The sequence below is a fragment of the Pseudomonas sp. P106(2024) genome, assembly GCF_057480815.1.
Genome location: NZ_JBLIYU010000003.1, coordinates 334189 through 391539 on the forward strand (window position 1 = coordinate 334189; position 57351 = coordinate 391539).

48 protein-coding genes, 4 tRNA genes and 1 pseudogene (2 of these 53 cut by a window edge) are annotated in these 57351 nt (G+C 63.8%); 43 read left to right on the forward strand and 10 right to left on the reverse strand.

Going from position 1 to position 57351, the window contains the following annotated elements:
* Window positions 1-593 carry the 5' portion of a LysR family transcriptional regulator gene (locus AC25M7_RS07775; protein ID WP_028690430.1) on the reverse strand. 286 nt of this gene lie to the left of the window's left edge, so the window shows 593 of its 879 coding nt (coding positions 1-593); its start codon is at window positions 591-593; its stop codon lies off the left edge, out of view.
* A gap of 131 nt (window positions 594-724) precedes the next feature.
* Between AC25M7_RS07775 and leuC the strand changes: the two genes are divergently transcribed.
* From leuC to AC25M7_RS07875, 20 genes are all read left to right on the forward strand, one after another.
* A complete protein-coding gene (gene leuC, locus AC25M7_RS07780) occupies window positions 725-2158 on the forward strand; it encodes a 3-isopropylmalate dehydratase large subunit (RefSeq protein ID WP_028690431.1) in 1434 nt (477 codons plus the stop codon).
* On the forward strand, window positions 2155-2799 hold the full coding sequence (gene leuD, locus AC25M7_RS07785; RefSeq protein WP_028690432.1) for a 3-isopropylmalate dehydratase small subunit: 645 nt from the start codon (window positions 2155-2157) through the stop codon (window positions 2797-2799). Before leuC ends, leuD begins: the two co-directional genes overlap by 4 nt.
* A gap of 90 nt (window positions 2800-2889) precedes the next feature.
* Window positions 2890-3972 carry a 3-isopropylmalate dehydrogenase gene (leuB, locus tag AC25M7_RS07790; protein ID WP_028690433.1) on the forward strand — a complete coding sequence of 361 codons (1083 nt, stop codon included), beginning with the start codon at window positions 2890-2892 and terminating at the stop codon, window positions 3970-3972.
* 63 nt (window positions 3973-4035) lie between these two features.
* Window positions 4036-5148 carry an aspartate-semialdehyde dehydrogenase gene (gene asd, locus AC25M7_RS07795; protein ID WP_028690434.1) on the forward strand — a complete coding sequence of 371 codons (1113 nt, stop codon included), beginning with the start codon at window positions 4036-4038 and terminating at the stop codon, window positions 5146-5148.
* Between the two features lie 1029 nt (window positions 5149-6177).
* Window positions 6178-7185, forward strand: a complete 1008-nt coding sequence (locus AC25M7_RS07800) for an aspartate-semialdehyde dehydrogenase (protein WP_182323469.1) — start codon at window positions 6178-6180, stop codon at window positions 7183-7185.
* Between the two features lie 71 nt (window positions 7186-7256).
* Window positions 7257-9899, forward strand: coding sequence for a FimV/HubP family polar landmark protein (locus AC25M7_RS07805; RefSeq protein ID WP_236248670.1), 2643 nt, complete (start codon window positions 7257-7259; stop codon window positions 9897-9899).
* Between the two features lie 135 nt (window positions 9900-10034).
* Window positions 10035-10889, forward strand: a complete 855-nt coding sequence (gene truA / locus AC25M7_RS07810) for a tRNA pseudouridine(38-40) synthase TruA (protein WP_062363739.1) — start codon at window positions 10035-10037, stop codon at window positions 10887-10889.
* 59 nt (window positions 10890-10948) lie between these two features.
* Window positions 10949-11569, forward strand: coding sequence for a phosphoribosylanthranilate isomerase (locus AC25M7_RS07815; RefSeq protein ID WP_028690438.1), 621 nt, complete (start codon window positions 10949-10951; stop codon window positions 11567-11569).
* A 207-nt stretch (window positions 11570-11776) separates the two neighbouring features.
* Window positions 11777-12670 carry an acetyl-CoA carboxylase, carboxyltransferase subunit beta gene (gene accD / locus AC25M7_RS07820; protein ID WP_028690439.1) on the forward strand — a complete coding sequence of 298 codons (894 nt, stop codon included), beginning with the start codon at window positions 11777-11779 and terminating at the stop codon, window positions 12668-12670.
* A complete protein-coding gene (gene folC, locus AC25M7_RS07825; protein ID WP_028690440.1) occupies window positions 12670-13977 on the forward strand; it encodes a bifunctional tetrahydrofolate synthase/dihydrofolate synthase in 1308 nt (435 codons plus the stop codon). The genes accD and folC overlap by 1 nt, the downstream gene beginning before the upstream one ends.
* Window positions 13961-14632: an SPOR domain-containing protein gene (locus tag AC25M7_RS07830; protein ID WP_207852711.1), complete on the forward strand. Its 672-nt coding sequence runs from the start codon at window positions 13961-13963 to the stop codon at window positions 14630-14632. The genes folC and AC25M7_RS07830 overlap by 17 nt, the downstream gene beginning before the upstream one ends.
* A gap of 186 nt (window positions 14633-14818) precedes the next feature.
* On the forward strand, window positions 14819-15373 hold the full coding sequence (locus AC25M7_RS07835; protein ID WP_028690442.1) for a CvpA family protein: 555 nt from the start codon (window positions 14819-14821) through the stop codon (window positions 15371-15373).
* Between the two features lie 42 nt (window positions 15374-15415).
* Window positions 15416-16921 (forward strand): amidophosphoribosyltransferase, encoded by a 1506-nt coding sequence (purF, locus tag AC25M7_RS07840; protein WP_028690443.1) that lies wholly within the window; start codon window positions 15416-15418, stop codon window positions 16919-16921.
* Window positions 16922-16936: 15 nt separating this feature from the next.
* Window positions 16937-18148, forward strand: coding sequence for an O-succinylhomoserine sulfhydrylase (locus AC25M7_RS07845; RefSeq protein WP_028690444.1), 1212 nt, complete (start codon window positions 16937-16939; stop codon window positions 18146-18148).
* The gene (locus AC25M7_RS07850; protein ID WP_062363728.1) at window positions 18145-18918 is read left to right on the forward strand and encodes an SDR family oxidoreductase; all 774 of its coding nucleotides are present in this window, start codon (window positions 18145-18147) and stop codon (window positions 18916-18918) included. Before AC25M7_RS07845 ends, AC25M7_RS07850 begins: the two co-directional genes overlap by 4 nt.
* Window positions 18919-19178: 260 nt before the next feature.
* Window positions 19179-19254, forward strand: a tRNA-Val gene (locus AC25M7_RS07855).
* Between the two features lie 79 nt (window positions 19255-19333).
* Window positions 19334-19410: transfer RNA gene (locus AC25M7_RS07860), tRNA-Asp, on the forward strand.
* A gap of 83 nt (window positions 19411-19493) precedes the next feature.
* Window positions 19494-19570: transfer RNA gene (locus AC25M7_RS07865), tRNA-Asp, on the forward strand.
* 141 nt (window positions 19571-19711) lie between these two features.
* A tRNA-Asp gene (locus AC25M7_RS07870) sits at window positions 19712-19788 on the forward strand.
* 196 nt (window positions 19789-19984) lie between these two features.
* Window positions 19985-20848, forward strand: a complete 864-nt coding sequence (locus tag AC25M7_RS07875) for a DUF2242 domain-containing protein (protein WP_062363725.1) — start codon at window positions 19985-19987, stop codon at window positions 20846-20848.
* A gap of 204 nt (window positions 20849-21052) precedes the next feature.
* Here the strand turns inward: AC25M7_RS07875 and AC25M7_RS07880 are convergent, their stop codons facing one another.
* Both AC25M7_RS07880 and AC25M7_RS07885 read right to left on the reverse strand, forming a co-directional pair.
* The gene (locus AC25M7_RS07880; protein ID WP_028690447.1) at window positions 21053-22093 is read right to left on the reverse strand and encodes an AraC family transcriptional regulator; all 1041 of its coding nucleotides are present in this window, start codon (window positions 22091-22093) and stop codon (window positions 21053-21055) included.
* 4 nt (window positions 22094-22097) lie between these two features.
* Window positions 22098-23216 carry a nitrilase-related carbon-nitrogen hydrolase gene (locus AC25M7_RS07885; protein WP_028690448.1) on the reverse strand — a complete coding sequence of 373 codons (1119 nt, stop codon included), beginning with the start codon at window positions 23214-23216 and terminating at the stop codon, window positions 22098-22100.
* A gap of 206 nt (window positions 23217-23422) precedes the next feature.
* Here AC25M7_RS07885 and AC25M7_RS07890 point away from each other — a divergent pair, with 206 nt between their 5' ends.
* The 5 genes from AC25M7_RS07890 to AC25M7_RS07910 all read left to right on the forward strand — a co-directional run bounded on the left by AC25M7_RS07890 (window position 23423) and on the right by AC25M7_RS07910 (window position 28795).
* On the forward strand, window positions 23423-25459 hold the full coding sequence (locus AC25M7_RS07890; RefSeq protein ID WP_486970912.1) for an oxidoreductase: 2037 nt from the start codon (window positions 23423-23425) through the stop codon (window positions 25457-25459).
* A 359-nt stretch (window positions 25460-25818) separates the two neighbouring features.
* On the forward strand, window positions 25819-27261 hold the full coding sequence (locus AC25M7_RS07895; protein WP_028690450.1) for an aminotransferase-like domain-containing protein: 1443 nt from the start codon (window positions 25819-25821) through the stop codon (window positions 27259-27261).
* 62 nt (window positions 27262-27323) lie between these two features.
* Window positions 27324-27794, forward strand: a complete 471-nt coding sequence (locus tag AC25M7_RS07900; RefSeq protein WP_028690451.1) for a hypothetical protein — start codon at window positions 27324-27326, stop codon at window positions 27792-27794.
* Between the two features lie 107 nt (window positions 27795-27901).
* A complete protein-coding gene (locus AC25M7_RS07905; RefSeq protein WP_023628900.1) occupies window positions 27902-28156 on the forward strand; it encodes a YkgJ family cysteine cluster protein in 255 nt (84 codons plus the stop codon).
* 33 nt (window positions 28157-28189) lie between these two features.
* Complete coding sequence (locus AC25M7_RS07910; RefSeq protein WP_062363722.1) at window positions 28190-28795, forward strand: START domain-containing protein; 606 nt, start codon at window positions 28190-28192, stop codon at window positions 28793-28795.
* 83 nt (window positions 28796-28878) lie between these two features.
* On the opposite strand, the gene gltA is transcribed toward AC25M7_RS07910, so the two are convergent.
* Complete coding sequence (gltA, locus tag AC25M7_RS07915) at window positions 28879-30168, reverse strand: citrate synthase (RefSeq protein WP_028690453.1); 1290 nt, start codon at window positions 30166-30168, stop codon at window positions 28879-28881.
* A 352-nt stretch (window positions 30169-30520) separates the two neighbouring features.
* Here gltA and sdhC point away from each other — a divergent pair, with 352 nt between their 5' ends.
* The 11 genes from sdhC to AC25M7_RS07970 all read left to right on the forward strand — a co-directional run bounded on the left by sdhC (window position 30521) and on the right by AC25M7_RS07970 (window position 44571).
* Window positions 30521-30907 (forward strand): succinate dehydrogenase, cytochrome b556 subunit, encoded by a 387-nt coding sequence (gene sdhC / locus AC25M7_RS07920; RefSeq protein WP_088852917.1) that lies wholly within the window; start codon window positions 30521-30523, stop codon window positions 30905-30907.
* The gene (gene sdhD / locus AC25M7_RS07925; protein WP_028690455.1) at window positions 30901-31269 is read left to right on the forward strand and encodes a succinate dehydrogenase, hydrophobic membrane anchor protein; all 369 of its coding nucleotides are present in this window, start codon (window positions 30901-30903) and stop codon (window positions 31267-31269) included. The genes sdhC and sdhD overlap by 7 nt, the downstream gene beginning before the upstream one ends.
* A gap of 3 nt (window positions 31270-31272) precedes the next feature.
* Window positions 31273-33045, forward strand: coding sequence for a succinate dehydrogenase flavoprotein subunit (gene sdhA, locus AC25M7_RS07930; protein WP_028690456.1), 1773 nt, complete (start codon window positions 31273-31275; stop codon window positions 33043-33045).
* Between the two features lie 11 nt (window positions 33046-33056).
* Window positions 33057-33761, forward strand: coding sequence for a succinate dehydrogenase iron-sulfur subunit (locus tag AC25M7_RS07935; protein WP_028690457.1), 705 nt, complete (start codon window positions 33057-33059; stop codon window positions 33759-33761).
* Window positions 33762-34006: 245 nt separating this feature from the next.
* Complete coding sequence (locus AC25M7_RS07940; RefSeq protein WP_028690458.1) at window positions 34007-36838, forward strand: 2-oxoglutarate dehydrogenase E1 component; 2832 nt, start codon at window positions 34007-34009, stop codon at window positions 36836-36838.
* Between the two features lie 42 nt (window positions 36839-36880).
* On the forward strand, window positions 36881-38107 hold the full coding sequence (odhB, locus tag AC25M7_RS07945) for a 2-oxoglutarate dehydrogenase complex dihydrolipoyllysine-residue succinyltransferase (RefSeq protein WP_062363719.1): 1227 nt from the start codon (window positions 36881-36883) through the stop codon (window positions 38105-38107).
* A gap of 96 nt (window positions 38108-38203) precedes the next feature.
* Window positions 38204-39640 (forward strand): dihydrolipoyl dehydrogenase, encoded by a 1437-nt coding sequence (gene lpdA / locus AC25M7_RS07950; RefSeq protein ID WP_028690460.1) that lies wholly within the window; start codon window positions 38204-38206, stop codon window positions 39638-39640.
* A gap of 172 nt (window positions 39641-39812) precedes the next feature.
* Window positions 39813-40979 carry an ADP-forming succinate--CoA ligase subunit beta gene (gene sucC, locus AC25M7_RS07955; RefSeq protein ID WP_003254205.1) on the forward strand — a complete coding sequence of 389 codons (1167 nt, stop codon included), beginning with the start codon at window positions 39813-39815 and terminating at the stop codon, window positions 40977-40979.
* Complete coding sequence (gene sucD, locus AC25M7_RS07960; protein ID WP_004376004.1) at window positions 40979-41863, forward strand: succinate--CoA ligase subunit alpha; 885 nt, start codon at window positions 40979-40981, stop codon at window positions 41861-41863. Before sucC ends, sucD begins: the two co-directional genes overlap by 1 nt.
* Before the next feature lie 452 nt (window positions 41864-42315).
* Window positions 42316-43629, forward strand: coding sequence for a branched-chain amino acid transport system II carrier protein (gene brnQ, locus AC25M7_RS07965; protein WP_028690462.1), 1314 nt, complete (start codon window positions 42316-42318; stop codon window positions 43627-43629).
* 192 nt (window positions 43630-43821) lie between these two features.
* Window positions 43822-44571 (forward strand): DUF599 domain-containing protein, encoded by a 750-nt coding sequence (locus AC25M7_RS07970; RefSeq protein ID WP_028690463.1) that lies wholly within the window; start codon window positions 43822-43824, stop codon window positions 44569-44571.
* A gap of 66 nt (window positions 44572-44637) precedes the next feature.
* On the opposite strand, the gene AC25M7_RS07975 is transcribed toward AC25M7_RS07970, so the two are convergent.
* Window positions 44638-44913 carry a hypothetical protein gene (locus AC25M7_RS07975; protein WP_028690464.1) on the reverse strand — a complete coding sequence of 92 codons (276 nt, stop codon included), beginning with the start codon at window positions 44911-44913 and terminating at the stop codon, window positions 44638-44640.
* Window positions 44914-45049: 136 nt separating this feature from the next.
* Between AC25M7_RS07975 and AC25M7_RS07980 the strand changes: the two genes are divergently transcribed.
* From AC25M7_RS07980 to AC25M7_RS07995, 4 genes are all read left to right on the forward strand, one after another.
* Window positions 45050-45526: a PaaI family thioesterase gene (locus AC25M7_RS07980; protein WP_088852916.1), complete on the forward strand. Its 477-nt coding sequence runs from the start codon at window positions 45050-45052 to the stop codon at window positions 45524-45526.
* On the forward strand, window positions 45523-45981 hold the full coding sequence (locus AC25M7_RS07985) for a PaaI family thioesterase (RefSeq protein WP_088852915.1): 459 nt from the start codon (window positions 45523-45525) through the stop codon (window positions 45979-45981). The genes AC25M7_RS07980 and AC25M7_RS07985 overlap by 4 nt, the downstream gene beginning before the upstream one ends.
* 93 nt (window positions 45982-46074) lie before the next feature.
* Window positions 46075-47982 (forward strand): molecular chaperone HtpG, encoded by a 1908-nt coding sequence (gene htpG / locus AC25M7_RS07990; RefSeq protein ID WP_028690467.1) that lies wholly within the window; start codon window positions 46075-46077, stop codon window positions 47980-47982.
* 109 nt (window positions 47983-48091) lie between these two features.
* A complete protein-coding gene (locus tag AC25M7_RS07995; protein ID WP_028690468.1) occupies window positions 48092-48817 on the forward strand; it encodes a dienelactone hydrolase family protein in 726 nt (241 codons plus the stop codon).
* 29 nt (window positions 48818-48846) lie between these two features.
* On the opposite strand, the gene AC25M7_RS08000 is transcribed toward AC25M7_RS07995, so the two are convergent.
* Window positions 48847-49710: a pirin family protein gene (locus tag AC25M7_RS08000; RefSeq protein ID WP_028690469.1), complete on the reverse strand. Its 864-nt coding sequence runs from the start codon at window positions 49708-49710 to the stop codon at window positions 48847-48849.
* Between the two features lie 110 nt (window positions 49711-49820).
* Here AC25M7_RS08000 and AC25M7_RS08005 point away from each other — a divergent pair, with 110 nt between their 5' ends.
* The 3 genes and pseudogenes from AC25M7_RS08005 to AC25M7_RS08015 all read left to right on the forward strand — a co-directional run bounded on the left by AC25M7_RS08005 (window position 49821) and on the right by AC25M7_RS08015 (window position 52568).
* The gene (locus tag AC25M7_RS08005; RefSeq protein ID WP_486970913.1) at window positions 49821-50828 is read left to right on the forward strand and encodes an amidohydrolase family protein; all 1008 of its coding nucleotides are present in this window, start codon (window positions 49821-49823) and stop codon (window positions 50826-50828) included.
* A gap of 114 nt (window positions 50829-50942) precedes the next feature.
* Window positions 50943-51713 (forward strand): annotated as a pseudogene (locus tag AC25M7_RS08010) (MCP four helix bundle domain-containing protein); the annotation flags it as partial.
* 114 nt (window positions 51714-51827) lie between these two features.
* Window positions 51828-52568, forward strand: coding sequence for a methyl-accepting chemotaxis protein (locus tag AC25M7_RS08015; protein WP_408634423.1), 741 nt, complete (start codon window positions 51828-51830; stop codon window positions 52566-52568).
* Between the two features lie 70 nt (window positions 52569-52638).
* On the opposite strand, the gene fabB is transcribed toward AC25M7_RS08015, so the two are convergent.
* From fabB to AC25M7_RS08035, 4 genes are all read right to left on the reverse strand, one after another.
* Window positions 52639-53859 (reverse strand): beta-ketoacyl-ACP synthase I, encoded by a 1221-nt coding sequence (gene fabB, locus AC25M7_RS08020; RefSeq protein ID WP_028690472.1) that lies wholly within the window; start codon window positions 53857-53859, stop codon window positions 52639-52641.
* Window positions 53860-53870: 11 nt separating this feature from the next.
* Window positions 53871-54386 (reverse strand): 3-hydroxyacyl-[acyl-carrier-protein] dehydratase FabA, encoded by a 516-nt coding sequence (gene fabA, locus AC25M7_RS08025; RefSeq protein WP_028690473.1) that lies wholly within the window; start codon window positions 54384-54386, stop codon window positions 53871-53873.
* Between the two features lie 206 nt (window positions 54387-54592).
* On the reverse strand, window positions 54593-56518 hold the full coding sequence (locus AC25M7_RS08030; protein WP_028690474.1) for a response regulator: 1926 nt from the start codon (window positions 56516-56518) through the stop codon (window positions 54593-54595).
* Window positions 56515-57351 carry the 3' portion of an ABC transporter substrate-binding protein gene (locus AC25M7_RS08035; protein ID WP_069016225.1) on the reverse strand. The gene runs 54 nt beyond the window's last position, so the window shows 837 of its 891 coding nt (coding positions 55-891); the start codon falls outside the window, past its right edge — the gene reads right to left on this strand; it ends in the stop codon at window positions 56515-56517. Before AC25M7_RS08035 ends, AC25M7_RS08030 begins: the two co-directional genes overlap by 4 nt.

Below are 57351 nucleotides of genomic sequence, written 5' to 3' on the forward strand. Positions count from 1 at the left end.
TTGCCGCCGGGGAACACCGCCGGGTGGCGTGCCACGTCGGCCAGGCTGACCGCGCCGTTGCTGGCCAGTGGGTGCTCGGGCGAGGCGACGAAGTCCAGGGCGTCGTCCCACACCGGCACAGCCCGCACTAAATGGTGTGGCTCGGGCGCCAGGGTGATCACCGCAATCTCGGCGCGACCGTGCAGCACCTCGTCGTAGGCCGCCTCCGAGTCGAGGAACTGGATATCCAGGGCCACCGCCGGGTACTGGCGGGTAAAGGCGCGCAGCAGTGGCGGCAGGCGGTGCAGGCCGATGTGATGGCTGGTGGCCAGCGTCAGGCGACCGCTCACCGCCCCAGTGAGGTTGGTCAGGGCGCGGCGGGTATCATCGAGTACGTTGAGGATCTGGTAGGCGCGGGGCAGCAGGGCGCGACCGGCCTCGGTGAGGGTGACCTCGCGGCCCAGGCGGTCGAACAGGCGCACGTCCAGTTGCTGCTCGAGGCCGGCTATGCGCTTGCTGATGGCCGGCTGGGTCAGGTGCAGGCGTTCGCCCGCCCCGGAAAAACTACCGGTTTCGGCGATGGCGATGAAAGCGCTGAGGTTGGCCAGGTCCATCTATTTGAATTCCCAATAGTTATGCAAAGTATAAAAATTATGAATTTGAGTTATTCAATCTATCGCCATAGCATCGTCCGTACAAGCCAAGGGGTCTTTGGCATAGAAAGACGCTGATGAGGAACAGTCTGATGGCTGGCAAAACGCTCTACGACAAACTCTGGGAAGCTCATGAGGTCAAGCGCCGCGATGACGGCTCCTCCTTGATCTACATCGACCGCCACATCATCCATGAAGTGACTTCGCCCCAGGCTTTCGAAGGCCTGCGCCTGGCCAGCCGCAAACCCTGGCGCATCGACGCCAATATCGCCACACCCGACCACAACGTGCCGACCACGCCGGAGCGCAAGGGCGGTATCGAGGCCATCGTCGACCAGGTGTCGCGCCTTCAGGTGCAGACCCTCGATGAGAACTGTGACGAATATGGCATCGTCGAATTCAAGATGAATGACGAGCGTCAGGGTATCGTCCATGTCATCAGCCCGGAGCAGGGCGCGACCTTGCCGGGCATGACCGTGGTCTGCGGCGACTCGCACACCTCCACCCACGGCGCGTTCGGCGCCCTGGCCCATGGCATCGGCACCTCCGAGGTCGAGCATGTGCTCGCCACCCAGTGCCTGGTGGCCAAGAAAATGAAGAACATGTTGGTGCGCGTCGAGGGTGAATTGCCCGCCGGCGTCACCGCCAAGGACATCGTCCTCGCCGTGATCGGCAAGATCGGCACCGCCGGCGGCAACGGCCACGCCATGGAGTTCGCCGGCAGCGCCATCCGCGAGCTGTCGATGGAAGGCCGCATGACCATCTGCAACATGTCCATCGAAGCCGGTGCCCGGGTAGGCCTGGTGGCTGTCGACGGCACCACGATCGCCTATGTCGAAGGCCGTCCGTACGCGCCGAAGGGCGAGCAGTGGACGCAGGCCGTCGAGGCCTGGAAAGGCCTGGTGTCCGACGCCGACGCCGTGTTCGACACGGTGGTCGAGCTCGACGCCGCGCAGATCAAGCCGCAGGTCAGCTGGGGTACATCGCCGGAGATGGTTCTGGCCGTCGACCAGCGCGTGCCGGACCCGGCCGCCGAGCCCGACCTGATCAAGCGCGGCTCGATCGAGCGCGCCCTCAAGTACATGGGCCTGGCCGCCAATCAGGCGATCACCGAGATCAAGCTTGACCGCGTGTTCATCGGCTCGTGCACCAACTCGCGCATCGAAGACCTGCGCGCCGCCGCCGAGATCGCCAAGGGCCGCAAGGTTGCCGCCAACGTCAAGCAGGCACTGGTAGTGCCGGGCTCGGGCCTGGTCAAGGCCCAGGCCGAGCGCGAAGGGCTGGACAAGATCTTCCTCGAGGCCGGTTTCGAGTGGCGTGAACCGGGCTGCTCGATGTGCCTGGCGATGAACCCGGACCGCCTGGAGAGCGGCGAGCACTGCGCGTCCACCTCCAACCGCAACTTCGAAGGCCGCCAGGGCGCCGGTGGCCGTACCCACCTGGTCAGCCCGGCCATGGCCGCCGCCGCCGCGGTGACCGGCCACTTCATCGATGTCCGCGAGTTGATCCAAGGGAGCGCAGCATGAAAGCCTTTACCCAGCACACCGGTCTTGTCGCGCCATTGGATCGTGCCAACGTCGACACCGACCAGATCATTCCCAAGCAGTTCCTCAAGTCGATCAAGCGCACCGGCTTCGGCCCCAACCTGTTCGACGAGTGGCGCTACCTGGATGTCGGCCAGCCTTACCAGGACAACAGCAAGCGGCCGTTGAACCAGGATTTCGTGCTCAACCATGCGCGTTACCAGGGTGCCAGCGTGTTGCTGGCGCGGGAGAACTTCGGCTGCGGCTCGAGCCGTGAGCACGCCCCGTGGGCGCTCGACGAGTACGGTTTTCGCAGTGTGATCGCGCCGAGCTTCGCCGACATCTTCTTCAACAACAGCTTCAAGAACGGCCTGTTGCCGATCATTCTCGACGCTGCCGAGGTCGACGAGCTGTTCCAGCAGGTCGAGGCCAACCCGGGTTACCAGCTGACCATCGACCTCGAGGCCCAGGCCGTGACCCGCCCGGACGGCAAGGTACTGAAGTTCGAGATCGACGCGTTCCGCAAGCACTGCCTGCTCAACGGCCTGGACGATATCGGCCTGACCCTGCAGGACAGCGACGCGATCAAGGCGTTCGAGGGCAAGCACCGCGCCAGCCAGCCGTGGTTGTTCCGCGACGCGTGATTGACTGCTTGCCCCGCGCAAAGGGGCATTGGACACTGAAGTACTTCGGCGCGCCTGCGAGGCGCGCCGCTTGATTGGATAGAGGAACGCATGAGCAAGCAGATTCTGATTCTCCCAGGTGACGGCATCGGCCCGGAAATCATGGCCGAGGCGGTCAAGGTGCTGGAACTGGCCAACGACAAGTTCCAGCTCGGCTTGAGCCTCACCCACGACGTGATCGGTGGCGCGGCCATCGACAAGCACGGCGTGCCGCTGGCCGACGAGACCCTGGCGCGCGCGCGCCAGGCCGACGCCGTGCTGCTGGGCGCCGTGGGCGGTCCGAAGTGGGACAAGATCGAGCGTGACATCCGTCCGGAGCGCGGCCTGCTGAAGATCCGTTCGCAACTGGGCCTGTTCGCCAACCTGCGCCCGGCCATCCTCTATCCGCAGTTGGCCGATGCCTCGTCGCTCAAGCCCGAGATCGTTTCAGGGCTGGACATCCTCATCGTCCGCGAGCTGACCGGCGGCATCTATTTTGGCGCGCCACGCGGTCAGCGCGAGCTGGAAGGCGGCGAGCGCCAGGCCTACGACACCCTGCCCTACAGCGAGAGCGAAGTGCGCCGTATTGCCCGTGTCGGCTTCGACATGGCCCGCGTGCGCGGCAAGAAGCTGTGCTCGGTGGACAAGGCCAACGTCCTGGCGTCCAGCCAGTTGTGGCGCGAAGTGGTCGAAGAGGTGGCCAAGGACTACCCGGACGTCGAGTTGAGCCACATGTACGTGGACAACGCCGCCATGCAACTGGTGCGCGCGCCCAAGCAGTTCGACGTGGTGGTGACCGACAACATGTTCGGCGACATCCTGTCGGATGAGGCTTCCATGCTCACCGGATCCATCGGCATGCTGCCGTCGGCGTCGCTGGATGCCGACAACAAGGGCATGTACGAGCCGTGCCACGGTTCGGCGCCGGACATCGCCGGGCAGGGCATCGCCAACCCGTTGGCGACCATTCTCTCGGTGTCGATGATGCTGCGCTACAGCTTCAACCAGACGGCCGCCGCCGAGGCGATCGAGCAGGCGGTGAGCCGGGTGCTGGACCAGGGCCTGCGCACCGGCGACATCTTCTCCGAGGGCTGCCGCAAGGTGGGTACGCAGGAAATGGGCGACGCAGTAGTCGCAGCGCTGCGGAATCTGTAATCTCTCTGGCCCGCCACCAAAAACTCCCGGTGGCGGCCCACTTTTAGCAAAGGTGTAGTTGCGATGAAACGTGTAGGTCTGATCGGTTGGCGTGGAATGGTCGGTTCCGTGCTCATGCAGCGGATGCTCGAAGAGCAGGACTTCGACCTGATCGAGCCTGTGTTCTTCACCACCTCCAACGTCGGTGGCCAGGGCCCGAACGTGGGCAAGGACACTGGCCCGCTCAAGGACGCCTACAGCATCGACGAGCTCAAGACCCTCGACGTGATCCTGACCTGCCAGGGCGGCGACTACACCAACGAAGTCTTCCCCAAGCTGCGCGAAGCCGGCTGGCAGGGCTACTGGATCGACGCGGCCTCGTCCCTGCGCATGCAGGACGACGCGGTGATCATCCTCGACCCGGTCAACCGCAAGGTCATCGACCAGCAGTTGGACGCGGGCACCAAGAACTACATCGGCGGCAACTGCACCGTCAGCCTGATGCTGATGGGCCTTGGCGGCCTGTTCGAGGCTGGCCTGGTCGAGTGGATGAGCGCCATGACCTACCAGGCGGCCTCGGGCGCCGGCGCGCAGAATATGCGTGAGCTGATCAAGCAGATGGGCGGTATCCATGCGGCGGTCGCCGACGACTTGGCCAACCCGGCCAGCGCGATCCTTGACATCGATCGCAAGGTGGCCGAAGCCATGCGTGGCGAGGGCTTCCCGACCGACAACTTCGGCGTGCCGCTGGCTGGCAGCCTGATCCCCTGGATCGACAAGGAGCTGCCGAACGGGCAGAGCCGTGAAGAGTGGAAGGCCCAGGCCGAGACCAACAAGATCCTGGGGCGCTTCAAGAGCCCAATTCCGGTCGACGGTATCTGCGTGCGGATCGGCGCGATGCGTTGCCACAGCCAGGCGCTGACCATCAAGCTGAACAAGGATGTGCCTTTGGCGGACATCGAAGGCATGATCAGCCAGCACAATCCCTGGGTGAAATTGGTGCCTAACCAGCGGGAGATCAGCATGCAGGAGCTGAGTCCTACCCAGGTGACCGGGACCCTGAACGTGCCGGTCGGGCGTTTGCGCAAGCTGAACATGGGGTCGCAGTACCTTGGGGCCTTCACCGTTGGCGACCAGCTGCTGTGGGGGGCTGCGGAGCCGCTGCGGCGGATGTTGCGGATTCTGCTGGAGCGGTGATCTGGGTGGTTTGAGTTTGGTTTTTGAAGAGCCCGTGTTGCGTGAGTGATGCGGGTTTTTTTATTGGTGTTAGATTGGTTGTTGGTTGTTGGTTGTTGGTTGTTGGTTGTTGGTTGTTGGTTGTTTTGAGGGGTTTGTTCGGATTCTTTTTCAGCGGCGACGCTGATATCGCTGTTTCGCCTTGCGGCGACTTACTTTTGTCTTGGCAAAAGTAAGCAAAACCGCGCGCTCGTTCATCCGGCCCCTGCGCTTCGCTCCGGGGTTCCCTCGCTCCGGCCTTGCTCCCGGGAGGACCGCACTGACGGGCCATCCATGGCCCGCAGTGCTCGACGGCCATCCATGGCCGTCGCCTCCCTCCGCAAGGCCTGCGCTCGGCCTCCTGAAGTCGCGCAAGATACGGGCGGCGCCTGGGCTGGCGCAGCTGTCGCTAGTTGAAATTTTAATTAATCTCTCGATCATATCGCGGGGTGGTCAATACATATCTAAAAGTCAAACAACTAACTTCGAACTTCTCGCTCTCGCTCTCGCTCTCGCTCTCGCTCTTGCTTCTAAGCGCGCGATAGTCCAGGCGCCGCCAATTGCGACTTCAGGAGGCCGAGCGGAGTTCTTGCGTAGGGAGGTGACGGCCATGGATGGCCGTCAAGCGCTGCGCCCCAGGATGGGGCGTTCAGCGCGGTCCTCCCGGGAGCAAGAACGGAGCGAGGGAACCCCGGAGCGAAGCGCAGGGGCCGTATGAACGGAGCCGAACGGTTTTGCCTACTTTTCCCACGAGAAAAGTAGGCCGCCGTAAGGGCGGAAGGGTGATAATGCGTCGACATCGCCAATGAATGCGCATAAATAAATCAAAACCCACACTCTTGAACCCGAACCCGAACCCGAACCCGAACCCGAACCCGAACCCGAACCCGAACCCGAACCCGAACCCGAACCCGAACCCGAACCCGAACCCGAACCCGAACCTACCTCCCACCCCACAATCCAAGTAAAGTGCCGCTCCCCCGCCGTACCCCGCAGAAAGGAACCGATCCCATGTCCACCCCCGCCCTAGACATCGCCGTAGTCGGCGCCACCGGCACCGTCGGTGAATCCCTCGTCCAGATCCTCGAGGAAGTGGCCTTCCCGGTCTCCACCCTGCACCTGCTGGCCAGCATGGAATCCGCCGGCAGCAGCGTCATGTTCGCCGGCAAGAAGCTGAAAGTCCGCGAAGTTGACAGCTTCGACTTCACCCAGGCGCAACTGGTGTTCTTCGCCGCCAGCCCCGCCGTGAGCCGCAGCTTCGCGCCCAAGGCCATCGCCGCCGGTTGCGCGGTGATCGACCTGTCCGGCGCCCTGGACGGCGCCACCGTGCTGGTTCCGGAAGCCAATGGCGAGCGCATCGCCGAACTCGCTCGGCCCGCACTGATCACCAGCCCGAGCGCCGGCGCGGTGGCCCTGGCCGTGGCGCTGGCGCCGCTCAAGGGGCTGCTCGATATCGAGCGCGTGCAGGTCAATGCCTGCCTCGCGGTTTCGGAGCAGGGCAGGGAGGCCGTCAGCGAGCTCGCCCGGCAGACCGCCGAGTTGCTCAACGCACGCCCGCTGGAGCCGCGCTTCTTCGACCGCCAGGTCGCCTTCAACCTGCTGCCCCAGGTCGGCACCCCCGATGAACAGGGCCACACGGCCGTGGAGCGCCGCCTGGTCGGCGAGCTGCGCCAGGTGCTCGACCTGCCACAGCTGAAGATTTCCGTGACCTGCATTCAAGTCCCGGTGTTTTTCGGCGATAGCTTCAGTGTCGCCGTGCAAAGCCGTAATCCGGTCGATCTGGCGGCCGTCAACGCCGCGCTGGAAGCCGCCGACGGCATCGAGTTGGTCGAAGCGGGCGATTATCCGACACCAGTGGGGGACGCAGTGGGCCAGGACGTGGTCTATGTTGGTCGTGTACGCCATGGTGTCGATGAAGACCAGCAGCTGAATCTGTGGCTGACCACCGACAATGTGCGCAAGGGCGCGGCGCTGAATGCCGTGCAGGCGGCACAATTGTTGATAAAACACATGGCGTAAAAGATACTGCGAGCAATTTTGTCCTGAACCGCGCAAAGGTTTTCGGGACGCTTCATACAAGGGAAGAGTTCATGCTTCGAATTCGCAAACTGGTTCTGGCGATCGCTGCAGCCTCGGCGCTGTCGTCCGGCGTGGCGAACGCTCTGGGGTTGGGCGAGCTGACCCTCAAGTCGGCGCAGAACCAGCCGCTGGATGCCGAGATCGAACTGCTCGATGTGCGTGACCTCACCGCGGCGCAGATGGCGCCCAGCCTGGCGTCGCCGGAAGAGTTCGCCAAGGCAGGGGTGGCCTTCCCACCGTACCTCGAAGACCTCACGTTCACGCCGGTGATCAACCCCAACGGCAAGAGCGTGCTGCGGGTCACCTCCAGCAAGGCGTTGCCGGAGCCGGTGGTCAAGTTCCTGGTCCAGGTCATGTGGCCCCAGGGCCGTCTGCTGCGCGACTACAGCGTGCTGCTCGACCAGGCCCAGGCCCAGGGTAGCCAGCCGACCCAGGCCAATATCAACCCGGCGGTCAGCGCGGGCAGCTACACCACCAAGCGCCGCGACACCCTCTGGCAGATCGCCGCGCGCAACAGCAACGGCGGCTCGATCCAGCAGACCATGCTGGCGATCCAGGCGCTGAATCCGGATGCCTTCATCGGCAACAACATCAACCAGCTCAAGATCGGCCAGGTCCTGCGCCTGCCCGATCAGCAGCAGGTGCAGAGCATTCCCCAGGCCCAGGCCAACCGTGAAGTGGCCGAGCAGTACGCCGCCTGGCGCGAAGGCCGTCGCCTTGGCCCGCGTGCACGGCAACTGGACGCCACCCGCCGTGGCGAGGCCGGCGCCGCGCCGGCACGCATCGCCCAGGGCGACAACCTGCGCCTGGTGGCACCAGGCGGCAAGGGCGCGGCCGGTGAGGCCAAGGCGCTCGGCGACAAGCTGGCCGTGGCCCAGGAAAGCCTCGACACCAGCCGTCGCGACAACGAAGAACTCAAGAGCCGCATGGTCGACTTGCAGAGCCAGCTGGACAAGCTGCAGCGTCTGATCGAGCTGAAGAACGACCAACTGGCGCGCCTGGAGGCCCAGGGCGCCGCGGCACCGCAGCCGCCGGCCGGCGCGCTGCCGGGCGAGCCGGCGCCGGCGCAACCGGCGGTGAACGCCCAGCTGACCCCGGCCGAGCCGGTGGTCGCTCCGGCGCCCGCCGCCGCCGACACCGCGCCGCAGGATGTGGCCGCCGAAGCACCGGCCAGCGAAGAGCCCGGCATGCTCGACCAGTTGTTGGGCAATCCGCTGCTGCTGGGCCTGATCGCCGGTTCCGCGTTCCTGGTCCTGCTGTTGTTGCTGCTGCTCCTGGCGCGCAAGCGCAAGGCCCAGCAGGAAGCCGAAAAGCACCTGCGCATGGCGCGTGCCCTGGTCGAGGACAGCGAGCGTGGCCCTGACCTGGAGCTGCCGCCCAGCAGCTTCGAAGGTCTCGACGTGTCGGCGCCGACCGTGACCCTGTCGCCAGCGGTGGTGGCGGCCTCGGCTGCTGCGGCCGTGGCTGCGGAAAAACCTGCGGCCCCCGTCGAAGCCGCCGCGCCAGCGGTCGATCCGCGCGCCGCGCTGCTGGCCGAAGTGGACGACAGCCTGGCCCGTGGCCGGCTCAACCATGCCGCCGACCTGCTGGAAGCGGCGGTGGCCTCCGAACCGCAGCGCAGCGATCTGCGCCTGAAGCTGATGGAAGTCTATGCCCGCCAGGGCGACCAGGATGCTTTCGCCGGTCAGGAACGCAAGTTGGCGGTCAATGATGCGAACCAGGCCGAGGTCGCCGCGCTCAAGGAGCGCTTCCCAGCCATGCTGGGTGTCGCGGCGGTGGCGGCAGGCGCTGCCGGTGCAGCCGCCCTGGCCGCCGAGCTGGACGAGCAGTATGTCCAGGACCTGCTGCAGGACAAGGCGCTGGAGCTGGGCGAAAGCGCGCCGGAACTCGTCGTGGAGCCGGTCGTGGCGGCCCAGCCTGAGCCTGTGGTCGACGAGACCGACCTGGACAGTGCCTTCGACCTGAGCCTGGGTGATGACCTGCCGGTAGATGATCACCTGGACCTGGCCGGTCTCGAGGACCTGGCTGTCGAGGCGCCTGAGGTTCAGGCCGAGGCCGAGCCTGTGCCTGCCATCGCCGAAACCGATGCCGACGACGACTTCGAGGCCTTGCTCGCTCAGGCCCAGGCGACGCCGCAGAATGTCGACGACCTGGCCGAGTTCGACCTGGATGTCGCCGAAGAACCGGTGGCCCCGGCCAGCAGCGAGGAAGCCCCGGTGGACGTGGCGGCCGAACTGGCGGCCTTCGAGGCCATTCCGGAGTTCGACCCGATCTCCGAGCTGGAACTGCCCGAGGACTTCGACCTGTCGCTGTCGCTGGACGATGACTCGCCGGCGGCCAAGAACTTCGCCTCGGAACTGGACGACGTCAACGCCGAGCTCGACAAGCTGTCGCAGAACCTCGATATCCCGGCAGCGACGCCAGAGCCGCAGTTCACCGCCGAGGACGCGGCGCTGGAGCCCGAGCCGCTGGACGACCTGGACTTCGATTTCTTCTCCGGCGCGGACGAAGTGGCCACCAAGCTCGACCTGGCTCGCGCCTACATCGACATGGGGGACCATCAGGGCGCCCGTGACATCCTCGATGAAGTGGTCAAGGACGGCGACGACAGTCAGCGCCAGGAAGCCAACGAGATGCTCTCGCGCCTGGTCTGAGGCGACGTAGCACAGCGCGGGGCAAGCCCACTCCCACAGAACACGTGGGAGCGGGCTTGCCCCGCGATCATTTCGGCCTCCGCGCGGTTTGCCGGTATACTCCCGTCTTTCGTTTCAGCATCAGGTTTGCCGCTCTTGGACATCATCGACACCGCCGCCGCCGAGTCGGCCGCCGAAGGCTACACCCGCATCGCCCTGGGCGTGGAATACAAAGGCTCGCGCTACCGCGGCTGGCAACGCCAGGCCAGTGGCGTGCCCAGTGTCCAGCAGGCCCTGGAGCAGGCGCTGTCGACGGTGGCCAACGAGCCGATCTCGGTGATCTGCGCCGGGCGTACCGATGCCGGCGTCCATGGCTGCGGGCAGATCGTGCATTTCGACACCCGCGCCGTGCGCGACGAGCGTGCCTGGACCCTGGGCACCAACTTCAACCTGCCCCACGACATCAGCGTGGTCTGGTCGGCGCCCATGCCGGCGCACTTCCATGCCCGCTTCAAGGCCACCGCGCGGCGCTATCGCTACGTCATCTACAACGATCCGATCCGCCCGGCGCACCTGGCCGAGGAAGTGACCTGGAATCACCGCCCGCTTGACGTCGAGCGCATGGCCGAGGCCGCGCAGTATCTGCTGGGGACCCATGATTTCAGCGCCTTCCGCGCCAGCCAGTGCCAGGCCAAGTCGCCGATCAAGCACATCCACCACCTGCGCGTGACCCGCCACGGGCGGATGATCGTGCTGGACGTGCGCGCCACCGCGTTCCTGCACCACATGGTGCGCAACATCGCCGGCGTGCTGATGACCATCGGCGCCGGCGAGCGTCCGGTGGCGTGGGCCCGCGAGGTGCTGGAAGGGCGCAACCGCCGTGACGGTGGGGTGACCGCGCACCCTTACGGCCTCTACCTGGTGCAGGTGGAGTATCCGGAAGAATACGCGCTGCCGCAGCGTTACATCGGCCCACACTTTCTTACCGGCTACGAGGCGCTGGCGGACTGACGGGGCACGGGTCATTTGCTACCATCGACGCTTTCCCGATCACCCAAGGTTCGCCGTCCATGAGCAACGTTCGCAGCAAGATCTGCGGGATTACCCGTATCGAGGACGCCCTGGCCGCGGTCGAGGCCGGCGCCGACGCCCTCGGTTTCGTCTTCTATGCGAAAAGCCCGCGGGCGGTGGACGTGCGCCAGGCGCGGGCGATCATCGACGCGCTACCGCCGTTCGTGACCACCGTGGGGTTGTTCGTCAATGCCTCGCGCTGCGAGCTCAACGAGATCCTCGAAGTGGTTTCCCTGGACCTGCTACAGTTCCACGGCGATGAAGCCCCGGCCGATTGCGAGGGCTACCACCGCCCCTGGATCAAGGCCCTGCGGGTGCGCCCCGGGGATGACCTGGAGGCCGCCTGCCAGCACTACGCCGGCGCCCGCGGCATCCTGCTGGATGCCTATGTGCCGGGCGTGCCGGGAGGAACCGGTGAGGCCTTCGACTGGTCATTGATTCCGCAGCGCCTGAGCAAGCCGATCATCCTTGCTGGTGGCCTGTCGGCCGACAATGTCGCCGAGGCCATTCGCCAGGTGCGCCCGTACGCGGTGGATGTCAGTGGCGGCGTGGAGCAGGCCAAGGGCATCAAGGAAGCAGCAAAGATCGAAGCCTTCATGCAGGCGGTGAAGCAGGCGTGAACGCGGATGTGACGGCTGGCCGCGCGCCATCGTCCATAGCTTTCGCAGCCCGGTGCTGCCAGGTCGCGCCAGAGCGCGGGGCATGCCGGGGAAGAATTGGAGGTGGGGCGGTTGTAGCCGGCCCATCGTCGCTTTACAGAAGAATTTGAGCTCAAGGGCAGGGCGGGGCCGCGCAGGTCTCCCCGGCCAATACTGGAGAAAGCAAGCATGAGCAACTGGTTGGTAGACAAACTGATCCCATCGATCATGCGTTCCGAGGTGAAGAAGAGCTCGGTGCCGGAAGGGCTGTGGCACAAGTGCCCGTCCTGCGAAGCCGTGCTGTATCGCCCGGAGCTGGAAAAGACCCTCGACGTCTGCCCTAAGTGCAACCACCACATGCGTATCGGCGCCCGCGCGCGCATCGATATCTTCCTCGATCCAGAAGGCCGTGCCGAGCTGGGCGCCGATCTGGAGCCGGTCGACCGCCTGAAGTTCCGTGATGGCAAGAAGTACAAGGACCGCCTGACCGCCGCGCAGAAGCAGACCGGCGAGAAGGACGCGCTGATCTCCATGAGCGGCACCCTGATGGGCATGCCGATCGTGGTCAGTGCCTTCGAGTTCTCCTTCATGGGCGGCTCCATGGGTGCCATCGTCGGTGAGCGTTTCGTGCGCGCCGCCAACTACGCCCTGGAAAACCGCTGCCCGATGGTCTGCTTCTCCGCTTCCGGCGGTGCGCGCATGCAGGAAGCGCTGATTTCGCTGATGCAGATGGCCAAGACCTCCGCCGTGCTGGCGCGCCTGCGCGAAGAAGGCATTCCGTTCATCTCGGTACTGACCGACCCGGTCTACGGCGGCGTTTCGGCCAGCCTGGCGATGCTCGGCGACGTGATCGTCGGCGAACCGAAGGCGCTGATCGGCTTCGCCGGCCCGCGCGTGATCGAGCAGACCGTGCGCGAGAAACTGCCCGAAGGCTTCCAGCGCAGCGAGTTCCTGCTGGAGCACGGCGCCATCGACCTGATCATCTCCCGTGACGAGCTGCGTCCGCGCCTGGCTCGCCTGCTGGCGCAGATGACCGGCCAGCCGACTCCGGAAGCGGCCAAAGAGGTCGCCGCGGTCGCGTGATGAACCAGCGCAGCCTGGGCGACTGGCTCGCCTACCTCGAACAGTTGCACCCCTCGGCCATCGACATGGGCCTGGAGCGCTCGCAACAGGTGCTGGCGCGCCTGGGGCTGGGCAAGCTGGCGCCGCGGGTGGTGACGGTGACCGGCACCAATGGCAAGGGCTCGACCTGCGCCTTCGTGGCCGCGTTGCTGCGCGCCCAGGGGCTCAAGGTCGGGGTGTACAGTTCGCCGCACCTGCTGCGTTACAACGAACGGGTGCTGATCGAAGGCCGCGAGGCCAGCGATGAGCGCCTGTGTGAGGCGTTCGCCGCGGTGGAAGCGGCACGCGGCGAAATCTCGCTGACCTATTTCGAAATGGGCACCTTGGCGGCGTTCTGGTTGTTCAAGCAGTCCGCGCTGGACGCAGTGGTGCTCGAGGTCGGCCTGGGTGGCCGGTTGGACGCGGTCAACCTGATGGATGCGGATGTGTCGCTGGTCACCAGTATCGGCGTCGACCACATCGACTACCTGGGTGACAGCCGCGAGTCGGTGGCCTACGAGAAAGCGGGGATCTTCCGTCAGGGCAAGCCTGCGCTGTGCGGTGACCTGGATCCACCACAGCCTTTGCTGGACAAGGTACGCGAGTTGGGTTGCCCGTTCTTCCTGCGCGGGCGTGATTTTGACCTGGATAGCAGTGCCGAACACTGGCATTGGCGTGGTCGCCAGCTCGACGGTTCGCCTGTGGAGTTGCGCGACCTGCCGTTGCTCGACCTGCCCATGGAGAATGCCGCCCTGGCCTTGCAGGCTTTCCTGCTGATGGGCCTGCCGTGGGATGCTGGCACGGTTCGCCAGGCCTTGCTGGATACGCGTATCACCGGTCGTCTCGACCGGCGCGAGCTGCTGCTGCGTGGCAAGCGCGTGGAGCTGCTGCTGGATGTCGGTCACAACCCGCACGCTGCCGAGTACCTGGCCCGCCGCCTGGCGGCGCGCCCGGTGAAGGGGCGGCGCCTGGCGGTGTTCGGCCTGTTGGCCGACAAGGACCTGGCCGGTGTGCTCGCGCCGCTGCGCGACCAGGTCGCCGATTGGGCGGTGGCGCCGCTGGACACGCCGCGCAGTCGCCCTGCCGCGGAGCTGGCGGATGCCTTGACGAACCTCGGTGCGACGGTGAAGTCTTACGCCAGTGTCGCGGCTGCCCTCGAAGGGCAGTGCGCCCAGGCGACGGCGGATGACCAGATCCTGCTGTTCGGTTCGTTTTTCTGCGTCGGCGAGGCCCTGGCCTGGCTCGAGCGGCAGGTCCCCGAGGATGGAGTAGATGGCAGTGCTGGATAAAGGGATGAAGCAGCGCATGGTCGGTGCGCTGGTGCTGGTGGCGCTGGCGGTGATCTTCCTGCCGATGTTGTTCACTCGCGAGGACGAGCTGCGCCAGGTGCGTGTCGAGGCGCCGGAGGCGCCGGCCATGCCCAGCCTGCCCCAGGTTCAGGTGGAGCCTGTCCAGGTGCCAGAACCTCAGGCGTTGCCGGAGCAGAACGAGCAGCCGCCGGTGGTGGTCGACGAGTCCACGGCGCCGGTGACGGCGCCGAGCCAGCCCATCGCGCCGGTAGTGACCGTGGCGCCGCCCGCGCAGCCCAAGCCACAGACGCCAGTGCCGACGCCGCCGGTGGCCAAGGTGGAGGCGCGTCCTGTGCCTGCGCCCGCCGCTCCTGCCGCCAAACCAGCCGCGCCGTCGAAGATCGACGCCAACGGCCTGCCGGTGAGCTGGTCGATCCAACTGGCCAGCCTGTCCAATCGGGCTGGTGCCGAGAACCTGCAGAAGACCCTGCGCAGCCAGGGCTACAACGCCTATATCCGTTCGGCGGACGGCATGAACCGGGTATTCGTCGGGCCGCTGATCGAGCGTGCCGAGGCCGAGCGTCTGCGTGATGTGATCAATCGCCAGCAGAACCTCAAAGGCATCGTGGTGCGCTTCCAGCCGGAGCGTGGCTGAGTTCATCTCTGGACATGCACGTCCCCCTGTAGGAGCGGCCTTGTGTCGCGAAAGGGTGCTCCTACAGCAGTCCGCAAAGCTGTCCCCAGAGTCAGTCCGCAGCCCTTCAAACACCTGACATTCCGCTTACCCCAAGCCTCCTTGCTCTGGTAAAATGCGCCGCCTCAAACGTCGGCAGGCAACACCGTGGCATTTACCTGGGTTGATTGGGCGATCATCGCGATCGTCGCCATTTCATCACTGATCAGTCTCAAGCGCGGCTTCGTCAAGGAAGCCTTGTCCCTGCTCATCTGGATTGTCGCCGGTGCGGTGGCCTGGATGTTCGGCGGGTCGCTTTCGCAGTACCTTGAAAGCTATATCCAGACGCCGTCCGCGCGAGTCATCGCCGGCTGCGCGATTCTTTTCGTCGCCACGCTACTGGTCGGGGCGATGCTCAATTTCCTCATCGGCGAGCTGATCCGCGTGACCGGGCTGTCCGGTACCGATCGCTTCCTCGGCATGGCCTTCGGCGCCGCGCGCGGGGGCTTGCTGGTGGTGGTGGCGGTCGGGCTGTTGAGCCTGGGGCCGGTGCAACAGGATCCGTGGTGGCAGGAATCGCGCCTGATACCACAATTTCTATTGGTAGCCGACTGGTCGAAGAACCTCATACTCGGGTTCACCGGCCAGTGGATGTCCAGTGGGGTCAGCGCACCCGTTGACCTTCCGTTCAAGGAGCAGCTGCTCGGGCCGACCAAGCCGTGAGCGCTCTTCACTCAAGTTTCATCAAAGTAGGGGTTGCGTCGCATGTGTGGCATCGTCGGTATCGTCGGTAAGTCGAACGTCAATCAGGCGCTGTATGACGCGCTAACCGTGCTCCAGCACCGCGGCCAGGACGCTGCCGGTATCGTGACCAGCCACGATGGCCGGTTGTTCCTGCGCAAGGATAACGGCCTGGTGCGCGACGTTTTCCAGCAGCGCCACATGCAGCGTCTGGTCGGCAGCATCGGCATCGGTCACGTGCGTTACCCGACCGCCGGCAGCTCCACCTCGGCCGAGGCGCAGCCGTTCTACGTCAATTCGCCGTACGGCATCACCCTGGCGCACAACGGCAACCTGACCAACGTCGAGCAGTTGGCCAAGGAGATCTACGAGTCCGACCTGCGTCACGTCAACACCAACTCCGACTCCGAAGTGCTGCTGAACGTGTTCGCCCATGAACTGGCCGTGCGCGGCAAGCTGCAACCGACCGAGGAAGACGTGTTCGCCGCGGTTTCCCACGTGCACAGCCGCTGCGTCGGCGGCTACGCGGTGGTGGCGATGATCACCGGCTACGGCATCGTCGGCTTCCGCGACCCCAACGGCATCCGTCCGGTGGTGTTCGGCCAGCGTCACACCGACGAAGGCGTCGAGTACATGATCGCTTCGGAAAGCGTGGCCTTGGACGTGCTCGGCTTCACCCTGATTCGCGACCTGGCGCCGGGCGAGGCGGTGTACATCACCGAAGGTGGCCAGCTGTTCACCAAGCAGTGCGCCGAGAGCCCGAAACTGCAGCCGTGCATCTTCGAGCACGTCTACCTGGCCCGCCCTGATTCGATCATGGACGGCGTCTCGGTGTACAAGGCGCGCCTGCGCATGGGCGAGAAGCTGGCCGAGAAGATCCAGCGCGAGCGCCCGGACCACGACATCGACGTGGTCATCCCGATCCCCGACACCAGCCGCACCGCGGCGCTGGAACTGGCCAACCATCTGGGCGTCAAGTTCCGCGAAGGCTTCGTCAAAAACCGCTACATTGGGCGGACCTTCATCATGCCCGGCCAGGCCGCGCGCAAGAAATCGGTACGCCAGAAGCTCAACGCCATCGAGCTGGAGTTCCGCGGCAAGAACGTGATGCTGGTGGACGACTCGATCGTGCGCGGCACCACCTGCAAGCAGATCATCCAGATGGCCCGCGAGGCCGGCGCCAAGAACGTCTACTTCTGCTCCGCGGCCCCCGCGGTGCGCTACCCCAACGTCTACGGCATCGACATGCCGAGCGCTCATGAGCTGATCGCCCACAACCGTACCACCGAGCAGGTGGCCGAGTTGATCGGCGCCGACTGGCTGATCTACCAGGACCTCCCGGACCTGATCGAATCGGTTGGTGGCGGCAAGATCAAGATCGAGCATTTCGATTGCGCGGTGTTCAACGGTGAGTATGTCACCGGCGATATCGACGAAGCCTACCTCGATCGCATCGAGCAGGCCCGTAACGACCTGGCCAAGGTGAAGAACCAGGCGGTCAGTGCGATCATCGACCTGTACAACAACTGATTTGGGAGCGACGGCATGACCGATCAATGGGATGCCGGTCGACTGGACAGTGACCTCGAGGGTGTCGGTTTCGACACCCTGGCGGTGCGCGCCGGTCAGAACCGTACACCGGAGGCCGAGCACAGCGAAGCGCTGTTCCTGACCTCCAGCTATGTCTTCCGCACGGCCGCCGATGCCGCCGCGCGCTTTGCCGGCGAAACGCCGGGCAACGTCTATTCGCGCTACACCAACCCGACCGTGCGTGCCTTCGAGGAGCGCCTGGCGGCCATGGAAGGCGCCGAGCAGGCCGTGGCCACCTCCACCGGCATGGCGGCGATCCTCGCCGTGGTCATGTCGCTGTGCAGTGCTGGCGACCATGTGCTGGTGTCGCAGAGCGTGTTCGGCTCGACCATCAGCCTGTTCGAGAAGTACTTCAAGCGTTTCGGCGTGCAGGTGGACTACGTGCCGCTGGTCGACCTGAACGGCTGGGAAAAGGCCATCAAGGCCAACACCAAGCTGCTGGTCGTCGAGTCGCCGTCCAACCCGTTGGCCGAACTGGTGGACATCACCGCACTGGCCGAGATCGCCCATGCCCGTGGCGCCATGCTGGTGGTGGACAACTGCTTCAGCACTCCGGCCTTGCAGCAACCGCTCAAGCTCGGCGCCGACATCGTGTTCCACTCGGCGACCAAGTTCATCGACGGCCAGGGCCGTTGCATGGGCGGCGTGGTGGCCGGGCGCAGCGAGCAGATGAAGGAAGTGGTGGGCTTTCTGCGCACCGCCGGCCCGACCCTCAGCCCGTTCAACGCCTGGGTCTTCACCAAGGGCCTGGAGACCCTCAAGCTGCGCATGCGCGCCCACTGCGAGAGCGCCCAGGCGCTGGCCGAGTGGCTCGAGCAGCAGGACGGCATCGAGAAGGTCCACTATGCCGGCCTGCCGAGCCATCCGCAGCATGAACTGGCCAAGCGCCAGATGAGCGGCTTCGGCGCGGTGGTCAGCTTCGAGGTCAAGGGTGGCAAGGAAGGCGCCTGGCGTTTCATCGACGCCACCCGGGTGATCTCCATAACCACCAACCTCGGCGACAGCAAGACCACCATCGCCCACCCGGCCACCACCTCCCACGGACGTCTGACGCCACAGGAGCGCGAGGCGGCGGGTATCCGTGACAGCCTGGTGCGCGTGGCGGTTGGCCTGGAAGACGTGGCCGACCTGCAAGCCGATCTGGCCCGCGGCCTGGCGGCGCTGTGATCGACTGGAAGAGTGGCGAACCCGGCCATAACGGCCGGGTAGCCCTGGTAACCGGTGCCGCCCGCGGCATCGGCCTGGGCATCGCCGCCTGGTTGATCTGCGAGGGGTGGCAGGTGGTGCTCAGCGATCTGGATCGCCCGCGCGGCACCAAGGTCGCCAAGGCCCTGGGCGATAACGCCTGGTTCATCACCATGGACGTGGCCGACGAGGCCCAGGTCAGTGCCGGGGTGTCCGAGGTGCTCGGGCAGTTCGGCCGGCTGGATGCGCTGGTGTGCAACGCGGCGATCGCCAATCCGCACAACCAGACCCTGGAAAGCCTGTCCCTGGCTCAATGGAACCGGGTACTGGCAGTCAACCTCAATGGCCCGATGCTGCTGGCCAAGCATTGCGCACCTTACCTGCGCGCCCATGGCGGCGCGATCGTCAACCTGACCTCCACCCGCGCCCGGCAGTCCGAGCCGGACACCGAGGCCTATGCCGCCAGCAAGGGTGGCCTGGTCGCCTTGACCCACGCCCTGGCCATGAGCCTGGGGCCGGAGATCCGCGTCAATGCGGTGAGCCCGGGCTGGATCGATGCCCGTGACCCTTCGCAGCGACGCGCCGAGCCTTTGACCGAGGCCGACCATGCCCAGCATCCGACGGGCAGGGTAGGGACGGTCGAGGATGTGGCTGCGCTGGTGGCGTGGTTGCTGTCGCGTCAGGCGGGGTTTGTCACTGGCCAGGAGTTCGTGGTCGATGGTGGGATGACCCGCAAGATGATCTACAACTGAGCTGTAACCTGTTGAGATGTAAGAGAAAGGGGCGATAGCCCCTTTTTTGTCGGTTGTGCCGGCCTTGTGGCGGCGCAAGCCCGCTCTCACGCTGTGAGCATCTGGTTGCAGGAGCGGGCCTGCCCCGCGATGAGGTCGGCAAGAGCAACCGGCTTTTTTGCCCTTTTTGAAAAAAACTTCAATGGGGGTATTGACTTAGCATCGGTACCTGCGTAAATTTCGCGGCCTCAGCGAAGCAAACGCAACAAGCAACATCGCGGGGGTGATTAGCTCAGCCGGGAGAGCATCTGCCTTACAAGCAGAGGGTCGGCGGTTCGATCCCGTCATCACCCACCACTTCCTGAGACGTTCCTAGTCCAGTGGTTTCGAAAGAAACACGTTGGCAGAGAGGAACAGGACGCAAGTCCAGCTATGCGCGGCGGTAGTTCAGTCGGTTAGAATACCGGCCTGTCACGCCGGGGGTCGCGGGTTCGAGTCCCGTCCGCCGCGCCATTTTTCTCCAGATGGGTGCTTGCACCGGTCTGAGGCCACAAGGCCAGATCCCAGTTTCAATCAGGCGCAAGCCTGAACGATACGCAGCGGTAGTTCAGTCGGTTAGAATACCGGCCTGTCACGCCGGGGGTCGCGGGTTCGAGTCCCGTCCGCTGCGCCATCTTCTGCCAAGAGCCCCATGAACGCTCAAGGCAAAACAGAAAAGGCGATATCAAAGTCGCTTTTTTTGTGCCTGGCTTTCGCGCAATAGCACTTGAAAGCTCAGATCCCAGTTTCAATCGGGTGCAAGCCCGAACGATACGCAGCGGTAGTTCAGTCGGTTAGAATACCGGCCTGTCACGCCGGGGGTCGCGGGTTCGAGTCCCGTCCGCTGCGCCATCTTTGCCTCAAGGCCCTTTGAACACCTTGAAGCTACGAAAAAGCGACCTTAGGGTCGCTTTTTTCATTTCAGCGCCTTGCACGGTCACGGGCAAGGATTTACACCAAGCTGACAGAGTCTTCACCGATCAATGGTTTCAGCCACTGATCGATGTGTTGCACAATACGCCCCATTCGTTTCTTCCCGGAATTGGCAATGTCTAGATCAACCGTCTATGGCGCGCTCGGGCTGGCCCTCGTGCTGGCGGGTGTGTCCGGCTGTTCCTCGAAAAAGGCCGCCGTCTACGAGCACGAGAACTTCGATGACTCGGGCACCTTCTCCCGCAGTTTCGCCACCAGCGAGGCGGGCTCCTGCGAGGCGGCGCGGCGCGCGCTGCTCAGTCAGGGCTACATCATCACCAGCAGCGACGCCAACCAGGTCGCCGGCAACAAGAGCTTCCAGCAAAATGCCGAGAACCACTTGCAGATCAGCTTCAACATCACCTGCGTGCCGGACATGAGCGACAAACAGCGCTCGACCATGTTCGCCAACGCCCTGCAGGACCGCTACACCCTGAAGAAATCCAACACCTCCGCCAGTCTTGGCGTCGGTGTGCTGGGTTCGGTGTCGATGCCGATCGGCTCCACCGACGACTCCATGGTCAAGGTCGCCAGCGAAACGGTCACCGCCGCACAGTTCTACGACCGATACTTCGCCCTGGTGGAAAGCTACCTGCCGAAGCCGAAGAAGCCAGAGAAGACCGAACCTGCCGCCGAGCCAAAGGTGGAAAAACCGGCCGCCGACCTGGGCTTGCCGGAGCCTGCGCCCGCTGCCCTGGCGCCCGCGCCGCAGCCTGCCGCGCCGGTCGCCGAGAGCGTGGAAGAGGCTTCGGCCCCGACTCCGGTTGCCGCCGCGCCTGTCGCGGCTCCAGCGGCTCCCGTACCGGCCAGCGAAGCCCCGGCGGCCCCGATTGTGGACGATAGCAAGGGCTCGCAGCCCATCGCGCCGCCCGTCGAGCCAACTCCGATCCAGGTACAGCAGGACGCGCCGGCCGCAGAGCAGGCGCCGGCGCCACTCTGACGTGTCGATAACTTCCCGGGCGCCTGCTACGTTTATCGTTCATAGGGTTGTAATCATTCTGTCATTTCGCTGGCTTAGGTTGGCGCAATGACTGAAGAACAATGAATGAAGGGGCGTAAAGATGGACGATTATCTGGAAGAACTGCTCGAATTCCAGGCCTATGAACTGGACCTGCCAGAACCGGCCGACGACGCCACCGAGCTTTAACCCACCTGCCGCTGATGGCGGCGAAATTCCCCCGGTGTCAGCCCCGTCCAGCGCTTGAATGCGCGCTGGAAGGCCTCGGCCGAGGCGAACCCCAACAGATAGGCGATCTCGCCGAAGGCCAGCTCCGTGTCGCGGATATAGGTCTCGGCCAGATCGCGACGTGTGTCGTTGAGCAGGTTGCGAAAGCGCGTGCCTTCCTCGGCCAGTTTGCGGCGCAAGGTCCAGGTCGGCAGTTGCAGGTGTCGCGCCACTTCTTCCAGATCCGGCTCGCGCCCACCGTTCAGCAGTGGCCCCAGCAGGTGAGTGATGCGTTCGCCCAGGCTGCGCACGCGGGTGCGCTGGGCCAGTTCCGCCTCGCACAACTGCAGCAGGTGTTGCCAGGTGCTGGGGCAGTGCTGCGGGTTGGGCAGGGCCAGGGTGGCCTGGCTTAGGCGCAACTGGTTGGCCGTGGCGCCGAAATGCACCGGGCCTGCGCACAGGCTTTGGTACTGCGCGACGTAGGCAGGGGCGTCGAACTCGATTTCCAGGCGCTCGGCCTGCACCGGCCTGGCCGCCAGGGCGCCGAGCTGGGCCAGCCAGCCAGCGAGCAGGGAGTCGACCACGAAGCGGTTGTAGTCGTTGTAGGGGCTGATGGAGTAGAACCGCAGCCAGGCGCCCTGGGCGTCTTCGTGAAAGCTCGACTGGCCCCGGTAGTTGGCGGCATACAGTGGCTCAAAGCGCAGCAGGGTGCGGGCGGCGTCGCCGAGGGTCGGGGCCTGGGCGGCGGCGACGCCGGCGAGCCCGGCCTGGGCCAGGCGGCTCAGGCGGCCCATGTGCAGGCCTAGCGCTGGCTCGGCAGAAAGGGCAATCGCCGCGTGCCCCAGGTGCATGTAGCGCGGGATCGACAACCGCGCACCCGGCTCGGCCAGGCGCCTGGCGTCGAGGCCATAGCGCAGCAGCAGGGGGTGTGGATCGTGACCGAGTGCCGTCAGCGCCTCGGCCAGGGGCTGGACGAAACCTACCGACAGTTCACCCAGGCGTACGCGGGGGCGGGGCATGTCGTCACAGCCACAGGTTGAGCAGGCGCGCGCCGTGGCTGTCGTTGCCGACCCACAACATGCCGCCCTGGCTGGCGAAACCCTGCCCATCGCTGCCCAGCTCCCAGAACTGGCCGCGCATGAACACGCTCATGCTCGGGGTGCTGGCGTTGGCGGCCAGGGGCAGTTGCTGCCAGGCGCGCTGTTCGCTGACGGCTCCGCGCTGCAGGGGCAAATCGGCGGCCTGGGCCTGATGGCGGTTGCCACGCCAGGGCGCCTGCCAGCTCTGCTTGCCGCTGAGGAACACCGGATTGGCGACCAGCTGCACCGATTGCGCGGTCAGTTGCCGGTAGTTGGCGGGGTACCAGCTGTCGCTGCCGATCAGCACGCCCAAGCGTCCTGCGGGAGTCTGCAGTACCTGCAGCGGATGCTGCTGGCCGTCGTGGATGTAGCGCCGGCTTTCGCTGTCGGGGTACTGCTGGTGCTGGGGCTGCCCGAGCACCGAACCGTCGCTGGCGAATACCAGACTGCTGTTGTACAGCGGACCGTTGCCGATGCGCAGTACGCCGTTTTCCACATAGGGCGCGGGCAGGACGATGGAGCCGGCGACCAGGGTGATGCCAAACTCCCGGGCCAGGCTGCCGAACACCTGCTGGTAGTCGGCGGCCATCTGCGCGGCCTTCATGCGCAGGTGCGCGTCCGAGCGGCGATCGTCGCCGCTGGCGGCGAGCATCGCCAGGCCATAGCTCAGCGGGTTGCTCAGTTCCAGCCATTGCCAGGCCTCGTTGCGTCGGGTGACCTGGTACAGTTCGCGCTTCTCGCCCCGGGCCCACAACCATGTGCCAATGTGCTCCGGCAACACCACCACGGTGCGCGGATTGACCAGGCCTTGGGCGCGGGCTTGTTCCAGGTAGGCTGAGAGCTTGCGGTGCAGGCGTGTGAGGTTCTGGTAGTCCCCCGGATACAGCAGCGGCTCGACACCCAGCAAGTTGCCGTGCTCGCCCGGCACGCCCTGGTTGAGAGCCAGCTCGATGCGCAGATCGGACAGGTAGTGACCTTCTGGACGCTGCAGGGTCCAGAAGCCGTAGCCGCAGAGGGCGGCAAGGATGACCAGCGCCAGGGCGCCGGCTAGCAGTTTTCGCATGGAGCGGTCCAGCACTGGGCAGTAGGAGTGCCCTAGGGTAGTCCTGCTGTACAGCAGGATCAATAAGTTGTCAGTTTCGATCATTGAGCGTGTTCAAACGCCTGTTTAATGTCGACCCCAGACAAACGACGGGCCCCGCCACGCTGTTGTAGAGACCTGGTAGAGGCGCCCGCATTCCGTGATCACGCCACCTGTGGAGTCCATCCATGGCTACCGACCGTTACCCGCACCTGTTGGCCCCTCTCGACCTGGGCTTCACCACTCTGCGCAACCGCACCCTGATGGGCTCGATGCACACCGGCCTGGAGGAGCGCCCGGGCGGGTTCGAACGCATGGCCGCGTATTTCGCCGAACGCGCCCGTGGTGGCGTCGGGCTCATGGTCACCGGCGGCATCGCGCCCAACGATGAAGGCGGTGTGTATTCTGGCGCGGCCAAGCTCAGCACCGAGGAAGAGGCCGACAAGCATCGGATCGTCACCGAGGCGGTGCATGCCGCCGGTGGCAAGATCTGTCTGCAGATCCTCCACGCCGGGCGCTATGCCTACAGCCCGAAACAGGTGGCGCCCAGCGCCATCCAGGCGCCGATCAACCCGTTCAAGCCCAAGGAGCTGGACGAGGAGGGCATCGAGAAGCAGATCCGCGATTTCGTCACCTGCGCAAGCCTGGCCCTGCGCGCCGGCTATGATGGCGTCGAGATCATGGGGTCAGAAGGCTACTTCATCAACCAGTTCCTCGCCGCCCACACCAACCACCGCACCGACCGTTGGGGGGGCAGCTACGAGAACCGCATGCGACTGGCGGTTGAGATCGTGAGCCGGGTACGCGAAGCGGTGGGGCCGAACTTCATCATCATCTTCCGCCTGTCGATGCTCGACCTGGTCGAGGGCGGCAGCACCTGGGACGAGATCGAGCTGCTGGCCAAGGCCATCGAGCAGGCCGGCGCCACGTTGATCAACACGGGTATCGGCTGGCATGAGGCGCGCATCCCGACCATCGCCACCAAGGTGCCGCGCGCGGCGTTCAGCAAGGTCACCGCCAAGCTGCGCGGCGCGGTGAAAATCCCGCTGATCACCACCAACCGCATCAATACCCCGGAGGTGGCTGAGGCGGTGCTGGCGGAGGGCGATGCCGACATGGTCTCCATGGCCCGACCGTTCCTGGCCGATCCTGACTTCGTCAACAAGGCCGCTGCTGGCCGTGGCGACGAGATCAACACTTGCATCGGCTGCAACCAGGCCTGCCTGGACCACACCTTCGGCGGCAAGCTGACCAGCTGCCTGGTCAACCCGCGGGCTTGCCATGAGACCGAGCTCAACTACCTGCCGGTACGGGCAGTCAAGCGTATCGCGGTGGTCGGCGCTGGTCCTGCGGGCCTGGCAGCCGCCACCGTGGCCGCCGAGCGCGGTCATGAAGTGACGTTGTTCGATGCTGCCGCTGAGATCGGTGGGCAGTTCAACGTGGCCAAGCGCGTGCCGGGCAAGGAGGAGTTCTACGAGACCCTGCGTTATTTCCGCAACAAGGTGAAGTCCACGGGTGTCGACCTGCGCCTGAATACCCGTGTCGATGTGGCTGCGCTGGTGTCCGGCGAGTTCGACGAGATTATCCTGGCCACGGGCATCGCTCCGCGCACGCCGGCCATTCCCGGTATCGACAACGCCAAGGTGCTGAGCTACCTGGATGTGCTGCTGGAGCGCAAGCCGGTGGGCGAGCGGGTGGCGGTGATCGGTGCCGGTGGCATTGGTTTCGATGTGTCCGAGTACCTGGTGCACAAGGGCGTGGCCACCAGCCAGGACCGCGAGGCGTTCTGGAAGGAGTGGGGCATCGATACGCGTTTGGAGGCTCGTGGTGGTGTGGCCGGGATCAAGGCCGAGTTTCATGCGCCGGCGCGCCAGGTGTACCTGCTGCAGCGCAAGAAGACCAAGGTTGGCGACGGCCTGGGCAAGACCACCGGCTGGATTCATCGCACGGGGCTGAAGAACAAGCAGGTGCAGATGCTCAACAGCGTCGAGTACCTGAGCGTGGACGATGCTGGCCTGCATGTGCGGGTTGGCGAGGGCAAGCCGCAGTTGCTGGCGGTGGACAACATCGTCATCTGCGCTGGCCAGGATCCGCTGCGCGAGTTGCATGATGGCCTTGTTGCGGCCGGGCAGTCGGTGCATCTGATCGGTGGCGCTGACGTGGCGGCGGAGCTTGATGCCAAGCGGGCGATTAATCAAGGGTCGAGGTTGGCGGCGGAACTGTGATTGCTTGAATTGGTGATTAGCCAACTTTCACAGTTGAGGTGGTGATATACCTTTCCTGTGGAGGTTGGCTTGTCAGTGAGTGACTGTAACTGAAGAAGCATTGCCAGTAGTCTCCACTTACTCCATGTATCCGGCAACGGCAACGGCAACGGCAACGGCAACAGGCGACTAAGAACGGCATCGCCATTCTGTGCGTTCGTCGGCGCGCCGACTCAAACATCGAGCGTTTCTCTGTCACGCGACTGTATTGTTGACTATTCTGCGATCTGTCCCAGTACACTTCGCAACTGTTACGGTATTCTGCCTCGGCAGTGAGTCGCACAAGAACAACGATCCCGTCCGCGCTTCGAGAACACGCCATGACCAACCTGCTGCTGTACCAGCGTATTGCCCAGCAACTGGCCGATGATATCCGTCGGGGTGTCTACCAGCCGGGTGAGCGGGTGCCGTCGGTACGCAAGATGAGCGCCCAGCTCAATGTCAGCCACGCCACCGTGCTGCAGGCCTATGCCAATCTCGAGGACCAGGGCCTGATCCGCGCCCGGCCGCAGTCGGGCTACTATGTCCACCAGACCCCGGCGCTGACGGCGCAGACCCCGGATATTGCCCGGGTCGAACGCCCCGGCCTGGTCACCCGGGCCAGCATCATCCAGCAGGTGCTGGTCGAGGCGCGGCGCGATGGCGTCTTCCCCTTCGGCGCGGCGGTACCCCATGTCGACTATCTGCCCGTACGCGCCCTGCACCAGCAGCTGGCCAAGGTGACGCGCTTCCATAGCCCGCGTGCCTTCAGCTACATGTTCAGCCCCGGCTTCGAGCCGTTGCGTCGGCAGATCGCCATCCGCATGCGCGATGCCGGTGTGCTGGTCGATCCCCGTGAAGTGGTGGTGACCCATGGTTGTGTCGATGCCCTGCAGATGGCGCTGCGGGTCCTGACCCGGCCGGGCGACCTGATCGCGGCCGAGTCGCCCACTTACTATGGGCTGTTGCAGTTGGCCGACCTGCTCGGGCTCAAGGTCATCGAGATCCCCAGCGATCCGTCTACCGGCATTAGCCTGGAGGCGTTGCAGTTGGCCGCCAATCAGTGGTCGATCAAGGCCCTGGTGCTGACGGCGCGGCTGAGCAATCCGCTGGGTGGCACCATTCCCGAAGAGCGGCAGAAGCAATTGCTGCGCCTGGCCTCGGATTTCGACATCCAGATCGTGGAGGACGATATCTACGGCGAGCTGATGTTCGAGCAGGGGCGCACCAAGGCGCTCAAGGCGTTCGATCGGTTGGATCGGGTGATCTACTGCTCGAGCTTCTCCAAGACCCTGTCGCCGGGGGTAAGGGTCGGCTGGATGATCGCTGGGCGCTATCAGGACGAGATCCAGCGCCTGCAGACCTTCACCACTCACTCGGCATGCAGCGTCACGCAGATGGCGGTGGCGGCCTACCTGGAGAATGGTGGCTACGATCGGCATTTGCGCTTCATCCGACAGGAGTACCGCAAGAACCTCAGCGCTTACCAGCTGGCGGTGCAGCAGCACTTCCCGGAAGGCACGCAGATGACCCGGCCCACCGGTGGCTTCATTCTCTGGGTTAGTCTGCCGGGGCGGGTCAATACCCAGGAATTGCATGTGCGGGCGCTGGAGCAAGGCATTAGCATCGCCCCCGGGCTGATCTTCAGCAATACGGAGCAGTTCAACCACTGTATCCGCCTCAATTGCGGCATTCCCTGGAATCGCGAGGCAGAGCGCGCAGTGATGACGCTGGGCCTGCTGGCCCAGCAATTGTGCCGAGATCCGAACGGCGTGCTGTTGTAGGCTTGTCAGACGTGTCGGGAACAGGGAGCATACGCGTTTTACAGCTTGCGCTCCTGATGCCCATGAACCTGCTTCGCCCTCTCGTCATCGCCCTGTGTTTCGCCTTGCCCTGGCTGTCGGCCGGTGCGGTGCAGGCTGTCGAACCAGCAGCCAGGGCGCAGGGTGTGCACAAGCCGGCGAACAAAGCGTCCACCAAGGTCCCCGCCAAGCCGGTAGCCAAGGTCAAGCCCAAACCCAAACCCAAACCGAAGGCCAGGCCTGTCAGCAAGGCTGTCGCCAAGCCGCTGCCTCAGCCGAAGGTCGACCTGAGCCTGCCAAAGGACATGGTCAAGCATCTCGAGCCGGATCTCGGTGGCGGGCCGGTGGTGCGCAAGCCGCTGCTGCCCTCGATGTTCCCCACCAAGCCCGAATCCGACAGCAGTCCGTTCCAGCTCAACGGCCGGCTGATCAGCAACGAAATGCAGTTGCAGCTGCGCAACGACAGTCGGCGGGATGTGGAAGGCGCGGCCATCGAATTCGAATTCCGCAACTGACTGCCGGGTCACGGGTGATTTCATCCGCCCGGCAATTTCAAACATATGTTTGAGCGGTTAGTATCCAGGGACGTTCGTCCCGTTTTGCTCCTGGGAGTCCTGTTGTCATGAAATGCCGCGAGGGTTGTGGTGCCTGCTGCATCGCCCCGTCCATCAGTTCGCCGATCCCTGGCATGCCGCAGGGCAAGCCGGCCGGAGAACGCTGCCTGCATCTGAATGTCGAAAACCTCTGTGCGCTGTTCGGCAAGCCCGAACGGCCGCAGGTGTGTGGCGGCTTCAAGGCGGAAGCGGACATCTGTGGCAACGACCGTGACGAAGCCATTCGCATCATTGGGTGGCTGGAGCAGATGACGGCGGCGTGACAGGTTGGATCCTCGACAACAAGGAACAAGATGATGAGATCGATCAAAGGTATTGCACTGCTGTGTGGCATGGGCGTCTTGCTGGCACCGACGGCCTGGGCTGAGAACTGGCAGGTGGCCAAGGACGAGGAGGGGATCAAGGTGTCCCTCAGCGAGGTGGCCGGCTCGAAATACAAGGCCTATCGCGGCGTGACCGTGATCAAGGCGCCGCTGGCCAAGGTCAAGGCGCTGCAGGAGGATGTGGTGGGGGCCTGCGCCTGGATTCACGAGTGCAAGTCGCAAAAGCTGCTCAAGAGCGAGGGTGACCAGAGCTGGACCTACACCCAGTTCAACACGCCCTGGCCGGTGACGCCACGGGATTCGATCCTGCATGTGACCACGGTCCAGGACGCCGATGGCAGTCTGACCCGCAAGCTCCAGGAGGAACCGAAGTATCTGCCGGAGGAAAAGGGCTTCGTGCGTGTCGCCCAGGTGGAAGGCTTCTGGAAGCTGGTGCCCAAGGGTGACAGCACCGAGGTGACCTACCAGGTGCACACCGAGCCGGGCGGCAGCGTGCCGTCGTGGCTGGCCAACAAGTTCGTGGTCGATGCGCCGTTCAATACCCTCAAGGGGTTGAAGGAGCGCGCCGAGAAGAACTAAAGGCCGCTCCCGCCGTGAGGAAAATCGCGTAAGCAACAAAAAAGGCTGCCCGAGGGCAGCCTTTTTGCGTTCAGCCGACAGGCTTACTTGCGGTCCTTCAGCTCAACGATGTCACGCTGCTCGTAGCCGGTGTACAGCTGGCGCGGGCGGCCAATCTTGTACGGGCCGGAGAGCATTTCCTTCCAGTGCGAGATCCAGCCCACGGTACGTGCCAGGGCGAAGATCACGGTGAACATGCTGGTTGGGATGCCGATGGCCTTGAGGATGATGCCCGAGTAGAAGTCGACGTTCGGGTACAGCGAGCGCTCGATGAAGTAAGGATCGGTGAGGGCGATCTCTTCCAGGCGCATGGCCAGTTCAAGCTGCGGGTCGTTCTTGATGCCCAGCTCGCCCAGGACTTCGTCGCAGGTCTTCTTCATCACGGTGGCGCGCGGGTCGCGGTTCTTGTACACGCGGTGACCGAAGCCCATGAGCTTGAACGGATCGTTCTTGTCCTTGGCCTTGGCGATGAATTTGTCGATGTTCGAAACATCGCCGATTTCATCGAGCATGGTCAGTACGGCTTCGTTCGCGCCACCGTGGGCCGGGCCCCACAGCGCGGCAATGCCGGCGGCGATACAGGCGAACGGGTTGGCGCCCGAGGAGCCCGCCAGGCGCACGGTGGAGGTGGAGGCGTTCTGCTCGTGGTCGGCGTGGAGGATGAAGATCCGGTCCATCGCCTTGGCCAGCACCGGGCTGATCGGTTTGATCTCGCACGGGGTGTTGAACATCATGTGCAGGAAGTTCTCCGCGTACGACAAGTCGTTGCGCGGGTACATCATGGGCTGGCCCATGGAGTACTTGTAGACCATCGCGGCCAGGGTCGGCATCTTGGCGACCAGGCGAACCGCGGAGATTTCGCGGTGCTGCGGGTTATTGATGTCCAGCGAGTCGTGATAGAACGCCGACAGGGCGCCGACCACGCCGCACATCACCGCCATCGGGTGGGCGTCGCGACGGAAGCCGTTGAAGAACGACTTCAGTTGCTCGTGAACCATGGTGTGGTTCTTCACGGTGCTGACGAACTGGGCCTTCTGCTCGGCATTCGGCAGTTCGCCGTTGAGCAGCAGGTAGCAGGTCTCGAGGTAGTCCGATTGTTCGGCGAGCTGTTCGATCGGGTAGCCGCGGTGCAGCAGGACACCCTTGTCGCCGTCGATATAGGTAATCTTCGACTCGCACGAGGCGGTCGCCATGAAGCCGGGGTCGAAGGTGAAGTGGCCGGATGCCCCCAACCCGCGGACGTCGATAACATCGGGACCAACGGTGCCGGTTAAAATGGGCAGCTCGACGGGGGCAGCGCCCTCGATGATCAACTGCGCTTTTTTGTCAGCCATGTGGCCTCCTATTAATGCTTGAAATCATCAGACAGACCCCCCACGCAGGGCCCGCACCACTATAGAGGGATAAATTCGAATGTCAATTTGCCTAAAGGCTGGTTGAAACGCCCTCTGAGGCCTGGTTTTTCACGAAATTCTCGCCCGTTTACGCCTTTTGTTCACTAAAGGCAATGCGCTATTTGGGCGAGCCCCTCACGTTGTCATAAGCAGCCTAACTGTCTATACTCGGCAGCCGACTCCCAGGGGCTTTCAAGCCCGCCCTGCTGGGTGTCGTCGCTCTCCTGGGTGGTGGGTACCTGACCAGTACACTTACCAACAACTTTGCCCTGTTAGCTAGGGGCTCTTCAGTGTGAAAAAAGCCGTGAAAAGCCAACGACCTGTAAACCTAGACCTAAGGACCATCAAACTCCCGATCACCGCGTACACGTCCATTCTTCACCGTATCTCCGGCGTCATCCTGTTCCTCGGCCTTGCCATCATGCTGTACGCATTGAGCAAGTCGCTGGGTGGCGAGGAAGGCTTTGCCGAGGTGAAGGCGTGTCTGACCAGTCCGCTGGCCAAACTGGTGACCTGGGGCCTGCTGTCCGGCCTGCTGTATCACCTCGTGGCAGGTGTGCGCCACCTGATCATGGACATGGGCATCGGCGAGACGCTGGAAGGCGGCAAGCTGGGCTCGAAAATCGTGATCGTCATCTCCGTGGTGCTGATCGTTCTGGCAGGAGTTTGGGTATGGTAACTAACGTCACGAACCTGTCGCGTTCGGGCCTCTACGACTGGATGGCGCAGCGCGTCTCGGCGGTCGTTCTCGCGGCTTACTTCATCTTCCTGATCGGCTACCTCGCTGCCCACCCGGGCATCGACTACGCCCAGTGGCACGCTCTGTTCTCCAACAACGCGATGCGCATCTTCAGTCTGCTGGCCCTCGTTGCCCTGGGCGCTCACGCCTGGGTCGGCATGTGGACCATTGCCACCGACTACCTGACGCCGATGTCCTTCGGCAAGTCGGCGACTGCGATTCGTTTCCTGTTCCAGGCGGTATGCGGCGTAGCGATGTTCGCTTACTTCGTCTGGGGTGTGCAGATTCTCTGGGGTATCTGATTCATGGCTAACATTCCTACGATTTCCTTCGACGCCATCATCATTGGTGGCGGCGGCGCTGGCATGCGCGCAGCGCTGCAGCTGGCTCAAGGCGGCCACAAGACTGCCGTAGTCACCAAGGTGTTCCCGACCCGTTCGCACACCGTTTCCGCCCAGGGCGGCATCACCTGCGCCATCGCTTCGGCCGATCCGAACGACGACTGGCGCTGGCACATGTACGACACCGTCAAGGGCTCCGACTACATCGGTGACCAGGACGCGATCGAGTACATGTGTCAGGAAGGCCCGGCCGCGGTCTTCGAGCTGGACCACATGGGCCTGCCGTTCTCGCGTACCGAGACCGGCCGCATCTACCAGCGTCCGTTCGGTGGCCAGTCCAAGGACTTCGGTAAAGGTGGCCAGGCCGCCCGTACCTGCGCCGCTTCCGACCGTACCGGTCACGCGCTGCTGCACACCCTGTACCAGGGCAACCTGAAAGCAGGCACCACCTTCCTCAACGAGTACTACGCCGTCGACCTGGTGAAGAACCAGGACGGCGCTTTCGTCGGTGTGATCGCGATCTGCATCGAAACCGGCGAAACCATGTACATCAAGTCCAAGGCCACCGTATTGGCCACTGGCGGTGCAGGTCGTATCTACGCCTCCACCACCAACGCCCTGATCAACACCGGTGACGGTGTCGGCATGGCCCTGCGTGCCGGCGTGCCGGTGCAGGACATCGAGATGTGGCAGTTCCACCCGACCGGCATCGCCGGCGCCGGTGTACTGGTCACTGAAGGTTGCCGCGGTGAGGGTGGCTACCTGATCAACGCCCACGGCGAGCGCTTCATGGAGCGTTACGCGCCGAACGCGAAGGACCTGGCTGGCCGCGACGTGGTCGCCCGTTCCATGGTCAAAGAGATCATCGCCGGCAACGGCGTGGGCCCGAACAAGGACCACGTACTGCTGAAGCTGGACCACCTGGGCGAGGAAGTGCTGCACAGCCGCCTGCCAGGCATCTGCGAACTGTCCAAGACCTTCGCCCACGTCGACCCGGTGGTCGCGCCGGTGCCGGTCATCCCGACCTGCCACTACATGATGGGCGGCGTTGCCACCAACATTCATGGCCAGGCCATCACCATGGACGCCGAAGGCAACGACCACATCATTCCGGGCCTGTTCGCCGTAGGTGAAGTGGCGTGCGTATCGGTCCACGGCGCCAACCGCCTGGGCGGCAACTCGCTGCTCGATCTGGTGGTCTTCGGTCGCGCCGCCGGCCTGCACCTGGAAAAGGCGCTCAGCGACGGCGTCGAGTACCGCGATGCCAGCGACACCGACATCGACGTTGCCCTGAACCGCCTGAGCAAGCTCAACGAGCGCACCACCGGCGAAGACGTCGCCAGCCTCAAACGTGAACTGCAAAGCTGCATGCAGAACTACTTCGGTGTGTTCCGTACCGGCGAGTACATGCAGAAGGGTATCGAGCAGCTGGCTGGCCTGCGTGACCGCATCGCCAACGTCAAGATCAACGACAAGTCCCAGGCCTTCAACACCGCGCGTATCGAAGCGCTGGAGCTGCAGAACCTGCTGGAAGTCGCCGAAGCGACCGCCATTGCCGCTGAAGCCCGTAAAGAGTCCCGCGGCGCGCACGCCCGTGAAGACTTCGAAGACCGTGACGACGAGAACTGGCTGTGCCACACCCTGTACTACCCGGGTGAGAAGCGCGTCGCCAAGCGTGGCGTCAACTTTGCGCCGAAGACAGTTCCTGCCTTCGAACCGAAAGTCCGGACTTACTAAGGGTGGCCGCTATGTTGCAAGTCGAAGTTTATCGTTACAACCCGGACACCGATTCGGCGCCGAAGATGCAGACCTTCCAGGTCGACACCGGTGGCAAGGATCTGATGGTCCTGGACGTGCTGGCGCTGATCAAGGAGCAGGACGAGGGCTTCTCGTACCGTCGCTCCTGCCGTGAAGGCGTGTGCGGTTCCGACGGCATGAACATCAACGGCAAGAACGGCCTGGCGTGCATCACGCCGCTGTCTGCTGTCGTTAAAGGTAACAAGTTGGTCCTGCGTCCGCTGCCAGGCCTGCCGGTTATCCGTGACCTGGTCGTCGATATGAGCATCTTCTACAAGCAGTACGAGAAGGTGAAGCCGTTCCTGCAGAACGACACCCCGGCCCCGGCCATCGAGCGCCTGCAGTCGCCGGAAGATCGCGACAAGCTGGACGGTCTGTACGAGTGCATCCTGTGCGCCTGCTGCTCGACTTCCTGCCCGTCGTTCTGGTGGAACCCGGACAAGTTCCTGGGCCCCGCCGCACTGCTGCAGGCCTACCGTTTCCTGGCCGACAGCCGCGACACCAAGACTCAGGAACGCCTGGCGTCCCTGGATGACCCGTTCAGCGTGTTCCGCTGCCGCGGGATCATGAACTGCGTGAACGTTTGCCCGAAAGGTCTGAACCCGACCAAGGCAATTGGTCACGTACGTAACATGCTGCTGCAAAGCGGTACCTGATTCAAAGCGTTGTACCTGCAGTAAGCCGAGGTGCGGGTGGTGAGCCCGCACCGAGGTAAAACCCGAGCAAGGGCCCACAAAGCCCGCGCTCATTACCTATGAAGATATGAGACCAGCAGGGGCTTCCGGGCTGGTACCCGGAAAATCAGCAGGATCCAGGTGGCGTGGTTCAGTCGCTGTGTTCGGACTTTTCCAGGTTTGCTGTGGCTCTCGCCGATCAGTCCCCTAACCGAGGGTGACCAAGCATGCAAGAAAGCGTGATGCAGCGCATGTGGGATAGCGCCCACCTTTCAGGTGGTAACGCTGCATATGTGGAAGAGCTTTATGAGCTCTACCTGCACGACCCTAACGCTGTGCCAGAAGAGTGGCGCACTTACTTCCAGAAGTTGCCCGCCGACGGCAGCACCGCTACCGATGTATCGCACTCGACGATCCGCGACCATTTCGTACTGCTGGCAAAGAACCAGCGCCGCGCCCAACCGGTATCCGCCGGGAGCGTGAGCAGTGAACACGAGAAGAAGCAGGTTGAAGTGCTGCGACTGATCCAGGCCTATCGTATGCGCGGCCATCAGGCTGCCAAGCTCGACCCGTTGGGGTTGTGGCAGCGTCCTGCGCCCGTAGACCTGTCGATCAATCACTACGGCTTGACCAATGCCGATCTTGATACGACCTTCCGTGCCGGCGACCTGTTCATCGGCAAAGAGGAAGCGAGCCTACGCGAAATTTTCGAAGCGCTGCAGAAGACATATTGTCGCACCATTGGCGCCGAGTTCACCCACATCGTCGATTCCGAGCAGCGCAGCTGGTTCCAGCAGCGCCTGGAAAGCGTGCGTGGCCGTCCGGAATTCTCCGCCGACGTGCAGGCTCACCTGCTCGAGCGCGTCACGGCCGGTGAGGGCCTGGAGAAGTACCTGGGCACCAAGTACCCGGGCACCAAGCGCTTCGGCCTCGAAGGTGGCGAAAGCCTGATCCCGATGCTGGACGAAATGATCCAGCGCTCCGGCTCCTACGGCACCAAGGAAGTCGTGATCGGCATGGCCCACCGTGGCCGTCTGAACGTGCTCGTCAACACCTTCGGCAAGAACCCGCGCGAGCTGTTCGACGAGTTCGAAGGCAAGAAGATGAACGAGCTGGGCTCCGGTGACGTGAAGTATCACCAGGGCTTCTCCTCCAACGTGATGACCCCCGGTGGCGAAGTCCACCTGGCCATGGCGTTCAACCCCTCCCACCTGGAAATCGTCTCGCCAGTGGTGGAAGGTTCGGTTCGCGCCCGCCAGGATCGCCGCAACGACACCGTTGGCGACAAGGTTCTGCCGATCTCCATCCACGGTGACGCAGCGTTCGCCGGCCAGGGTGTGGTCATGGAAACCTTCCAGATGTCGCAGACCCGCGGTTTCAAGACCGGCGGCACCGTGCACATCGTGATCAACAACCAGGTCGGTTTCACCATCAGCAACCCGCTGGACGCGCGCTCTACCGAGTACGCCACCGACGTTGCCAAGATGATCCAGGCGCCGATCCTGCACGTGAACGGCGACGATCCGGAAGCGGTGATGTTCGTCACCCAGCTGGCCATCGACTACCGCATGCAGTTCAAGCGTGACGTGGTCATCGACCTGGTCTGCTACCGTCGTCGCGGCCACAACGAGGCCGACGAGCCGAACGGCACCCAGCCTTTGATGTACCAGCAGATCAGCAAACAGCGCACCACCCGTGAGCTGTACGCCGAGCAACTGATCAGCGCCGGTCGCATCGATGCCGAACGCGCCCAGGCCAAGATCGACGAGTACCGCAACGCTCTGGACAACGGCCTGCACGTGGTCAAGAGCCTGGTCAAGGAGCCGAACCGCGAGCTGTTCGTCGACTGGCGTCCGTACCTGGGTCATGCCTGGACCGCGCGTCACGACACCCGCTTCGACCTCAAGACCCTGCAGGAGCTGTCGGCCAAGCTGCTCGAGCTGCCTGAAGGTTTCGTCGTTCAGCGCCAGGTCGCGAAGATCTACGAAGATCGCCAGAAGATGCAGGCCGGTGGCTTGCCGATCAACTGGGGTTATGCAGAGACCATGGCCTACGCCACCCTGCAGTTCGAAGGTCACCCGATCCGCATGACCGGCCAGGACATCGGCCGTGGCACCTTCTCGCACCGTCACGCGGTGCTGCACAACCAGAAGGACGCCAGCACCTACGTGCCGCTGAAGAACCTGTTCCCGGGCCAGCCGCGCTTCGAGCTGTACGACTCCTTCCTCTCGGAAGAAGCCGTGCTGGCCTTCGAATACGGCTACTCGACCACCACGCCGAACGCGCTGGTGATCTGGGAAGCGCAGTTCGGCGACTTCGCCAACGGTGCGCAAGTGGTGATCGACCAGTTCATCACCAGCGGCGAGCACAAGTGGGGCCGCCTGTGCGGTCTGACCATGCTGCTGCCGCACGGCTATGAAGGCCAGGGTCCGGAGCACTCCTCCGCGCGTCTGGAGCGTTACCTGCAGCTGTGCGCCGAGCACAACATCCAGGTCTGCGTACCGACCACCCCGGCACAGATCTACCACCTGCTGCGTCGCCAGGTCATCCGTCCGCTGCGCAAGCCGCTGATCGTGCTGACGCCCAAGTCGCTGCTGCGCCACAAGCTGGCCATCTCGACCCTGGAAGACCTGGCCGATGGCTCGTTCCAGACCGTGATCCCGGAAATCGACACCCTGGATCCTGCCAAGGTCGAGCGCCTGGTCCTGTGCGGTGGCAAGGTCTACTACGACCTGCTGGAAAAACGCCGTGCCGAAGGCCGCGAAGACATCGCCATCGTGCGTATCGAGCAGCTGTATCCGTTCCCTGAGGACGACCTGGTCGAAATTCTCGCGCCTTACACCAACCTCAAGCACGCAGTGTGGTGTCAGGAAGAGCCGATGAACCAAGGCGCCTGGTACAGCAGCCAGCACCACATGCGCCGTATCCTGGGCCGCCACAACAAGGCGCTGGTCCTGGAATACGCCGGTCGCGACGCTTCCGCCGCGCCAGCCTGTGGTTACGCATCGAAGCACGCCGAACAGCAGGAAAAACTGCTGCAAGACGCCTTCACTGTCTAACGCCTTCGCGCACCTGAAACCGAATTTAAGGAAACACAGATAATGGCTATCGAGATCAAAGCCCCAACCTTCCCGGAATCGGTTGCCGATGGCACCGTTGCCACCTGGCACAAGCAGCCGGGCGACGCCGTCAAGCGTGACGAGCTGATCGTCGACATCGAGACCGACAAGGTCGTCCTGGAAGTCCTGGCCACCGCCGACGGCGTGCTGGGCGCCATCGTCAAGGGCGAGGGCGACACCGTCCTGTCCGACGAAGTGCTGGGCTCGATCGTTGAAGGTGGCGCTGGCGCCGCTGCTCCGGCCGCTGCTGCTGCGCCTGCCGCCGCACCGGCCGCCGCTGCCGCCGACGCTGGCGAAGACGACCCGGTCGCCGCGCCAGCCGCGCGCAAGCTGGCTGAAGAGAACGGCATCGACCTGGCTACCGTTGCCGGCACCGGCAAGGGCGGTCGCATCACCAAGGAAGACGTCGTCGCCGCCGTCGCCAACAAGAAGTCGGCCCCTGCCGCCGCACCGGCTGCCAAGCCGGCCGCTGCTGCCGCTGCTCCGGTCGTCGCCGCCGCTGGCGACCGCACCGAGAAGCGTGTGCCGATGACCCGTCTGCGCGCCAAGATTGCCGAGCGTCTGGTCGAAGCCCAGTCGAGCATGGCCATGCTGACCACCTTCAACGAAGTCGACATGACCGAAGTCATGGCCCTGCGTTCGAAGTACAAGGACCTGTTCGAGAAGACCCACAACGGCGTGCGCCTGGGCTTCATGTCGTTCTTCGTCAAGGCCGCCACCGAGGCGCTGAAGCGCTTCCCGGCAGTCAACGCCTCGATCGACGGCAACGACATCGTCTACCACGGTTATGCCGACGTCGGCGTCGCTGTTTCCAGCGACCGTGGCCTGGTGGTACCGGTACTGCGCAACGCCGAATCGATGAGCCTGGCTGAAATCGAGAACGGCATCGCCACCTTTGGCAAGAAAGCCCGTGACGGCAAACTGTCGATCGAAGAGATGACCGGCGGTACCTTCACCATCACCAACGGTGGTACCTTCGGCTCGATGATGTCGACCCCGATCGTCAACCCGCCGCAGGCCGCGATCCTGGGCATGCACAACATCATCCAGCGCCCGATGGCCATCAACGGCCAGGTGGTGATCCGCCCGATGATGTACCTGGCGCTGTCCTACGACCACCGCCTGATCGACGGCAAGGAAGCGGTAACCTTCCTGGTGACCATCAAGAACCTGCTGGAAGATCCGTCTCGCCTGCTGCTGGACATCTAATCGCGCAGCTGCAAGCCGCAAGCCGCAAGCTTCAAGTCGAAGCGCGCGGGTCTTGCAGCTTGCAGCTTGCCGCTTGAAGCTAAAAAGGAATCTTTTATGACCCAGAAATTCGACGTAGTGGTGATTGGTGCAGGTCCTGGCGGCTATGTTGCCGCCATCAAGGCTGCCCAACTCGGTCTGAAGACTGCCTGTATCGAGAAATACACCGACGCCGAGGGCAAGCTGGCCCTGGGCGGCACCTGCCTGAACGTGGGTTGCATTCCGTCCAAGGCGCTGCTGGACAGCTCCTGGAAGTACAAGGAAGCCAAAGAGAGCTTCAACGTGCACGGTATCTCCACTGGCGAAGTGAAGATGGACGTTGCCGCGATGGTTGGCCGCAAGGCCGGCATCGTCAAGAACCTGACCGGTGGCGTCGCCACCCTGTTCAAGGCCAATGGCGTCACTTCGATCCAGGGCCACGGCAAGCTGCTGGCCGGCAAGAAAGTCGAAGTCACCAAGGCTGACGGCACCACCGAAGTCATCGAAGCCGAGAACGTGATCCTGGCCTCCGGCTCGCGTCCGATCGACATTCCGCCGGCTCCGGTCGACCAGAACGTCATCGTCGATTCCACCGGCGCCCTGGAATTCCAGAGCGTACCGAAGCGCCTGGGCGTCATCGGTGCCGGCGTCATCGGCCTGGAACTGGGCTCGGTATGGGCTCGCCTGGGTGCCGAAGTCACCGTCCTGGAAGCCCTGGACACCTTCCTGATGGCTGCCGACACCGCCGTGTCGAAAGAAGCCCAGAAGACCCTGACCAAGCAAGGCCTGGACATCAAGCTGGGCGCTCGCGTCACCGGCTCGAAAGTCAACGGCAACGAAGTCGAAGTCACCTACACCAACGCCGAAGGCGAGCAGAAGATCACCTTCGACAAGCTGATCGTCGCAGTCGGCCGTCGTCCGGTGACCACCGACCTGCTGGCCGCCGACAGCGGCGTGACCATCGACGAGCGTGGCTACATCTTCGTCGACGATCACTGCGCCACCAGCGTTCCGGGCGTCTATGCCATCGGTGACGTGGTACGCGGCATGATGCTGGCGCACAAGGCCTCGGAAGAGGGCATCATGGTCGTTGAGCGCATCAAGGGCCACAAAGCCCAGATGAACTACGACCTGATCCCATCGGTCATCTACACCCACCCGGAAATCGCATGGGTCGGCAAGACCGAACAGGCGTTGAAAGCCGAAGGCGTTGAGGTTAACGTGGGCACCTTCCCGTTCGCGGCCAGCGGCCGTGCGATGGCGGCCAACGACACCGGTGGTTTCGTCAAGGTCATCGCCGATGCCAAGACCGACCGCGTACTGGGCGTTCACGTGATCGGCCCTTCGGCTGCCGAGCTGGTTCAGCAAGGCGCGATCGCAATGGAATTCGGCACCAGTGCCGAGGACCTGGGCATGATGGTCTTCAGCCATCCGACCCTGTCCGAAGCGTTGCATGAAGCAGCGCTGGCGGTGAATGGCGGTGCCATTCACGTCGCCAACCGTAAGAAGCGTTAATTATAAGAAACCACGGCGGGCTGCCCGTCGTGGGTCTTGCGTGCAAGACTCACCGCGGAACGTCCGCCGGACCGGATCACACGGGAAAACCCGGGGTCAACGGTCACAGGTGGTGCGGCGCCATTAATGGCGCAGCGCCGAAGCGCAGTACCTAACGAAGACGGTAAAAAGCATGAATCTTCACGAGTATCAGGGTAAGCAGCTGTTCGCTGAGTACGGCCTGCCAGTTTCCAAGGGTTTCGCTGTCGATACCCCTGAGCAAGCTGCAGAAGCCTGCGACAAGATCGGCGGGAACGAGTGGGTCGTCAAAGCCCAGGTCCACGCCGGTGGTCGCGGCAAGGCGGGCGGCGTCAAGCTGGTTCGCAGCAAGGAAGACGCCAAGGCCTTCGCTGCTCAGTGGCTGGGCAAGAACCTGGTCACCTACCAGACCGACGCCAACGGTCAGCCAGTTTCCAAGATCCTGGTCGAATCCTGCACTGACATCGCCAAAGAGCTGTACCTGGGCGCTGTAGTCGATCGTTCGAGCCGTCGCATCGTGTTCATGGCCTCCACCGAAGGTGGCGTGGACATCGAGAAAGTCGCTCACGAGACTCCTGAGAAGATCCTCAAGGCCACCATCGATCCGCTGGTCGGCGCTCAGCCGTTCCAGGGTCGTGAACTGGCGTTCCAGCTGGGTCTGGAAGGCAAGCAAGTCCAACAGTTCGCCAAGATCTTCGTAGGCCTGGCCAAGCTGTTCAAGGATCACGATCTGGCCCTGCTGGAAGTGAACCCGCTGGTGATCAAGGCCGACGGCGACCTGCACTGCCTCGATGCCAAGATCAACATCGACGCCAACGCCATGTACCGTCAGCCGAAGCTGAAGACCTTCCACGACCCGTCGCAGGACGACGCCCGTGAAGCCCACGCCGCCAAGTTCGAACTGAACTACGTTGCCCTCGAAGGCAACATCGGCTGCATGGTCAACGGTGCCGGCCTGGCCATGGGTACCATGGACATCGTCAACCTGCACGGTGGCAAGCCAGCCAACTTCCTCGACGTGGGCGGCGGCGCTACCAAGGAGCGCGTTACCGAAGCGTTCAAGATCATTCTGTCCGACAGCAATGTCGCGGCCGTTCTGGTCAACATCTTCGGCGGCATCGTTCGCTGCGACATGATTGCCGAAGGCATCATCGGCGCTGTGAAAGAAGTCGGCGTCAAGGTTCCGGTTGTCGTTCGCCTCGAAGGCAACAACGCCGAACTGGGCGCTAAAGTACTGGCAGAAAGCGGTTTGAACATCATTGCGGCAACTAGCCTGACCGACGCTGCTCAACAAGTTGTCAAAGCTGCGGAGGGCAAGTAATGAGCGTCCTGATCAATAAAGACACCAAAGTCATCTGCCAGGGCTTCACCGGCTCGCAGGGTACTTTCCACTCCGAACAAGCCATCGCCTACGGCACCAAGATGGTCGGCGGCGTCACTCCGGGCAAGGGTGGCACCACCCACCTGGGCCTGCCGGTGTTCAACACCGTGAAAGAAGCCGTGGAAGCCACCGGCGCTGACGCGTCGGTCATCTACGTACCGGCTCCTTTCTGCAAGGACTCGATCCTTGAAGCCGCCTTCGGTGGCATCAAGCTGATCGTCTGCATCACCGAGGGTATTCCTACCCTCGACATGCTGGACGCCAAGGTCAAGTGCGACGAGCTGGGCGTGACCCTGATCGGCCCTAACTGCCCAGGTGTCATCACCCCGGGCGAGTGCAAGATCGGCATCATGCCAGGCCACATCCACTTGCCAGGCAAGGTCGGTATCGTTTCGCGTTCCGGTACCCTGACCTACGAAGCTGTGAAGCAGACCACCGACGCCGGCTTCGGCCAGTCGACCTGCGTCGGCATCGGCGGTGACCCGATCCCGGGCTCCAACTTCATCGACATCCTGAAGCTGTTCCAGGAAGACCCGAAGACCGAAGCGATCGTCATGATCGGTGAGATCGGCGGTTCCGCTGAAGAAGAAGCCGCGGCCTACATCAAGGCCAACGTGACCAAGCCTGTTGTCTCTTACATCGCCGGTGTTACCGCACCTGCGGGCAAGCGCATGGGCCACGCTGGCGCCATCATCTCCGGTGGCAAGGGCACTGCGGACGAGAAGTTCGCCGCCCTGCAGGACGCCGGTGTGAAAACCGTGCGTTCCCTGGCTGACATCGGCAAGGCCCTGGCCGAGCTGACTGGCTGGGAAGTCAAGAAGTAAGTAACACGCAGTACCCCCCACGCGCACAAAGGCCACCTTCGGGTGGCCTTTGTCGTTTTTATTCGAGTCATCCGCGATCGCGTTTTTGTGGGAGCGGCCTTGCCGAGGCGTCGGACCGGTCGGCAAGGCCGCTCCCGCACGTGCTCAGTAAAGGCTAGGAAAACTCGATCACCTCAATCAGGATTTTCAACCAGACATCCACTCAAATCCGCAATAAATTGTCGCCGAACACGTTCAACCAGACGACAAACACATACGCACATCGGACAAGCAGCACTGTGCCAGTGCGTTTGTCAGGCAAAACAGGTAGGCTACGCGTTCACTCTGTGCCCGTACCCCAAAAGGGAACGACACGCTAAACGGGTCTGGCTCACCAAGCCGGGCAGCATTTCCCTTCATCCTGTGGGAAATCCCCTCCGACTCCCGATTTCAGCAGTGTGGTATTTCCTTAAATGAAAGTGTTAAAAGGCCAGGATATCCTGGCGCTTGGCTTTATGACGTTCGCGCTGTTCGTCGGCGCCGGCAACATCATCTTCCCGCCCATCGTCGGCCTGCAGTCCGGTCCGAACGTGTGGATGGCCGCACTCGGCTTCCTGGTCACCGCCGTGGGCCTACCGGTCATCACCGTGGTCGCGCTGGCCAAGGTCGGTGGCGGCATGGATGCCCTGAGCAGCCCGATCGGCAAGTTTTTCGGCGGCCTGCTGGCGGCCGTGTGCTACCTCTCGGTCGGTCCGCTGTTCGCCACCCCGCGTACCGCGACCGTGTCGTTCGAAGTGGGCGTTGCGCCGTTGACCGGCGAGAGCCCGACGGCGCTGCTTATCTACAGCATCGTGTACTTCGCCGTGGTACTGGCCGTGTCCATGTATCCGGGCAAGCTGCTCGACACCGTGGGCCGTTTCCTCGCGCCATTGAAGATCATCGCCCTGGCAGTGCTGGGCATCGCGGCCTTCGCCCTGCCGGCCGGCACCATTGGCGAGGCCCAGCCTGCCTATGCCGCCGCCGCGTTCTCCAAAGGGTTCTCCGATGGCTACCTGACCATGGACACCCTGGGCGCCCTGGTTTTCGGTATCGTCATCGTCAACGCCATCCGCTCGCGTGGCGTCGAGTCGCCGAAGCTGATCACCCGTTATGCCATCATCGCCGGCCTGATTGCCGGTGTCGGCCTGGTGCTGGTGTACGTCAGCCTGTTCCGCCTTGGCGCGGGCAGCCATGACATCGCCGCCGACGCCACCAACGGCGCGATGGTCCTGCATGCCTACGTGCAGCACACCTTTGGTTCGTTGGGCAGCGGCTTCCTCGCCGTGTTGATCGCACTGGCCTGCCTGGTGACCGCCGTTGGCCTGACCTGCGCCTGCGCCGAGTACTTCAGCCAGATCCTGCCGCTGTCGTACCGTGCCCTTGTGGTAATCCTGGCCGGCTTCTCGCTGCTGATCTCCAACCTGGGCCTGACCAAGCTGATCATGTTCTCGATTCCCGTGCTGACGGCGATCTACCCGCCGTGCATCGTGGTCGTGGGCCTGAGCTTTGTGAAAGACCTGTGGAATTCGCCGACCCGTATCCTGGCCCCGGTCATGCTGGTGTCGCTGGTGTTCGGCGTTGTCGACGCGATCAAGGGCAGCAGCTTTGCCCACGTACTGCCTGACGCCCTGGCTCACCTGCCGTTCAGCAACGAAGGCATGGCCTGGCTGGTGCCTTCGGTGGTCACTCTGGCCGCCGCCGTGGTCTGCGATCGCATGCTGGGCAAGCCGCGCGAGGCGCTGGCCTGATGGATTGAAACCTCAAGGGCAGGGCGCTGGCCACAAGCTGAAGGGCGCTTGCCGATGGTGGATATCGAAACCCCGCTGCCGAAAGGCGCGGGGTTTTTTGTCGGCTGTACCGACGCTATCGTGGCGAGGGCGTGTCTTTTGCCGAATCCGGGCGTCGAAAACCGGTCTGTTTCTCTTTGACGGGACTGCTGCATGAGCTTCATCCAAAACAACCTGGGCAACCTCCTTGCCGCCTGCTGGTTCGCCATCTGCTGGGGCGGCTACACCCGCTACGCCATCTGGAAAGGCCGCGACACGGCGTGCCTGGCCAGCGTGCTGCACCTGTACCGCGAAGACTGGATGCGCCGCATGCTGCTGCGCGACAACCGAATCGCCGATGCCAGCGTGATCGGCAACCTGGAGCGCAACGCGTCGTTCTTCGCCTCCAGTACCTTGATCATCCTCGCCGGTATCCTCACCGTGCTCGGAGCGTCGGATCGCGCGCTGTCGCTGCTGGCCGACCTGCCATTGGTGCAGCAGGCCTCGCAAGGGATGTCGGAAATCAAGTTGCTGTGCCTGGCGATGGTGTTCGTCTACGCCTTCTTCACCTTCAGCTGGTGCATGCGCCAATACAACTTCGCCGCTGTGTTGGTGGGTTCGGCGCCGATGATCGGCGAGCGCCTGGTCAACGAACTCGAGCGCAAGGCCTTCGCCTCTCGGGCCGCACGCGTACTGTCGTTGGCCGCCAACCAGTTCAACCTCGGATTGCGTTCGTACTACTTCGGCATGGCCATGCTGAGTTGGTTCATCAGCCCTTGGTTGTTCATGGTCATGAGTGTCGGCGTTGTATTCATCCTGTATCGCCGCGAGTTCCATTCCCATGTACTGGAAGTGATGGTGTTCACACCGACGGAAAGTGTGTCGGTAGAGCCGGGCAAGGACGCTTCCGGTATTGCTGGCTGAAACCTTTTAGCGTAAGCGGTAGATACAAAAAAACCCGACATTGTCGGGTTTTTTTGTATGGCGCGATTACTGCTTGGCAGGCTCGGCAGGCGCAGTGGTCGGCGCTGGGGTGGAGGGCGCGGCCTCCTCGGCGGCCTTCTGCTGCGCTTCGGCCTGATCTTTGGCGGCTTCGGCGTTTTCCTTGGCGGCTTCGTTCATCTTATCCTGAGCTTCGCCCATCTTTTCCTGGGCTTGCTCGGCGTGTTGCTGTGCGTCCTGGGCTTTGTCTTCGCTCGCTTTATCGCAAGCAGCCAGGCCCATGGCAGCGGCCAGCATCAGAGCAAAAGCAAAAGGTTTACGCATGGGGTGTTTCTCCTGGGTGGAATAACTTTACGTGTACCTTCGAGTTCATCGTCTGCGAAGAAGTTCCACAAAGGTTACAGATATATAACTGCCCGACCTATATGGACTTTTTATCTATTTTATGAAGCGAGGGACAATGAACGAGATGCCATTGATGGCGATGGCCGAGCGTTTTCTCTCGGCGTTGAAACATTGCCAGGTATTGCAGATGCGCGTGCACCACGCCGACGCCGACGGCATGACGCTGGTGCTGCCCTGGTCACCGGCCATTGTCGGCAACCCGCAGAACGGCGCGGTGCACGGCGGGGTGCTGACCACGCTGATGGACACGACCTGCGGCATGGCCACGCTCTGCGCGTTGCCGCGTTTCGAGGTGTGCCCGACCCTGGACCTGCGCATCGACTACATGCACCCGGCCGAGGCCGGCAAGGACATCTTCGGCCATGCCCAGTGCTACCGCGTGACCCGCGATGTCATTTTCACCCGCGGCACTGCCTACCAGGACGACCCCGCGCAGCCGATCTGCCAGGTGGTCGGCACCTTCATGCGCCTGGGGCAGGACGTCAAGGGCGGCATTCGCTTCGGCAACAGCCTCAAGGAGGGCCGCGCGTGATCCCCGCCGATATCCGTCAACAGTTGAACCGGGCCCATGCTCGCGGCGATTACCAGCCATTGCTGGCATTGATCCCGTATGCCGGGTTGATCGGCATCGAATGCGAGCGCCACGGCGACGACCTGCTGTTCCGCCTGCCGGCCAATCCTGACAACATCGGCAACCCGTTGTTACCGGCGATCCATGGTGGCGTGATTGCCGGCTTCATGGAGCTGTCCGCGGCACTCTACCTGTTGATCTACAGCGAGAGCGCGAGCATCCCGAAGATTATCGATTTCTCCATCGATTACCTGCGCGCCGGGCATTTTCGCGACACCTACGCCCAGTGCCAGCTATGGCGCCAGGGGCGGCGGGTGACCAACGTCGCCATCACCGCCTGGCAGGGCGATCGCGACACGCCGATCGCCACGGCGCGCGCGCATTTCAAGATCGAACCGGAAAAGCCCTTGAAATAGTCAGGGGTGCCCCCATCTGCTGGACATCCGCCATCAAAAGCAGGCCCGACGGCCGCCAGGCGTCAACAACCAACAGATTGGAGTTTGAAGACCATGAGTGTGGAGACTCAAAAAGAAACCCTGGGCTTCCAGACCGAGGTAAAGCAGCTGCTGCACCTCATGATCCATTCCCTGTATTCGAACAAGGAGATCTTCCTGCGCGAGCTGATCTCCAACGCTTCCGACGCCGCCGACAAGCTGCGTTTCGAGGCCCTGGCCAAGCCTGAGCTGCTCGAAGGCGACGCCGAGCTGAAAATCCGCCTGAGCTTCGACAAAGACGCCAATACCGTGACCCTCGAGGACAACGGCATCGGCATGAGCCGCGAAGACGTCATCGCCCACCTGGGCACCATCGCCAAGTCCGGCACCGCCGACTTCATGAAGAACCTCACCGGTGACCAGAAGAAGGACTCGCACCTGATCGGTCAGTTCGGCGTGGGCTTCTATTCCGCGTTCATCGTCGCCGACAAGGTCGACGTGTTCAGCCGTCGCGCCGGTCTGCCGGCCGCCGAAGGCGTGCACTGGTCGTCCAGGGGCGAGGGTGAGTTCGAGGTCGCCACCGTCGACAAGCCGCAGCGCGGCACCCGTATCGTCCTGCACCTGAAGAAGGGCGAGGACGAGTTCGCCGATGGCTGGCGCCTGCGCAACATCGTCAAGAAGTACTCCGATCACATCGCCCTGCCGATCGAGCTGCCGAAGGAGCAACCAGCGGCTGCCGAAGGCGAAGAGCAGCCGGCTCAGGAGTGGGAAACCGTCAACCGCGCCAGCGCCCTGTGGACCCGTTCGCGCACCGAGGTCAAGGATGAGGAGTACCAGGAGTTCTACAAGCACATCGGCCATGACTTCGAGAACCCGCTGGCCTGGAGCCACAACAAGGTCGAAGGCAAGCTCGAGTACAACTCGCTGCTGTACGTGCCGGCCCGCGCACCGTTCGACCTGTACCAGCGCGAAGCGCCACGCGGTCTGAAGCTGTACGTGCAGCGCGTGTTCATCATGGACCAGGCCGAGTCGTTCCTGCCGCTGTACCTGCGCTTCATCAAGGGTGTGGTCGACTCCAACGACCTGTCGCTGAACGTTTCCCGCGAGATCCTGCAGAAGGATCCGATCATCGATTCGATGAAGACCGCGCTGACCAAGCGCGTGCTGGACATGCTGGAGAAGCTGGCGAAGAACGAGCCCGAGCAGTACAAGGGCTTCTGGAAGAACTTCGGCCAGGTGCTGAAGGAAGGCCCGGCCGAGGACTTCGCCAACAAGGAGAAGATCGCAGGCCTGCTGCGCTTCGCCTCCACCCACGACGACAGCGGCGAGCAGAGCGTTGCCCTGGCCGACTACCTGGCCCGCGCCAAGGAAGGCCAGGACAAGATCTACTTCCTGACCGGTGAATCCTACGCCCAGGTCAAGAACAGCCCGCACCTGGAGGTCTTCCGCAAGAAAGGCATCGAAGTGCTGCTGCTGACCGACCGCATCGACGAGTGGCTGATGAGCTACCTCAGCGAGTTCGATGGCAAGGCCTTCGTCGACGTCGCCCGTGGCGACCTGGACCTGGGCAAGCTGGATTCCGAAGAGGACAAGAAGGCCCAGGAAGAAGTCGCCAAGGACAAGGAAGGCCTGGTCGAGCGCCTCAAGGGCGCGCTGGGTGACAGCGTGGCCGAAGTGCGTGTCTCGCACCGCCTGACCGATTCGCCGGCGATCCTGGCCATCGGTGAGCAGGACCTGGGCCTGCAAATGCGCCAGATCCTCGAAGCCAGCGGGCAGAAGGTGCCCGAGTCCAAGCCGATCTTCGAGTTCAACCCGACCCACCCGCTGATCGAGAAGCTCGATGGCGAGCAGAGCGAAGACCGCTTTGCCGAGCTTTCGCACATCCTGTTCGACCAGGCGGCCCTGGCGGCCGGCGACAGCCTGAAGGACCCGGCGGCCTATGTGCGTCGCCTCAACAAGCTGCTGGTCGAGCTGTCCGCTTGATCTGACGCAGACAAAGCCCGCTTCGGCGGGCTTTTTCTTTCTGGTGAGAATGGGGGGCGCTGGGAATGCATCTATCATGTGCTGACCCGTGAAGCCCAAGGAGAGCTGAATGAGCAAGGTCATCGTCGAATCGCTGGTCTACCACCTGTCAGGCAAAGCCTACGAAAGCCGCCTGGTCTACACCCAGGGCGCGCTGCCCCAGCCGGGCCTGGTGATGGCGCCGAACTGGATGGGTATCGGTGAGGGCGCCGAACGTATCGCCAAGGAAGTGGCCGAGCAAGGCTATGTGGTGTTGATCGCCGACCTGTACGGCCAGTCGGTGCGCCCGTCCAATGCCGATGAGGCGGGCGCGGCGATGATGCCGCTGAAAAATGATCGCGCCGAGCTGCGCAAGCGTATGCAGGAGGCGCTGGCGCAGCTGCTGGGGCAGTCTAGGGCCTTGTTGGAGCCTGGCAAGGTGGCCACCTTCGGCTTCTGCTTCGGTGGCTGCTGCGCGTTGGAACTGGCCCGCTCCGGCGCCGACCTGAAGGCCGCCGTTTCCTTCCATGGCACCCTGGACACGCCAAGCCCCGAGGATGCCAAGCGCATCAAGGGTTCGGTGCTGGTGCTGCATGGCGCTTCCGATCCGCTGGTGCCCAAGGAACAGCTACCGGCTTTCGAGGCCGAGATGAACGCGGCCAAGGTCGACTGGCAATTGCTCAGCTATGGCGGCGCGGTGCATTCGTTCACCGATCCGAACGCCAATGTGCCGGGCAAGATGCAGTATGACCGGCGTACGTCGGAGCGGGCGTTCCGCTCGATGCATAACTTGCTCAAGGAAGTGTTCGCAGGCTGAACGCTCAGGGGCCGCAAAGCGGCCCCGGTTTAGCGCGGTAGTTCGATCCGCCCGCTTTCCCCCGGCACCACTGGCCAATCCCCAGCCGCCCAGCGCGCCCGCGCCGACTCGATCAAGGCCGGATCACTGGCCACGAAATTCCAGTTCATCCGCCGCGGACCATCCAGCGGCGCGCCGCCGATCAGCACCAGCTGGCACTCCTCCTCGGCATACAAGCTCACCGCTTCGCCCTCAGGCAGCACGACCAGGCTGCATGGCTCGACGTCCTCGCCATCCAGCAGCAACTCACCTTCGAGCAGATACAGCGCGCGCTGTGCGTGTTCCGTCGGCACGATCAGGGTGGTGGCCGGCTGCATGCGCACATGGGCATAAAGTGTCGGGGAGAGCACTGGCACGGGGGATTCCAGGCAGAAACCCTTGCCGGCAATCATGCGGATCTGCACGCCCAGGCTGTCGCTGAGCGGCAGGCTGGCCGCCGGGTGATGGCTGTAGCTTGCCGGCCCTTGTTCGGCGCTTTGCGGGGAAGCCAGCCATACCTGCAGCCCATGCAGGCGCGAGCCTTTGCGAAATGCTTCTGCCGGCGTTCGCTCGACGTGCGCCACGCCGGCGCCGGCGGTCATCCAACTGACATCGCCCGGCTGTACGCGCTGGTCCGAGCCCAGGCTGTCCTTGTGCTGGATTTCACCCTCGAACAGGTAGGTGAGGGTGGACAGGCCGATATGCGGATGCTGGCGAATGTCCATGCCATGGCCCGGCGCGTAGTCGGTTTCCAGCATATGGTCGAAGAACACGAAGGGGCCGACGCTGCGGCACTGCGCCGATGGCAGCGGGCGCAGGATCGGCTGGCCCTCGACCGATTCGGCACGTGGGCGGATGACCAGGGGACTGCTCATGGCGACACTCCTTGAGGGATGCCTGCAAGCATAGCGTTTCGCCGTCCGTGGCTGAACCGTCGCGGGCGCTGCCCGGTCTACTCTGGCGGGGATGGCAAAAGGAGGCTCCAATGATCGCCCGCACACTGGCTTGCCTGCTGTTGAGCGCAGGCCTGTTCGATTCCGCGCAGGCCCGAGACTACCGCTACAGCGACGCGCACCTGCACTACGTGGACTTTTTCCAGGAGACCGAGGGCATGCCGGCGTTGCTCAAGGCCATGGACGCGGCCGGTGTGGAGCAGTCGATGATCTCCGGCATTGCGGTGGCGAAGAAATGGCACGAGGACGAGCCCAAGCGCCCGCGTTATTACGCCGGGGATGACGCAGACGCCTACTGGTACAGCGCCACCGACCTGTATGTCGCCGCCGCGTTGCAGAAGCTGCCAGCGCAGCAACGCCGTCGCTTTCACCCTTTTCTCACCGGCTTCAATCCGGTGGACAAGAACGCCGTCAATCATATCGAGCGCATGCTCGACCTCTATCCGGGGTTGTGGCAGGGCATTGGCGAAGTGTTCACCCGCCACGACGACCTCACCGCCCTGACCAGCGGCGACACGCCGCGGGCCAATAACGAAGCCATGACCCGCATCTATCACCTGGCTGCCGAGCGCGACCTGCCGGTGCTACTGCATTCGAACATCACCTCCAAGCGCGAGCGCAACCCGCTTTACCTGGCCGAGATCGAAGAACCACTGCGCAACCATCCGCATACTCGCTTCATCTGGGCCCACGCCGGCAGCAGTCTGGAGATCCATCGACATCAGGAACAGATGGATTTTCTCCTGCCGGTGCTGACGCGGCTGTTGGAGGACTACCCGAACCTGTATGTCGACCTGTCCTGGAGCGTGCTCAAGCCCTACCTGCTTGATCCGCAGGGTGTGCCGCGCCAGGACTGGGTGGCGCTGGTCGAACGCTTCCCTCAGCGTTTCGTGCTCGGCTCCGACCTGGTGGGGCAGTTCGACAGCCTGGGTGAACAGATGCACGGTTTCGACCCCTTCCTTGATGCCTTGCCGGCAGCGGTTGCGGAGCAGGTGAGTCGGACGAATTTTATCAATCTGCTGCCAAAAGCAGCGAAGTAGCGCGTTATAGCAGTGGATAGCTTTTTGATATCGCGTTTTCGTCTTACGCAATTTCCAGGCGGCCCGATACCTTCATTAAGCGACGGAACAACGCTTTTGGGAGGGATCCTGGAAATGAGCCTGAGACGCTTGAATATCGCCCCGCGCGCGGGCCTGGGCTTCGGCATCATGGCGCTGCTGGTGGTGGCGCTGGGCGGCTTCGCGCTGCAGCAGATGACCAGCATGCGCCAGCAGTCCGAGCAGGTCGACAACAATTGGCTGCCGAGCGTGATCTCGGTGGGCAGCATGACCCAGGACATGCTGCGCATCCGCGCCTTGACCCTGCGCCTGCTGGTCAACACCGACCCGGCCGCCCAGCAGCAGAACCGTGCCCGCATCGAAGAAATCAAGGGCGGCCTGAGCAAGGCTCAGAACCATTACGATGGGTTGATCGTGCTGCCAGAGGAGCGGACCTTGTTCGACCGCTACCAGGTCCTGGAGCGCCAGTACATGACCTTGCAGGGGCAGGTGGTGCAGTTGGCCACCGATGGGCATGTTCAGGACGCAGCGGTGCTGGTCAACGGCGAGATGAACCAGCTGGCCGACCAGATGACCGCCACGCTCAACGAGCTTATCGAGCTGAACAACCACCAGGCCAACTCCGCCACAGACCTGGCCGAGGCCGTGTACAACGGCGCCAAGGTCTGGGTCGGCGTGCTGCTGGTGATCGCCCTGAGCCTCACCGTGGTGCTCGCCCTGGCCCTGACCCGCAGCATCGTGCGACCGCTCGGGCAGTCGCTGAAGGTGGCCGAGACGGTCGCCACGGGCGACCTCACGCCGCAGATCACCGTGCAGGGCGACGATGAGCCGGCGCGCCTGCTGGCGGCGCTCAAGAGCATGCAGCAGAGCCTGCGCGAGACCATCGGGCGGATTTCCGATTCAGCCAGCCAGCTGGCCTCGGCGTCCGAAGAGCTGAGCGCGGTCACCGAAGACGCCACCCGCGGCCTGCAGCAGCAGAGCATGGAGATCGAGCAGGCCGCGACCGCGGTGAACCAGATGACGGCGGCGGTGGAGGAGGTGGCGAGCAATGCGGTGGCCACCTCGGAGGCTTCCCGCGAGTCCGACCAGATCGCCCGCCGTGGGCGCGAGCAGGTGCAGGCCACGGTCACTGCCATCGAGGCGCTGGCCAATGGCGTGGCGGGCAACGCCGAAGAGGTGGGGCAACTGGCCCAGCAGGTGCACGACATCAGCAAGGTGCTGGATGTGATCGGCTCGATCGCCGAGCAGACCAACCTGCTGGCGCTAAACGCTGCTATCGAGGCGGCGCGGGCCGGCGAGGCCGGGCGTGGGTTCGCCGTGGTCGCTGACGAGGTGCGGGCGCTGGCCCACCGCACGCAGACCTCGACCCAGGAGATCGAGCAGATGATCGTGGCTATTCGCAGCGGCGCCGAGCGGGCCGTGCAGGGCATGCAGCACAGCGACGCCCAGGCCCGTTCGACCTTGGACGGCGCCCATGCCGCCGGCCAGGCGCTGGAAGCGATCGCAGCGGCCATCGGCCAGATCAATGAGCGCAACCTGGTGATCGCCAGTGCCTCGGAGCAGCAGGCCCAGGTGGCGCGGGAGGTGGACCGCAACCTGACCACCATTCGCGACCTGGCGCACCAGTCCTCGGCCGGGGCCGAAGAAACGTCCGCCGCGAGCCAGGCGCTGTCGCGGCTGGCGGTGGACCTGAACACCCTGGTACAGCGGTTTTCGGTATAAGGGCCATCGCGGGGCACAAAAAAAACGCCCGGACTTTGGTCCGGGCGTTCTCGTTAAGCGGATCAGCCGATCACTTGCCAGTCCAGCGCTTGAGCACCAGGGTGGCGTTGGTGCCGCCGAAGCCGAAGCTGTTGCTCATGACCGTGTCGATCTTGGCGTTCTCTTCGGTCTTGCGCAGCACCGGCAGGTCGGCGACTTCCGGGTCCAGCTCGTCGATGTTGGCGGAGCCGGCGATGAAGTTGTTCTCCATCATCAGCAGGCAGTAGATCGCCTCGTGCACGCCCGCGGCGCCCAGCGAGTGGCCCGACAGGCTCTTGGTCGAGCTGATCTTCGGTGCCTTGTCGCCGAACACTTCACGCACGCCCTTCATCTCGGCGACGTCGCCGACCGGGGTGGAGGTGCCGTGGGTGTTCAGGTAGTCGATCGGGGTGTCGACGGTGGACAGCGCCTGCTGCATGCAGCGGATCGCGCCTTCGCCGCTCGGGGCGACCATGTCGTAGCCGTCGGAAGTCGCGCCGTAGCCGACGATCTCGGCATAGATCTTGGCGCCACGGGCCAGGGCATGTTCCAGTTCCTCGACCACCACCATGCCACCGCCGCCGGCGATGACGAAGCCGTCACGGTCGGCGTCGTAGGCGCGCGAGGCCAGTTCCGGTGTTTCGTTGCGCTTGGTCGACAGGGCGCCCATGGCGTCGAACAGGAACGACTGGCTCCAGTGCTCTTCTTCACCGCCACCGGCGAAGACGATGTCCTGCTTGCCCCACTGGATCTGCTCCAGGGCGGTGCCGATGCAGTGTGCGGAAGTGGCGCAGGCAGACGAGATCGAGTAGTTGATGCCCTTGATCTTGAACGGGGTGGCCAGGCACGCCGACACGGTGCTGCCCATGGTGCGGGTGACACGGTAGGGGCCGACGCGCTTGACGCCTTTTTCGCGCAGGGTGTCCAGGGCTTCCATCTGGTTCAGGGTGGAAGCACCGCCGGAGCCGGCAACCAGGCCGGTGCGCGGGTTGGAAACCTGCTCTTCGGTCAGGCCGGCGTCCTTGATCGCGTCCTGCATAGCGAGGTACGCATAGGCGGCGGCGTGGCCGACGAAGCGATAGACCTTGCGGTCGATCAGCTCTTCGAGGTTGAGGTCGATGGAACCGGAAACCTGGCTACGCAGCCCCATTTCCTTGTATTCCGGGTTGTAACGGATACCCGGACGGCTGTTGCGCAGGTTTTCGGTGACGGTAGCTTTGTCATTGCCCAGGCACGATACGATGCCCAGACCAGTGATCACGACGCGGCGCATGCGAATAACCCTTAGAAATTGTCAGTGGAGGTGAACACGCCGACCCGCAGGCCTTCGGCGGTGTAGATCTCGCGACCGTCGACGCTGACCGAGCCATCGGCGATGGCCATGTTCAGCTTGCCCTTCAGGACGCGCTTGATATGAATGTTGTAGGTGACTTTCTTGGCTTCCGGCAGGACCTGGCCAAAGAATTTCACTTCGCCCGAACCCAGGGCGCGGCCACGGCCCGGCAGGCCCTGCCAGCCGAGGAAGAAGCCGACCAGCTGCCACATGGCGTCCAGGCCCAGGCAGCCCGGCATCACCGGATCGCCTTCGAAGTGGCAGGCGAAGAACCACAGGTCCGGATTGATATCCAGCTCGGCGACCAATTCACCTTTGCCGAACTTGCCGCCTTCCTCGCTGATATGGGTGATGCGATCGACCATCAGCATGTTCGGGGCGGGCAGTTGCGCATTACCGGGGCCGAACAGCTCACCGCGACTGCAGCGCAGCAGGTCTTCCCGAGTAAAGGCGTGTTGTTTGGTCATGCGAGCTCCTCAATAACCCCCTGCGGCAGGGGATGAATCTTCCCGGCCGGCCCGAAGCGCTTGGCATTCGAGGCGGCAGCCTACAGGTAGACTATTGCGTTGTGGTGAAAGTCACAGCGCACCTGGCAAAAGAAGTACAGGTGTGCACTGAAATGTTATTTTCCGGCCCTGCGGCGGTCCTGTCCAGTCCTTAAGACTGCCGCACTTTAGCATTTATCGCCAGTCGCGGCTGTCCGACCCGGCAACCAGCGTTGCAGGATGCGTTGCAGATCGGTGCGTTTGAACGGCTTGCTCAGGTAATCGTTCATTCCGGCGGCCAGGCAGCGTTCGCGGTCGCCCTGCAACGCGCTGGCGGTCAGGGCGATGATCGGCAGGCCCGCGCTGCCCGGCAGCTGGCGGATGCGCCGGGTGGCCTCGTAGCCGTCGACATGCGGCAGGCGGCAATCCATCAGTACGGCGGCAAAGCGTTGCTGGCCGACCAGGTCGACGGCCTGGGCGCCGTCCATCGCCAGGCTCACCTCGAAACCGAGGCTGCGCAGCATCGCCTCGATGACGCTCTGGTTGACCGGGTTGTCCTCCACCAGCAGCACTCGCCCGCCGCCTTTGCCTGTCGCGCTGTCCTGGGGCGCAACGGGCAGGGTGGCGGGGGTGCTGGCCAGGGCCAGTGGCATTTCCAGGGTGAAGGTCGAGCCCAGCCCCTCGCGGCTCTCGCCGCGCAGCTGGCCGCCCATGCGCTCGGCCAGGGTGCGGGCGATCGACAGGCCCAGCCCGGTGCCGCCATAGCGCCGGGAGATGGTGTTGTCGGCTTGCTGGAAGGCCACGAACATCATCTCCAGGCGGTTGCTGTCGATGCCGATGCCGGTGTCGCGCACGGTGCAGGTCAGCCAGATCAACTGGCGATCGAGCACCTGCCAGCGGGCCTCGATGGCCACCTCGCCGCGCTCGGTGAACTTCAGTGCGTTACCCACCAGGTTCAGCAGGATCTGGCGAATGCGCGTCGGATCGCCCACCACCTGCAGCGAGTTCATGCCCGGCTGCAGTTGCAGGCGCAGGTCCAGGTTGCGCTGCTGGGCGCTGTGCTGGAACGACTGCACGCTGCTGGTGATCAGCTCGCCGAGGTTGAAGTCGATATGTTCCAGCTCCAGGGTGGTGCGCTCGATCCGCGAGAAGTCGAGGATATCGTTGATCACCTTGAGCAGGTGGCCGGTGGATTCGCTAGCCACGGCGGTGTAGTCGGCCTGTTCGCCGGTCAGCTCGGTCGTCTCGAGCAACTGCAGCATGCCCAGCACGCCGTTCATGGGGGTGCGCAACTCGTGGCTCATCATCGCCAGGAAGTCCGACTTGGCGCGGTTGGCCTGCTCGGCTTCTTCGCGGGCCTGGATCAGCTGGCCCATGGCCTGTTGCTGTTCGTGGGCGGCCTGGTCAAGGGCGCTGGCCAGGTTGTTGATGTGTCGGGCCAGGTGGCCCAGCTCACTGTCGTCGACCACCGGCAAAGGCGCGTTGAAGTCGCCTTGCTGGATCGCCCGGACCGCGTGGCCCATGTCGCTGATCGGCTTGGACAGGCTGGTGGCCAGGCGCCGCGCCAGCAGGAAGGTGAACAGCAGGGCGAACAGGGCGAGGATCGCAGCCTTGATCACGATCTCCTGCTGGCGCTGGCTGAAGGCGTCGTCGGACATGCCGACGATCACCCGGCCGAGATAGTCGTCGCCGATGTTCGGCGCTGGCGCCTTGCCCTGCAGGAAGTCATTGTCCAGGCGGATCTGCTGCAGGCGGATCGGCGCCTGGAACACCTCGACACGCTGGGCGCGGCTTTGGCTTTCGTTGGGTTGCTCGACGTACACCAGGATATGGTTGCGGCTGTCCTGCACCTCGAGGAAACGCACGTGGGGAATGCTCAGGGTGGCGCGCATCAGGCTCTCGAGGACTTCGTTGTTGCCCGAGATCACCCCGTACTCCGAGGCTGGCGCCAACTGGTTGGCGATCAGTTGCCCGGTGTGGTTGAGTTCCTGGCGCAGGTCCTGGATCCGCACGAAGGTGAAGAAGCTGATCAGCAGCAGGGTCAGCAACAGGGCGGGGCCCAGGCTGATGATCTGGGTACGGGTATGGATGTCCCAGCTCAGGCGCTTGCTCATGGGGTGGGGGCTCCTTCGGCGAGGGCCAGGGCGGCGGCGACCGGGTCGATCGCCTCCAGGCCAAGGGCGCGAGCTACCTGCTGGTTGCCGCTGACACCGAAGTGCGCGGGGTAGAGGCTGCGCGGCCAGCGGCCTGGAGGCAGGTCGAGCAGTTGCCCGAGCACCGCCAGCCAGTCGTCCTGGTCGCTGTAGGTGCTGGCCAGGGCGCCGGCACGGACGAAGCCGACGTTCGGCCCGATCAGCGCCATCTGTCGGCCATAGCTGCTGAGCAGCACGTTCTTGGCCGACTTGGAGTTGTACAGGTCGGGATCGTCCAGGCCGAGCAGCACGTCGCTGTTGCCCAGCAGGGCCTGCAGGGGACGGCTGTCGCGCAGGTCGGGCCAGTCCTGGGCGACGATTTCCAGGCCCAATGAACTGGCGGCCTGGCGCAGCTCGTCGAGCAAGAAACGGCTGTGTTCGCCGTACAGCACGCCGATGCGCCGTGCCTGCGGCAACAGGTATCGGGTCAGGCGCAGTTGCCGGGCCAGGGGCGGGTCGCTCCAGAGCAGGGTCAGGTAGGCGGGGCGCGAGGCGCCCAGGCGCTGCTCGGCCTGGACCCGACTGACCCGCAGCGCCAGCGCTGCCGGTCCTGCGGCCTCGCCCAGGCGCCATTCAAGGGCTGGGGTGTCGAGCAGGATCAGCCGGGTGTCTGCCTTGAGCTTGCCCGGGCTCGGCAGTTGCTCGACAGTCTGGAACCGTACCTGGTCGTTGGGGCGACGTTTTTCCAGGGCCGTGACGAAGCTGCGAATGCCGGGCTGGTCCTCGGCGCCCACCAGCAGGATTTCGCTGGCGGA

Excerpts from the sequence above, each read along its gene's own strand:
- leuC (WP_028690431.1), top strand. The coding sequence starts at position 725 with ATGGCTGGCAAAACGCTCTACGACAAACTCTGGGAAGCTCATGAGGTC.
- leuD (WP_028690432.1), top strand. The coding sequence starts at position 2,155 with ATGAAAGCCTTTACCCAGCACACCGGTCTTGTCGCGCCATTGGATCGT.
- leuB (WP_028690433.1), top strand. The coding sequence starts at position 2,890 with ATGAGCAAGCAGATTCTGATTCTCCCAGGTGACGGCATCGGCCCGGAA.
- asd (WP_028690434.1), top strand. The coding sequence starts at position 4,036 with ATGAAACGTGTAGGTCTGATCGGTTGGCGTGGAATGGTCGGTTCCGTG.
- AC25M7_RS07800 (WP_182323469.1), top strand. The coding sequence starts at position 6,178 with ATGTCCACCCCCGCCCTAGACATCGCCGTAGTCGGCGCCACCGGCACC.
- AC25M7_RS07805 (WP_236248670.1), top strand. The coding sequence starts at position 7,257 with ATGCTTCGAATTCGCAAACTGGTTCTGGCGATCGCTGCAGCCTCGGCG.
- AC25M7_RS07815 (WP_028690438.1), top strand. The coding sequence starts at position 10,949 with ATGAGCAACGTTCGCAGCAAGATCTGCGGGATTACCCGTATCGAGGAC.
- accD (WP_028690439.1), top strand. The coding sequence starts at position 11,777 with ATGAGCAACTGGTTGGTAGACAAACTGATCCCATCGATCATGCGTTCC.
- folC (WP_028690440.1), top strand. The coding sequence starts at position 12,670 with ATGAACCAGCGCAGCCTGGGCGACTGGCTCGCCTACCTCGAACAGTTG.
- AC25M7_RS07830 (WP_207852711.1), top strand. The coding sequence starts at position 13,961 with ATGGCAGTGCTGGATAAAGGGATGAAGCAGCGCATGGTCGGTGCGCTG.
- purF (WP_028690443.1), top strand. The coding sequence starts at position 15,416 with ATGTGTGGCATCGTCGGTATCGTCGGTAAGTCGAACGTCAATCAGGCG.
- AC25M7_RS07845 (WP_028690444.1), top strand. The coding sequence starts at position 16,937 with ATGACCGATCAATGGGATGCCGGTCGACTGGACAGTGACCTCGAGGGT.
- AC25M7_RS07875 (WP_062363725.1), top strand. The coding sequence starts at position 19,985 with ATGTCTAGATCAACCGTCTATGGCGCGCTCGGGCTGGCCCTCGTGCTG.
- AC25M7_RS07880 (WP_028690447.1), bottom strand. The coding sequence starts at position 22,093 with ATGCCCCGCCCCCGCGTACGCCTGGGTGAACTGTCGGTAGGTTTCGTC.
- AC25M7_RS07885 (WP_028690448.1), bottom strand. The coding sequence starts at position 23,216 with ATGCGAAAACTGCTAGCCGGCGCCCTGGCGCTGGTCATCCTTGCCGCC.
- AC25M7_RS07890 (WP_486970912.1), top strand. The coding sequence starts at position 23,423 with ATGGCTACCGACCGTTACCCGCACCTGTTGGCCCCTCTCGACCTGGGC.
- AC25M7_RS07895 (WP_028690450.1), top strand. The coding sequence starts at position 25,819 with ATGACCAACCTGCTGCTGTACCAGCGTATTGCCCAGCAACTGGCCGAT.
- AC25M7_RS07900 (WP_028690451.1), top strand. The coding sequence starts at position 27,324 with ATGAACCTGCTTCGCCCTCTCGTCATCGCCCTGTGTTTCGCCTTGCCC.
- AC25M7_RS07905 (WP_023628900.1), top strand. The coding sequence starts at position 27,902 with ATGAAATGCCGCGAGGGTTGTGGTGCCTGCTGCATCGCCCCGTCCATC.
- AC25M7_RS07910 (WP_062363722.1), top strand. The coding sequence starts at position 28,190 with ATGAGATCGATCAAAGGTATTGCACTGCTGTGTGGCATGGGCGTCTTG.
- gltA (WP_028690453.1), bottom strand. The coding sequence starts at position 30,168 with ATGGCTGACAAAAAAGCGCAGTTGATCATCGAGGGCGCTGCCCCCGTC.
- sdhD (WP_028690455.1), top strand. The coding sequence starts at position 30,901 with ATGGTAACTAACGTCACGAACCTGTCGCGTTCGGGCCTCTACGACTGG.
- sdhA (WP_028690456.1), top strand. The coding sequence starts at position 31,273 with ATGGCTAACATTCCTACGATTTCCTTCGACGCCATCATCATTGGTGGC.
- AC25M7_RS07935 (WP_028690457.1), top strand. The coding sequence starts at position 33,057 with ATGTTGCAAGTCGAAGTTTATCGTTACAACCCGGACACCGATTCGGCG.
- AC25M7_RS07940 (WP_028690458.1), top strand. The coding sequence starts at position 34,007 with ATGCAAGAAAGCGTGATGCAGCGCATGTGGGATAGCGCCCACCTTTCA.
- odhB (WP_062363719.1), top strand. The coding sequence starts at position 36,881 with ATGGCTATCGAGATCAAAGCCCCAACCTTCCCGGAATCGGTTGCCGAT.
- lpdA (WP_028690460.1), top strand. The coding sequence starts at position 38,204 with ATGACCCAGAAATTCGACGTAGTGGTGATTGGTGCAGGTCCTGGCGGC.
- sucC (WP_003254205.1), top strand. The coding sequence starts at position 39,813 with ATGAATCTTCACGAGTATCAGGGTAAGCAGCTGTTCGCTGAGTACGGC.
- sucD (WP_004376004.1), top strand. The coding sequence starts at position 40,979 with ATGAGCGTCCTGATCAATAAAGACACCAAAGTCATCTGCCAGGGCTTC.
- brnQ (WP_028690462.1), top strand. The coding sequence starts at position 42,316 with ATGAAAGTGTTAAAAGGCCAGGATATCCTGGCGCTTGGCTTTATGACG.
- AC25M7_RS07970 (WP_028690463.1), top strand. The coding sequence starts at position 43,822 with ATGAGCTTCATCCAAAACAACCTGGGCAACCTCCTTGCCGCCTGCTGG.
- AC25M7_RS07975 (WP_028690464.1), bottom strand. The coding sequence starts at position 44,913 with ATGCGTAAACCTTTTGCTTTTGCTCTGATGCTGGCCGCTGCCATGGGC.
- AC25M7_RS07980 (WP_088852916.1), top strand. The coding sequence starts at position 45,050 with ATGAACGAGATGCCATTGATGGCGATGGCCGAGCGTTTTCTCTCGGCG.
- htpG (WP_028690467.1), top strand. The coding sequence starts at position 46,075 with ATGAGTGTGGAGACTCAAAAAGAAACCCTGGGCTTCCAGACCGAGGTA.
- AC25M7_RS07995 (WP_028690468.1), top strand. The coding sequence starts at position 48,092 with ATGAGCAAGGTCATCGTCGAATCGCTGGTCTACCACCTGTCAGGCAAA.
- AC25M7_RS08000 (WP_028690469.1), bottom strand. The coding sequence starts at position 49,710 with ATGAGCAGTCCCCTGGTCATCCGCCCACGTGCCGAATCGGTCGAGGGC.
- AC25M7_RS08005 (WP_486970913.1), top strand. The coding sequence starts at position 49,821 with ATGATCGCCCGCACACTGGCTTGCCTGCTGTTGAGCGCAGGCCTGTTC.
- AC25M7_RS08015 (WP_408634423.1), top strand. The coding sequence starts at position 51,828 with ATGGAGATCGAGCAGGCCGCGACCGCGGTGAACCAGATGACGGCGGCG.
- fabB (WP_028690472.1), bottom strand. The coding sequence starts at position 53,859 with ATGCGCCGCGTCGTGATCACTGGTCTGGGCATCGTATCGTGCCTGGGC.
- fabA (WP_028690473.1), bottom strand. The coding sequence starts at position 54,386 with ATGACCAAACAACACGCCTTTACTCGGGAAGACCTGCTGCGCTGCAGT.
- AC25M7_RS08030 (WP_028690474.1), bottom strand. The coding sequence starts at position 56,518 with ATGAGCAAGCGCCTGAGCTGGGACATCCATACCCGTACCCAGATCATC.